Annotated in this window: 55 protein-coding genes and 1 pseudogene; 35 read left to right on the top strand and 21 right to left on the bottom strand. The window is 64.5% G+C overall.

What is annotated here, in order from left to right; translation table 11 throughout:
- The first annotated feature begins 143 nt into the window (after positions 1 to 143).
- The 4 genes from RAD15_RS17570 (at position 144) to RAD15_RS17555 (ending at position 4,023) form a co-directional block, all read left to right on the top strand.
- Positions 144 to 836, top strand: coding sequence for an amidohydrolase family protein (locus tag RAD15_RS17570; RefSeq protein WP_458179417.1), 693 nt, complete (start codon positions 144 to 146; stop codon positions 834 to 836).
- A gap of 24 nt (positions 837 to 860) precedes the next feature.
- Positions 861 to 1,640, top strand: a complete 780-nt coding sequence (locus RAD15_RS17565) for an enoyl-CoA hydratase/isomerase family protein (protein WP_458179395.1) — start codon at positions 861 to 863, stop codon at positions 1,638 to 1,640.
- Between the two features lie 66 nt (positions 1,641 to 1,706).
- Positions 1,707 to 3,176, top strand: a complete 1,470-nt coding sequence (locus tag RAD15_RS17560) for an MFS transporter (protein WP_458179394.1) — start codon at positions 1,707 to 1,709, stop codon at positions 3,174 to 3,176.
- A 145-nt stretch (positions 3,177 to 3,321) separates the two neighbouring features.
- Positions 3,322 to 4,023, top strand: a complete 702-nt coding sequence (locus RAD15_RS17555; RefSeq protein ID WP_458179393.1) for an alpha/beta fold hydrolase — start codon at positions 3,322 to 3,324, stop codon at positions 4,021 to 4,023.
- 120 nt (positions 4,024 to 4,143) lie between these two features.
- On the opposite strand, the gene RAD15_RS17550 is transcribed toward RAD15_RS17555, so the two are convergent.
- The gene (locus RAD15_RS17550; protein WP_458179392.1) at positions 4,144 to 5,136 is read right to left on the bottom strand and encodes a DODA-type extradiol aromatic ring-opening family dioxygenase; all 993 of its coding nucleotides are present in this window, start codon (positions 5,134 to 5,136) and stop codon (positions 4,144 to 4,146) included.
- Positions 5,137 to 5,313: 177 nt separating this feature from the next.
- Between RAD15_RS17550 and RAD15_RS17545 the strand changes: the two genes are divergently transcribed.
- The 5 genes from RAD15_RS17545 to RAD15_RS17525 all read left to right on the top strand — a co-directional run bounded on the left by RAD15_RS17545 (position 5,314) and on the right by RAD15_RS17525 (position 8,859).
- The gene (locus tag RAD15_RS17545) at positions 5,314 to 6,318 is read left to right on the top strand and encodes an amidohydrolase family protein (protein ID WP_458179391.1); all 1,005 of its coding nucleotides are present in this window, start codon (positions 5,314 to 5,316) and stop codon (positions 6,316 to 6,318) included.
- An 18-nt stretch (positions 6,319 to 6,336) separates the two neighbouring features.
- Positions 6,337 to 6,732, top strand: a complete 396-nt coding sequence (locus RAD15_RS17540; RefSeq protein WP_458179390.1) for a RidA family protein — start codon at positions 6,337 to 6,339, stop codon at positions 6,730 to 6,732.
- 10 nt (positions 6,733 to 6,742) lie between these two features.
- Complete coding sequence (locus tag RAD15_RS17535; protein WP_458179389.1) at positions 6,743 to 7,402, top strand: RraA family protein; 660 nt, start codon at positions 6,743 to 6,745, stop codon at positions 7,400 to 7,402.
- Positions 7,403 to 8,056 (top strand): RraA family protein, encoded by a 654-nt coding sequence (locus RAD15_RS17530; RefSeq protein WP_458179388.1) that lies wholly within the window; start codon positions 7,403 to 7,405, stop codon positions 8,054 to 8,056.
- A 77-nt stretch (positions 8,057 to 8,133) separates the two neighbouring features.
- Positions 8,134 to 8,859, top strand: a complete 726-nt coding sequence (locus RAD15_RS17525) for a TetR/AcrR family transcriptional regulator (RefSeq protein WP_458179387.1) — start codon at positions 8,134 to 8,136, stop codon at positions 8,857 to 8,859.
- Here the strand turns inward: RAD15_RS17525 and RAD15_RS17520 are convergent.
- From RAD15_RS17520 to RAD15_RS17490, 7 genes are all read right to left on the bottom strand, one after another.
- On the bottom strand, positions 8,834 to 9,991 hold the full coding sequence (locus tag RAD15_RS17520) for a cytochrome P450 (RefSeq protein ID WP_458179386.1): 1,158 nt from the start codon (positions 9,989 to 9,991) through the stop codon (positions 8,834 to 8,836). The two genes, RAD15_RS17525 and RAD15_RS17520, sit on opposite strands and share 26 nt — an antisense overlap.
- A gap of 6 nt (positions 9,992 to 9,997) precedes the next feature.
- Complete coding sequence (locus tag RAD15_RS17515) at positions 9,998 to 11,158, bottom strand: cytochrome P450 (protein WP_458179385.1); 1,161 nt, start codon at positions 11,156 to 11,158, stop codon at positions 9,998 to 10,000.
- 90 nt (positions 11,159 to 11,248) lie between these two features.
- A complete protein-coding gene (locus tag RAD15_RS17510; protein ID WP_458179384.1) occupies positions 11,249 to 11,971 on the bottom strand; it encodes an ABC transporter ATP-binding protein in 723 nt (240 codons plus the stop codon).
- On the bottom strand, positions 11,964 to 12,716 hold the full coding sequence (locus RAD15_RS17505; RefSeq protein WP_458179383.1) for an ABC transporter ATP-binding protein: 753 nt from the start codon (positions 12,714 to 12,716) through the stop codon (positions 11,964 to 11,966). Before RAD15_RS17505 ends, RAD15_RS17510 begins: the two co-directional genes overlap by 8 nt.
- Entirely contained in the window at positions 12,713 to 13,711 is a 999-nt protein-coding gene (locus tag RAD15_RS17500) for a branched-chain amino acid ABC transporter permease (protein WP_458179382.1), read from the bottom strand. Before RAD15_RS17500 ends, RAD15_RS17505 begins: the two co-directional genes overlap by 4 nt.
- Positions 13,708 to 14,571, bottom strand: a complete 864-nt coding sequence (locus RAD15_RS17495) for a branched-chain amino acid ABC transporter permease (protein WP_458179381.1) — start codon at positions 14,569 to 14,571, stop codon at positions 13,708 to 13,710. Before RAD15_RS17495 ends, RAD15_RS17500 begins: the two co-directional genes overlap by 4 nt.
- Positions 14,572 to 14,579: 8 nt before the next feature.
- Positions 14,580 to 15,743: an ABC transporter substrate-binding protein gene (locus RAD15_RS17490; protein ID WP_458179380.1), complete on the bottom strand. Its 1,164-nt coding sequence runs from the start codon at positions 15,741 to 15,743 to the stop codon at positions 14,580 to 14,582.
- An 83-nt stretch (positions 15,744 to 15,826) separates the two neighbouring features.
- On the opposite strand from RAD15_RS17490, the pseudogene RAD15_RS17485 reads away from it, so the two are divergent.
- Positions 15,827 to 15,907: pseudogene (locus tag RAD15_RS17485) on the top strand (3-oxoacyl-ACP reductase); the annotation flags it as partial.
- 348 nt (positions 15,908 to 16,255) lie between these two features.
- On the opposite strand, the gene RAD15_RS17480 reads toward RAD15_RS17485, so the two are convergent.
- Positions 16,256 to 18,043: a peptide ABC transporter substrate-binding protein gene (locus RAD15_RS17480; protein WP_458179379.1), complete on the bottom strand. Its 1,788-nt coding sequence runs from the start codon at positions 18,041 to 18,043 to the stop codon at positions 16,256 to 16,258.
- Positions 18,044 to 18,255: 212 nt separating this feature from the next.
- Between RAD15_RS17480 and RAD15_RS17475 the strand changes: the two genes are divergently transcribed.
- Both RAD15_RS17475 and RAD15_RS17470 read left to right on the top strand, forming a co-directional pair.
- A complete protein-coding gene (locus tag RAD15_RS17475) occupies positions 18,256 to 18,498 on the top strand; it encodes a hypothetical protein (protein WP_458179378.1) in 243 nt (80 codons plus the stop codon).
- A 444-nt stretch (positions 18,499 to 18,942) separates the two neighbouring features.
- Positions 18,943 to 22,059: a DEAD/DEAH box helicase gene (locus RAD15_RS17470; protein ID WP_458179377.1), complete on the top strand. Its 3,117-nt coding sequence runs from the start codon at positions 18,943 to 18,945 to the stop codon at positions 22,057 to 22,059.
- Between the two features lie 60 nt (positions 22,060 to 22,119).
- Here RAD15_RS17470 and RAD15_RS17465 read toward each other — a convergent pair whose 3' ends face one another.
- Positions 22,120 to 22,416: a hypothetical protein gene (locus RAD15_RS17465; protein WP_458179376.1), complete on the bottom strand. Its 297-nt coding sequence runs from the start codon at positions 22,414 to 22,416 to the stop codon at positions 22,120 to 22,122.
- Positions 22,417 to 22,558: 142 nt separating this feature from the next.
- Between RAD15_RS17465 and RAD15_RS17460 the strand changes: the two genes are divergently transcribed.
- Both RAD15_RS17460 and RAD15_RS17455 read left to right on the top strand, forming a co-directional pair.
- Positions 22,559 to 22,753: a hypothetical protein gene (locus tag RAD15_RS17460; RefSeq protein ID WP_458179375.1), complete on the top strand. Its 195-nt coding sequence runs from the start codon at positions 22,559 to 22,561 to the stop codon at positions 22,751 to 22,753.
- A 126-nt stretch (positions 22,754 to 22,879) separates the two neighbouring features.
- The gene (locus RAD15_RS17455; RefSeq protein ID WP_458179420.1) at positions 22,880 to 23,062 is read left to right on the top strand and encodes a hypothetical protein; all 183 of its coding nucleotides are present in this window, start codon (positions 22,880 to 22,882) and stop codon (positions 23,060 to 23,062) included.
- Positions 23,063 to 23,085: 23 nt separating this feature from the next.
- Here the strand turns inward: RAD15_RS17455 and RAD15_RS17450 are convergent, their stop codons facing one another.
- Positions 23,086 to 23,706 carry a helix-turn-helix transcriptional regulator gene (locus RAD15_RS17450; RefSeq protein WP_458179374.1) on the bottom strand — a complete coding sequence of 207 codons (621 nt, stop codon included), beginning with the start codon at positions 23,704 to 23,706 and terminating at the stop codon, positions 23,086 to 23,088.
- A gap of 756 nt (positions 23,707 to 24,462) precedes the next feature.
- Here RAD15_RS17450 and RAD15_RS17445 point away from each other — a divergent pair.
- Together RAD15_RS17445 and RAD15_RS17440 are read left to right on the top strand one after the other, a co-directional pair.
- Positions 24,463 to 24,825 (top strand): hypothetical protein, encoded by a 363-nt coding sequence (locus RAD15_RS17445; RefSeq protein WP_458179373.1) that lies wholly within the window; start codon positions 24,463 to 24,465, stop codon positions 24,823 to 24,825.
- A 69-nt stretch (positions 24,826 to 24,894) separates the two neighbouring features.
- Complete coding sequence (locus RAD15_RS17440) at positions 24,895 to 25,254, top strand: BA14K family protein (protein ID WP_458179372.1); 360 nt, start codon at positions 24,895 to 24,897, stop codon at positions 25,252 to 25,254.
- Positions 25,255 to 25,474: 220 nt separating this feature from the next.
- Here RAD15_RS17440 and RAD15_RS17435 read toward each other — a convergent pair whose 3' ends face one another.
- A complete protein-coding gene (locus RAD15_RS17435) occupies positions 25,475 to 26,053 on the bottom strand; it encodes a TetR family transcriptional regulator (protein ID WP_458179371.1) in 579 nt (192 codons plus the stop codon).
- 146 nt (positions 26,054 to 26,199) lie between these two features.
- Here RAD15_RS17435 and RAD15_RS17430 point away from each other — a divergent pair, with 146 nt between their 5' ends.
- Positions 26,200 to 27,657: an MATE family efflux transporter gene (locus RAD15_RS17430; protein WP_458179370.1), complete on the top strand. Its 1,458-nt coding sequence runs from the start codon at positions 26,200 to 26,202 to the stop codon at positions 27,655 to 27,657.
- Positions 27,658 to 27,664: 7 nt separating this feature from the next.
- Here RAD15_RS17430 and RAD15_RS17425 read toward each other — a convergent pair whose 3' ends face one another.
- A complete protein-coding gene (locus RAD15_RS17425; protein ID WP_458179369.1) occupies positions 27,665 to 28,051 on the bottom strand; it encodes a hypothetical protein in 387 nt (128 codons plus the stop codon).
- 224 nt (positions 28,052 to 28,275) lie between these two features.
- On the opposite strand from RAD15_RS17425, the gene RAD15_RS17420 reads away from it, so the two are divergent.
- The 8 genes from RAD15_RS17420 to RAD15_RS17385 all read left to right on the top strand — a co-directional run bounded on the left by RAD15_RS17420 (position 28,276) and on the right by RAD15_RS17385 (position 36,161).
- The gene (locus tag RAD15_RS17420) at positions 28,276 to 29,070 is read left to right on the top strand and encodes a MetQ/NlpA family ABC transporter substrate-binding protein (RefSeq protein WP_458179368.1); all 795 of its coding nucleotides are present in this window, start codon (positions 28,276 to 28,278) and stop codon (positions 29,068 to 29,070) included.
- A 144-nt stretch (positions 29,071 to 29,214) separates the two neighbouring features.
- On the top strand, positions 29,215 to 30,252 hold the full coding sequence (locus RAD15_RS17415) for a putative FMN-dependent luciferase-like monooxygenase (RefSeq protein WP_458179367.1): 1,038 nt from the start codon (positions 29,215 to 29,217) through the stop codon (positions 30,250 to 30,252).
- Between the two features lie 39 nt (positions 30,253 to 30,291).
- Complete coding sequence (locus RAD15_RS17410) at positions 30,292 to 30,891, top strand: CMD domain protein (protein WP_458179366.1); 600 nt, start codon at positions 30,292 to 30,294, stop codon at positions 30,889 to 30,891.
- A gap of 14 nt (positions 30,892 to 30,905) precedes the next feature.
- The gene (locus tag RAD15_RS17405) at positions 30,906 to 31,484 is read left to right on the top strand and encodes an alkylhydroperoxidase domain protein (RefSeq protein WP_458179365.1); all 579 of its coding nucleotides are present in this window, start codon (positions 30,906 to 30,908) and stop codon (positions 31,482 to 31,484) included.
- Positions 31,485 to 31,544: 60 nt separating this feature from the next.
- Positions 31,545 to 32,699, top strand: coding sequence for an ABC transporter substrate-binding protein (locus tag RAD15_RS17400; protein ID WP_458179364.1), 1,155 nt, complete (start codon positions 31,545 to 31,547; stop codon positions 32,697 to 32,699).
- A 56-nt stretch (positions 32,700 to 32,755) separates the two neighbouring features.
- Complete coding sequence (locus RAD15_RS17395) at positions 32,756 to 34,579, top strand: ABC transporter permease (protein ID WP_458179363.1); 1,824 nt, start codon at positions 32,756 to 32,758, stop codon at positions 34,577 to 34,579.
- Positions 34,579 to 35,427 (top strand): ABC transporter ATP-binding protein, encoded by an 849-nt coding sequence (locus RAD15_RS17390; protein ID WP_458179362.1) that lies wholly within the window; start codon positions 34,579 to 34,581, stop codon positions 35,425 to 35,427. Before RAD15_RS17395 ends, RAD15_RS17390 begins: the two co-directional genes overlap by 1 nt.
- Complete coding sequence (locus tag RAD15_RS17385) at positions 35,424 to 36,161, top strand: ABC transporter ATP-binding protein (RefSeq protein WP_458179361.1); 738 nt, start codon at positions 35,424 to 35,426, stop codon at positions 36,159 to 36,161. The genes RAD15_RS17390 and RAD15_RS17385 overlap by 4 nt, the downstream gene beginning before the upstream one ends.
- A gap of 3 nt (positions 36,162 to 36,164) precedes the next feature.
- Here RAD15_RS17385 and RAD15_RS17380 read toward each other — a convergent pair whose 3' ends face one another.
- Together RAD15_RS17380 and RAD15_RS17375 are read right to left on the bottom strand one after the other, a co-directional pair.
- On the bottom strand, positions 36,165 to 37,673 hold the full coding sequence (locus tag RAD15_RS17380) for a helicase HerA domain-containing protein (protein ID WP_458179360.1): 1,509 nt from the start codon (positions 37,671 to 37,673) through the stop codon (positions 36,165 to 36,167).
- Between the two features lie 104 nt (positions 37,674 to 37,777).
- On the bottom strand, positions 37,778 to 38,596 hold the full coding sequence (locus RAD15_RS17375) for a YkgJ family cysteine cluster protein (RefSeq protein WP_458179359.1): 819 nt from the start codon (positions 38,594 to 38,596) through the stop codon (positions 37,778 to 37,780).
- Positions 38,597 to 39,049: 453 nt separating this feature from the next.
- Between RAD15_RS17375 and RAD15_RS17370 the strand changes: the two genes are divergently transcribed.
- Complete coding sequence (locus RAD15_RS17370; protein WP_458179358.1) at positions 39,050 to 39,634, top strand: LysE family translocator; 585 nt, start codon at positions 39,050 to 39,052, stop codon at positions 39,632 to 39,634.
- A 30-nt stretch (positions 39,635 to 39,664) separates the two neighbouring features.
- Here RAD15_RS17370 and RAD15_RS17365 read toward each other — a convergent pair whose 3' ends face one another.
- On the bottom strand, positions 39,665 to 40,729 hold the full coding sequence (locus RAD15_RS17365; protein WP_458179357.1) for a ketopantoate reductase family protein: 1,065 nt from the start codon (positions 40,727 to 40,729) through the stop codon (positions 39,665 to 39,667).
- A gap of 314 nt (positions 40,730 to 41,043) precedes the next feature.
- Here RAD15_RS17365 and RAD15_RS17360 point away from each other — a divergent pair, with 314 nt between their 5' ends.
- On the top strand, positions 41,044 to 41,331 hold the full coding sequence (locus RAD15_RS17360) for a hypothetical protein (RefSeq protein WP_458179356.1): 288 nt from the start codon (positions 41,044 to 41,046) through the stop codon (positions 41,329 to 41,331).
- Positions 41,332 to 41,670: 339 nt separating this feature from the next.
- Positions 41,671 to 42,753, top strand: a complete 1,083-nt coding sequence (locus RAD15_RS17355) for an alpha/beta hydrolase (RefSeq protein WP_458179355.1) — start codon at positions 41,671 to 41,673, stop codon at positions 42,751 to 42,753.
- A gap of 156 nt (positions 42,754 to 42,909) precedes the next feature.
- On the opposite strand, the gene RAD15_RS17350 is transcribed toward RAD15_RS17355, so the two are convergent.
- Positions 42,910 to 43,389, bottom strand: a complete 480-nt coding sequence (locus tag RAD15_RS17350; RefSeq protein ID WP_458179354.1) for a MarR family winged helix-turn-helix transcriptional regulator — start codon at positions 43,387 to 43,389, stop codon at positions 42,910 to 42,912.
- Between the two features lie 515 nt (positions 43,390 to 43,904).
- Here RAD15_RS17350 and RAD15_RS17345 point away from each other — a divergent pair.
- Positions 43,905 to 45,488 (top strand): porin, encoded by a 1,584-nt coding sequence (locus RAD15_RS17345; protein ID WP_458179353.1) that lies wholly within the window; start codon positions 43,905 to 43,907, stop codon positions 45,486 to 45,488.
- Positions 45,489 to 46,810: 1,322 nt separating this feature from the next.
- On the opposite strand, the gene RAD15_RS17340 is transcribed toward RAD15_RS17345, so the two are convergent.
- From RAD15_RS17340 to RAD15_RS17325, 4 genes are all read right to left on the bottom strand, one after another.
- A complete protein-coding gene (locus tag RAD15_RS17340; protein ID WP_458179352.1) occupies positions 46,811 to 47,446 on the bottom strand; it encodes a MarR family winged helix-turn-helix transcriptional regulator in 636 nt (211 codons plus the stop codon).
- A 795-nt stretch (positions 47,447 to 48,241) separates the two neighbouring features.
- Complete coding sequence (fliI, locus tag RAD15_RS17335) at positions 48,242 to 49,567, bottom strand: flagellar protein export ATPase FliI (RefSeq protein ID WP_458179351.1); 1,326 nt, start codon at positions 49,565 to 49,567, stop codon at positions 48,242 to 48,244.
- Between the two features lie 42 nt (positions 49,568 to 49,609).
- Positions 49,610 to 50,338 carry a flagellar basal-body rod protein FlgF gene (gene flgF, locus RAD15_RS17330; RefSeq protein WP_458179350.1) on the bottom strand — a complete coding sequence of 243 codons (729 nt, stop codon included), beginning with the start codon at positions 50,336 to 50,338 and terminating at the stop codon, positions 49,610 to 49,612.
- Between the two features lie 3 nt (positions 50,339 to 50,341).
- Positions 50,342 to 51,130 (bottom strand): DUF1217 domain-containing protein, encoded by a 789-nt coding sequence (locus tag RAD15_RS17325; RefSeq protein WP_458179349.1) that lies wholly within the window; start codon positions 51,128 to 51,130, stop codon positions 50,342 to 50,344.
- 143 nt (positions 51,131 to 51,273) lie between these two features.
- On the opposite strand from RAD15_RS17325, the gene motA reads away from it, so the two are divergent.
- The 6 genes from motA to flhB all read left to right on the top strand — a co-directional run bounded on the left by motA (position 51,274) and on the right by flhB (position 55,987).
- Entirely contained in the window at positions 51,274 to 52,170 is an 897-nt protein-coding gene (gene motA / locus RAD15_RS17320) for a flagellar motor stator protein MotA (RefSeq protein WP_458179348.1), read from the top strand.
- Positions 52,167 to 53,108, top strand: coding sequence for a flagellar motor switch protein FliM (locus RAD15_RS17315; RefSeq protein WP_458179347.1), 942 nt, complete (start codon positions 52,167 to 52,169; stop codon positions 53,106 to 53,108). Before motA ends, RAD15_RS17315 begins: the two co-directional genes overlap by 4 nt.
- Positions 53,089 to 53,394, top strand: a complete 306-nt coding sequence (locus RAD15_RS17310; RefSeq protein ID WP_458179346.1) for a hypothetical protein — start codon at positions 53,089 to 53,091, stop codon at positions 53,392 to 53,394. Before RAD15_RS17315 ends, RAD15_RS17310 begins: the two co-directional genes overlap by 20 nt.
- 76 nt (positions 53,395 to 53,470) lie before the next feature.
- Positions 53,471 to 53,845, top strand: coding sequence for a flagellar motor switch protein FliN (gene fliN, locus RAD15_RS17305; protein WP_200498475.1), 375 nt, complete (start codon positions 53,471 to 53,473; stop codon positions 53,843 to 53,845).
- 2 nt (positions 53,846 to 53,847) lie between these two features.
- Positions 53,848 to 54,888: a flagellar motor switch protein FliG gene (locus tag RAD15_RS17300; RefSeq protein ID WP_458179345.1), complete on the top strand. Its 1,041-nt coding sequence runs from the start codon at positions 53,848 to 53,850 to the stop codon at positions 54,886 to 54,888.
- A 13-nt stretch (positions 54,889 to 54,901) separates the two neighbouring features.
- Complete coding sequence (flhB, locus tag RAD15_RS17295) at positions 54,902 to 55,987, top strand: flagellar biosynthesis protein FlhB (RefSeq protein WP_458179344.1); 1,086 nt, start codon at positions 54,902 to 54,904, stop codon at positions 55,985 to 55,987.
- Positions 55,988 to 56,022: the final 35 nt, after the last annotated feature.

Below are 56,022 nucleotides of genomic sequence, written 5' to 3'. Positions count from 1 at the left end.
CCACGGTCCAGACGATCCAAAAAGGCTTGAGCTGGTAAGCCCGTTCCACGCTCAAGGGCGCTCCGCGCTTGTGATTGGAGGTCGACTCCGCCGCCGGCCTGTCGCCGGCCTACGCATTCCATGTTCGGATCGGCGGGCATTAGATCCGCCGTAGCTTCGGGCTGCAGGCGGGATCAAGCGCCTCAACCGATCGCCAACGAAAATTGGGTACTGACGCACAGCAGCGGATGCTTGCGATTATTACGGCGGCGCCAGCGACGATCTCAGTTCGCGATCTCGATATCTGGCATGAGGCCGGAATTCGCGGTTTGCGATTCAACGACATGGTGGTTGCTGGCAGCGGCGCGCGTTTTCCTGGTTCGATTCCCGCCGAGCAGCTCGCCAGCCTGGCGCCACGTATGAAAAGTCGAGGCTGGCATGCCGAGGTCTGGGCGTCGATCGACAGGCACGTCGAGCTGTTGCCGCTCTACCGGACAAGCGGCATCGCGGTTGTCCTCGATCACATGGGTGGCTTGAAGTCTTCGCGAGGCGTTGGCGATCCCGCTTTTCGCGCCATCCTGAATGCGCTTCGCGAGGGATGGCTGTGGGTCAAGCTGGTCCTCTGTCGCTGCTCCGAGCAGTTTCCCGACTACGCGGACCTGAGGCCTTTTCACGATGCGCTTGTCGCGGCCGATCCGAACCGGCTCGTATGGGGATCGGACTGGCCTCATCTGCGCCTTGCCGAGCGAGCGCCGGATGTCGGTCGCCTGCTCGATCTGCCCGAAGCGTGGGTCCGCGACGGTGCCGTGCGGCGCCGCATCCTCGAAGGCAATCCGAACGAACTCTATGGATTTTGAACAGTCAGAAACGGAGATCTGTCAATGAGCGAAAAATTCGAGAGCCTGAAGGTCGAGGTCGCCGACTTCGTCGCGACGGTGACGCTCAACCGGCCGCCGGTCAATGCGCAAAACCGATTGTTTCGCGAGGAGATCGTCGCGCTCTTCGATGAGCTGAGCGATCGTGCCGACGTTCGCGCCATCGTTCTGACCGGGGCTGGCAAGGCATTCTCGGCCGGGGCCGATTTGAAAGAACGCCCAGGCCTTGCCGAGCAGCCCGGCGCCTATCCGAGGCACAACAGGCTGGTTCGCGCATCCTTCGACACTGTCATGGAGTGCGGCAAGCCGGTCATCGCCGCCATCAATGGTGCCGCAATCGGCGCTGGCTGCGTGCTGGCGCTCTGCTGCGACATCCTGATTGCGACGGACGAAGCCTTCCTGGCCATGACCGAGGTGGATGTCGGCCTTGCGGGCGGCGTCAGCCACGTCCGGCGCTTCTTCCGCGAGTCCGACGCGCGGATGCTGATCTATACGGCGCGGCGCATCTACGGTCCCGAGCTCAAATCCATGGGCGTCGTTTCCGCGTGCGTGCCGGCGGCGACGCTGCTGGAGACCGCTCAAGGTATCGCGCGTGAAATCGCTGCCAAGAGTCCCCTGGCCGTCCAGGCTGCGAAACGATCTTTCAACGTCACGGAGGATCTGCCGCTGCGCGATGCCTACCGGTTTGAACAATCACAGACGGTGGCACTTGCGTCGACGGAGGATACCAAGGAAGCGCAGCGCGCGTTCGCGGAGAAGCGAAAGCCGGTATTTGTGGGACGCTAGGCGCCTCCCAAATCCGGAACCCTTGAGGTCGCTCGGCCGAAGTGCCGCTTGCTCCGACGGGCGATCATGCATGAACCGGCCGCTGGGCGGTTCGTCCTGCGGCCGGACCAAACGATCAACGAAACAGCTGCTCTCAAAAAGAAGCGGATGACGAGTCCGCCAGAGCCAGCCCGATGGGGAGAACGCCAAATGTATTCGCCTTCCGAGCTCGCCACTCCAGCCGAGATCGACGCCACCTTTCGTCGGGTCTTCTGGCGGATCATTCCACTCCTGATCATTTGTTACATACTTGCGTTCGTTGATCGTGCGAATGTGGGCTTTGCCAAGCTGCAATTCATGGGCGATCTCCACTTCAGCGAAGCGGTGTTCGGCTTTGGGGGCGGATTGTTCTATCTCGGCTACAGCCTCTTCGAAGTGCCGAGCAATCTCGCCCTCGCACGGGTCGGCGCGCGGATAACGCTGCTGCGCATCATGATACTCTGGGGAGCTTGCTCTGCAGCGCTGGCCTTCATGTCCGATCCTCTCCACTACTACGGTCTTCGCTTCCTTCTCGGCGCGGCAGAAGCTGGCTTCTTTCCTGGTGTCCTGTTCTATTTGACGACGTGGATTCCGGTGTCGCGGCGCGCGAGATTTACGGCGATGTTCATGGCGGCGATCGGGATCTCCGGGATTATCGGAGGTCCAGTCTCCGGCGCCGTCATGCACGGGTTCGAAGGCGTCCTTGGGCTGCGCGGCTGGCAATGGATGTTCCTGCTCGAGGGATTGCCGGCCTGCCTGATGGGGCTCGTTGCCTACTATGTCCTGGCCGATAGCCCCGCCGGCGCAAGATGGCTCAGTTCGCGCCAGAGGGACGTTATCCAGGCAGAACTGGCAGCCGAGGCCAATGACCAGCAAGTGCAACGGCACCATTCCTTTGGTGCCGCGCTCGCCGACCCACGCTTCTATATCCTGGTCGGAATGTCCGCCGGCATGATCGCAGGCGGTGCCGGAATCTTCCTTTGGCTCCCGACGATGATCAAGCAAGCCGGTATCACGAACGTGTCGCATATCGGCTGGCTGTCGAGCCTGCCGTTCATCGTTGCGATCGTTGCGCAGCAAATCTGGGCGCGGCATTCGGACAAGACCGGGGAGCGCCGGTGGCACGCTGCCCTCCCGGCTTTTCTGGCGGGGCTGGGCTGGCTGCTGGTTCCGAGCGTACAGAGCAGCGTCGTGCTGTCGATGCTGGTGCTGACCCTGATGGCAACCGGCTATCTCTGCGCCATGGGTCCGTTCTGGACCATGCCGGCGCTTTATCTGTCCGGCTCGGCGGCCGCCGGCGGCATCGCGCTCATCACGACCGCGGGCAGTCTCGCTGCCTTCTTCGCACCGGGCATGGTCGGATGGCTGGCGACGAACACGGGATCGCTGGCCTACGGCCAGTATTTCTATGGCCTGCTGATGATGGGCGGAGCGCTGATACTCTTGGCAGGCACGCGGCCCGCAGCGATCCGTATCGCTGCGTCGGCGCCACAAGCGGAAGGCGGCGTAGCCACATGAGAAGGACCGCTCTGCGGAGTATTTCGGTCATCGCAGGAGTAGGCCTTCATCTGGTGCTGACGTCGACCGCGGAAAGTCAATCCAGGCGCATCGTCGACGTTGGCACCGCCAAGATCGAGGTTCTCGCGAAAGGCGAGGCAGTTCCGTGATCGTGCTCATTCCTTCCACCGGGCGCGGCTGCGCAGACCTTGACGGGCTCACAGCGGGTTTGGCGAAAGAGGGCTTGCGCGTCCTGTGCCCCGAGCCGCGTGGCATCGGCGGTAGCGTCGGTCCGATGACGAATGTCAGCTTCCACGACTTCGCAAGCGATATCGCGAGCGTGATCAAGCAGGAGGGCGGAGGGCCGGCTGTCATTGCCGGCCACGCCTACGGCAACTGGATCGCCCGCACGATGGCAGCGGATCACCCCGATCTCATCCGCGGCGTTGTGCTGATTGCGGCGGGAGCGAGGACGTGGCCGCCCGAACTCGGCGAGGCCATTACGACGATCAACGATTCCTCTCGGCCGGCAGCAACTCGGCTGAAGGCGCTGGAGCTTGCGTTTTTTGCGCCAGGTAACGACGCGTCATCGTGGCTCGAGGGATGGCACAAGGACGTGACCGAGAGCCAACGCGCCGCCCGCCGCCAGACCGCGCCGGAATCCTGGCGAACCGGAGGCGCCGCTCCGATCCTCGACCTGCAGGCCGAGGACGATCCATTTCGGCCACGAGGAACAGCCAACGAGTTGAAGGACGAGCTCGGAGACCGCGTGACCGTGGTGGTGGTCCCGAGAGCGAGCCATGCGCTTCCCGTCGAACAGCCTGCGGCGGTTGTTCGGGCGATCGCGACCTGGATGAAGGGGCTCTGACCAGATCCAGGCGAGCTGTTCCAGCAAAAGGACCCTGACTGCCGTCAGTCATTCGATCCTGTGCGCCGGATGCTGCGAACTCGCCGACGGTTGAATTCGCTGTCGACCTGTTCGGCATCGTCACGACCAGGTCGCGAATCCGATGCCGGTCCCGGTCCCTGCCGGCGTGCGATAAGCCGGGTAATACTCCGACCAATCGTTGGTCAGTCCCTCGGACATCGCCGCCGCCATCACCCAGTTGAGGATTTCGGAGGAGCCTGAATTCAACTCGTTGCGTGTCAGGCCGCGCAGCACCTGCGGATGCTTGCAGCGAATGGCGTTGAGCACCTTGCGGTCGAGCTGCTCGTCGACGACGAAATGGCTGAGGCCGCCGCTTGCGGCAACTGCGATGCGAAGGTTGCGCGGCGATTTATCGATGATGCGTGCCAGCTTGGTGCCGATGTCGTAGCAGCGCCGGGCCGTCGGCGCGTTCGGCGGATAATAGGTGTTGAGAAGCACCGGCACGACGGGGATGGCGCGTCCCCGGAACAGCCGCTCGATGATGAAGCCATAGGCATGGCCAAAGCCCGCCTTCAGCGGATCCTCGACCTTTGCAGCCGCTGCAACGTCGACATCCTCCTCGATGAGGCCGCGGATCAGTTCGAGCGCGAACTGCGGCTGGCCCGGGAAGCTATGCACTGCATCCATGGCATAGCCCTTCATCACGGTTCCGACCCAGCCCGGCGTCTGCGGCGTCAGGTGCTTCTCGTGCGTCAGGATCTCCTCGCCGTGGAAGATCGAGATCGCAGGCATGTTGGCGTGGCTGAATAGCTCGGCCTGATCGTCACCGATGATCACGACCACGTCGGGCGCAACGGCCGCGAGGCGGTCGGCGATCGAATCGAGGGCCTTCTGCGAGGCGGCCTCGATTTCGAGGAACTTGGCTTCGGTCGCCACATCGCCGTAAGGGGTGCCGTTTTCCTCTGCGAGATCGTCGTAGCTGATGAACCTGCCGTCGGCCAGGTTCAGTGCCTTGTTCTTCTTGTCGTCTTCCGCGCGCTCGCTCCAGCGCTTTCCTTCGAGAGCAAGCATCGGCGTATGCGACGCGGCAAAGCTGAACACGATTTCGGCCATCGGCAGTCCTCCCTGAATTAATTTTACCGTATGGACAGTATTGCACGACGCCATCGGGGCCGCAATCAGAACCGGGCGGGAGGGGGCCGCGAAAATCCGCTTGCAAGTTCGCCGCGCTTATATATACCAAGTGGACTAATTAATAATCAGGCCCATGGCCAGGGAGAGATCGCGCCCATGATCATCGACGCTCATGCCCATCTCGTCGCGCCCGCCTCGCTCTATGCGCATCGCAGCAACCTGGTCGTCGCGCGCGGTCAGTACGGCAAGTTTCCGGCGGCGATCTCCGATGCGGAGCTCGAGAAATCCGCCGCTCAGAACGTCGCGATCATGGATGGTGTCGGCACCGATCTGCAGGTGATCTCGCCGCGCCCCTTCATGATGGTCCACGGCGAAAACCGCTGGGAGGACGTCGTCACCTGGGCCGAGGACAACAACGACATCATCGCCGGCACCGTGAAGATGCACCCCAGGCGCTTTCGCGGGGTCGGCGGATTGCCGCAAGCCGTCGGTGCGCCCGTCGAGACGATGTTCGACGAGATCAAGCGCTGTATCGAGAAGCTCGGGTTCATCGGCGTCCTGCTCAATCCCGATCCGTCCGAAGGCATGGGGAAGAGCCCGACGCTGGCTGATCCGTACTGGTACCCGCTCTATGAATTCCTCAGCAAGCACGACATCCCCGCCCACATTCACAGCTGCGCCTGCTGCGGCCGGGAAACCTACGACGAGCATTTCATCACCGAGGAGAGCCTCGCCATCACCACGATCACCCGCTCGGACGTCTTCAAGCGCTATCCGACGCTGAAGCTCATGGTCAGCCACGGCGGGGGATCGGTTCCGTTCCAGGTCGGGCGCTGGCGGTCCAATCGGCAGATGGCGATTGCCGCCGGCCGCCTGCCAAAGGACACCGAGAGCTTCGATGCGAGCCTGAAGCGCTTCTGGTTCGACACCGTGGTCCACAACAAGAAGTCGCTGGAACTGCTGTTCGACGTGGTCGGGACCGATCGCTGCATGTTCGGCACCGAGCGGCCGGGCAGCGGCGGCGGCGTCGATCCGGAAACGGGTCGGCCCTACGACGACCTCAAGCCGGTGATCGAGTCCATTGCCGAGCTGACTTCCGCCGACAAGAAAGCGATCTTCGAGAGCAACGCACGCAAATTCTTCACCCGTCTCGACGTCTGAGCAGGAGAGGAGATCAGCATGAGTGCACGACGAAGCATCGAAGTCGAAGGGTTCAGCCATGGGGCCCAGCCGATTCCCGCCGGGGCGCGGGTCGGCAACATCATCATGACCGGCGGGGTTTATGGGCTCGATCCCGCAACCGGAAAGATCCCCGATGATGTCGGCCGGCAGGCCGAGCTGATGTTCGCGAACCTCAAGCGGATCATGGACGCAGGCGGCGCAAGCCTCGACCAGATCGTCAAGATGACGGTCTATGTGAAGGTGCCGGAGGCGCGCGGGGCCGTGAACACGCAATGGCTCGCCGCATTTCCGGATCCGGCGTCCCGCCCGGCGCGTCACACCTTCCAGAACGATCACCTGCCGGCCAACATGCTGGTGCAATGTGACGCCACGGCCGTCCTCGACGGTGCCTGAGGGTCGTGCCATGGACAGTCTGATCGCGCGGCTCGCCGCCCTCGACACCTGCGCGGTGTCGGACGCCCTCGACAAGCTCGGCCTTTCCGGCGCCGTGATCGGCATCTCCGCGCTCACCGGTCCGGCCAGGATTATCGGACGCGCGGTCACCACCAAGCTGGGTTCGCCGCTGCCGGGTTTGCCGAAACGGCATCTCGGTGCCGGCGCGGTCATGGCGTCGAATCCGGGTGATGTCATCGTCGTCGAGCATCGTGGCCGCACCGACGTCTCGGGTTGGGGCGGTCTGCTCAGCCGGGGTGCGGTGGGCCGCGGCGTCGCAGCCGTGCTGGTGGACGGCGCCTGCCGCGACATCGACGAGAGCCGCGCGCTGGGCCTGCCTGTCTTCGCGCGGGCCGCAGTGCCGGTGACGGCACGCGGACGCGTCGCCGAGCATTCCTGCCAGGAACCGATCACATTCGCGAACGTCGCGGTAAAGCCGGGAGATCTCGTGATCGCCGACGGCAGCGGAATCGTGTTCGTCGACGCGACGCGTGCCGAGGAGATCGTTTCGACCGCTGAAGACATCTACGCGCGCGAGCAGCGCATGGCAGAAGCCATCGACGCCGGCCGGTCGATCGGTGAGGTCCTGAGTGGCGATTACGAGGACATGCTGAAACGACAGGAGACCTGAATGTCCGAGATCGCTAGCGAATTGAAGGAGATCGGCACCACCACATTGTCCGATGCGCTCGATCGCCTTGGCATCGAGGGGCAATGTCTGGGCATCAAGCCGTTCGATCACCAGATGCGGCTCGCCGGACCTGCCTTCACCATCCGCATGCTGCCCGTTGGCGTCCATGGCGGCTCGGTCGGAGACTACATCGATGACGTCGCGCCTGGCCAGATCGTGGTGATCGACAATGACGCGCGGCTCGACGCCACCGTCTGGGGCGATATCCTCACCATGGTCGCCTCGCGCCGCGGCATCGGCGGCACCGTGATCGACGGCGTCTGCCGCGACATCGACCGCAGCCTCGAGCTCGGTTACCCGATCTTCGCGCGCGGCAACGCCATGCGCACCGGCAAGGACCGCGTCACCGCGGACGCCATGAACGTGCCGGTCCAGATTGCCGGCGTCCGGATCGCGCCTGGCGACTGGCTGGTCGGTGACGGCGACGGCGTCGTCGCCTTGCCGGCGACCCGGCTCGAGGAGATCCTTGCCACGGCCCGTCAGATCGCGGCCGCCGAGGCCAAGATCAGGGATGCCATCATGGCCGGCGAGCGCCTGGACAAGGTGCGCGAGCGCTTGCGTTATCACGCCCTGCAATCCAAGCTGGCACGCTGAGACCCTCGCGCGGTTGACAAATCCGGTGACCGGGCGGATAGCCTTTGATCGGATATGGCTTGCCTCGCGGGGATGCTTTGACAACGGATCTCACCAAGGAAACGCTCGACGAGGTCGTCAATCAGCGCCGCCGGCAGCAGAGATCGCTCGACACGCGGGAACGGATCCTCCAGGCGGCCTTTGAGGAATTCGCCGAACGCGGCTTCGAAGGCGCCTCGACACGCAACGTCGCGACGAAGGCCGGCGTCCAGCATCCGCTGGTGACCTATCACTTCAAGAACAAGGATGGGCTCTGGCAGGCGGTCGTGACGACGACGAGCTTCAATTTCGGTCAGCACTTCCAGGATCACCTCGCGGGAATGACCGGGAAGGACGAGCTTGCACAGCTCAGAGTGCTCCAGGAGCAGTTCATTCGCTTTGCGGCAGCCAACCCGAATTTCCACTGGTTGATGTCGCATGAAGGCAAGCGGGAGAGCGATCGGCTCACCTGGCTGGTCGAGGAGCGCGTGCGCAACTATTTCGACGTCGTGGCCAAGCTGATCCGGGTCGCACAGAAGCAGGGGCGCTACGTCGAGGGCGATCCCTATCATCTGCAATATCTGTTCATTGGGGCCGTCACGCGTATCTTCATGCTGTCCGCCGAAGTCCAGCAGGTGATGGGGCGCTCGCCTTTCTCCAAGAAGTTTGTCGACGAGCACGTCCGGACATGCTGTGCCCTGTTTTTCCGTGAGCCGGCTGAGGACATCAGGCCGGCCCGCGGCAAGCGCGGCAAGCGTTCTACCAGGCGATCGGCAGGCTCTTGAAGCCACGCACCATCAGGTGACGGACGCGCTCGGCCGTGGCGACGTCAATATCGAAGTCGCCCAGCGCCACGAGGAGGTCCGGCAGGATTGTGCGCAGCATGGAGCGGGTTGCGCTTGCGCCGAGGCAAACATGCGGTCCAAACCCGAAGCCGAAGTGCCGCACCTTGCCGCGTGTGATGTCGAAGCGGTCGGCATCGGCAATGGCCGTCTCGTCGCGATTGGCAGACGCATAGAGCAGAGCGATCCTCGCGCCCGGCGGAATGGCGATTCCCGCAATCTCGGTCGGTGCTGAAATCGTCCGGGCAAAGCATTGCGTCGAGGTGTCCCAGCGGACCGTTTCTTCGATGGCGGCATCGACCAATGACGGATCAGCCGTCACGCGCGATCGCTGATCGGGGTGACGCCAGAGCGCGTGCGTCAGGTTCGGCAGGAAATGTCCGATCGAGGCATTGCCTGCGAGCAGCACGGTCATCATGTTGGCGACGATCTCGGCGTCGCTGAGCGGCGCGCCTGCCGCCTGTGCCGCGATCAGGACCGAGAACAGGTCATCGTCGCGCTCCACGCGGCGCCGAGCCAGTTCTTCCGTCAACAGCGCAATGACCTCCGCTCGATCCTCCTCATCGAGCGCAGGACCCGCGGGACCAGTCTGTCCGCGAAACAACCGCTCCGAAAGCTCGCTGGCCTTCCGCGCTGAATCGGGTCCAAGACCGAGCATACGGCCGAGCGCTCCGAATAGCAGCGGACGGCTGATATCGGTGACGAAATCGCATCGGCGGCGTGGGCTCAGCACGTCCAGCCGCCGCGCGAGTTCGGCGCGGATCCAGGGGAGAGCCAGCTCGATGCGCGCCGGCGTGACGCCGCGGATGACGACGCGCCGCAGCTCGTCATGCCGGGGCGGATCGATCGATCCGAGCGTCTTGCCGACGCGAAGCCGTGAATCACTGAGCGCATTGCCGGCCGAGGACGAGAAAACATCCGGCCTCGCCAACGCATCCGCGACGTCGCGGTGCCTGCTCACGAACCAGAGATTCGTTTCCGGGCAGCGATAGGCCGGATGATCGGCCCGCATGCGCCGGTATGTCGGGTAAGGATCGTCGAAGAAACTGGCGCTGGCGAGATCGAGCTTGGTCATCGCAGCCTACCAGCGGATGGAGAGCTTGTAGAATCCGCGCGCCATCATGTGGGCGACCCGTTCGGCATTGGCGATCTCGAGCTCGTATTCGCCGAGCGCCGGCAACAGCGGCGTCATGATGGTCCGCATCATCGCACGAGCGGTGGGCGCGCCGAGACAAATGTGAGGACCGGAGCCGAAGCCGAAATGGCGGGTCTTGCCACGGTCGATGTCATAGGTGTCCGGATCGGGAATCACCCGTTCGTCGCGATTGGCCGCGCCGTAGCAGACCACCAGGCGGCTGTCGGCCGGGATCGTTACACCGTGCAGGGAAATCTCCTTTGTGGTCTGGCGTGCAAAGGACTGCGTCGAGGTGTCCCACCGAACGCCTTCGTTGACGGCCGCGTCGAGCTTTGTCGGATCAGCCAACAATTTCCGGCGTTCGCCCGGATTCCGCCACAGCGCATGAATGAGATTCGAGAAGTAGTGGCCGATGGAAGCGTTCCCCGCCAACAGGACCGTCGACATGTTGCCGAGAATCTCGGCGTCGGAAAGCGGCGCGCCGGCCTCCTGGGCCTCGAGCAGGAAGGAGAACAGGTCGTCGCTCCGGTCCTTGCGCCGGCGCTCGAGTTGCTCGCCTAGCACGGCGAACACGTCTTCCATCACCCCCGGCTTCGACACGGGACCCATCGCGTTCGGGGCGGCATGAAAGAGGTCTCGCGACAGTTCGGCCGCGCGGACCGCGGCGTGCCCGTCGAGACCGAGCATGCGGCCGAGCGCGGCGTACAGAATGGGTCGGCTGATATCGGCCATGAAATCGCATTCGCGGCGAACACCGAAATCGTGCAGGAGACGTTGCACGTCGCGCTCGATGGCGGGCTGCATCGACTGAATGCGGGCAGGCGTGAATCCCTTCATCACGACGCGTCGCAGCTCGTCGTGCCGCGGTGGATCTGTCGTGCCGAGCGTCTTGCCGATACGCAGCGGCGAATCGACCAGGGTGTTGCCGCGGGACGAGGAGAAGGTCTCGAAATCATTGAGGATGCGGGCGACGTCCTCGTTGCGCGTGATCACATAATAGCCGCTCGGCGCGTGCCGGTAGACCGGATGCTCGTCGCGCAGGATCTTGTAGGTGGGGTAGGGATCATTGACGAAGTCGCGGTCCTCGGGGTCGAAGCGAAAACCCATGCGGTCCTCCCGGTTTCTTGTCGTTGTCTCATTAAATATACCATATGGAAAAGATAATGAGCAAGCGGCGGTCGGTGCCGGCGGCCGTTTTCAGGCGGCGCGGACCGGCTTTCGGATTCCGACATATTGCTCGAGCGCATCGCGGTCTGCGGCGACTGCGCCGCTGGTCCCGGATCGCGCCACCAGGCCCCTTTCGATGATGATCGCTTGCTGCGCGAGAGCGAGCGCGAAGGCGGCATGCTGCTCGATCAGGACAACCGCCATGCTTTCGCTTTGCGTGATTCCCGTGATGCAGCGCGCGACATCCTGCGCGACGACCGGCGCGAGGCCCTCGAGCGGCTCGTCCAGCAGCAGAAGGCGGGGATTTGTCACCAGGGCGCGCCCGATCGCCAGCATCTGCTGCTCGCCCCCCGACAGTTGATTGCCGAAATTGGCGCGGCGCTCCCTTAGCTTCGGAAACAGTTCATAGACGCGGTCGAGCGTCCAGGCTCCCCGCGTCGCGGCGATCCGGAGGTTCTCTTCGACGGTGAGCGGCGCAAACACTTCGCGGCCCTGCGGTACCCAGCCGATACCCGTGCGACAGCGCAGGTAGGGCGGCATGGCCGTGATGTCGTTGCCGCCAAGACGAATCCGCCCCTTTCGCGGAGCGAGATGACCGGCGATCGCGAGCATCAAGGTCGATTTGCCGGCGCCGTTGCGCCCCAACAGCGCCAGCGATCCGCCACGCGCGATGGTCAGCGACAGGTCATGAATCACGACACCCTCGCCATAGCCGACGTCGAGGTTCTCGATCTCGAGCAGGGGCTCAGTCACTGCCGACCCCCAGATAGACACGGCGGACCTCGGGATCCCCGGCGATCTCGCCTGGCGTTCCCTCGCACAACACTGTCCCTGCGACGAGCACGGTGATGGTCTCGGCAAATCGAAAGACCAGGTCCATGTCGTGCTCGATGAAGAGAATGGCGACGTCACGAGGTAACGCCTCGATCGCCTGCATGAGTTCAAGACTCTCGCTGGCGGGAACGCCGGCGGCCGGCTCATCGAGCAGCAGGACCCGCGGCCGTCCGGCGAGCGCGAGCGCGATCTCCAGCAGGCGCTGGCGACCATAGGCGAGCTCCGCAGTGGGGCGCAGGCAGTCGCGGCCGAGGCCGACGGAGCATGCCAGTGCGAAGGCTTCGTCGGTGATCTCGGACTCCCGGTGCAGTGCCTGAAGCGGCCTGCCCAGGCGGCCATTGCGCCGCGCCACCGCCAGCATGACCGACTCCAGCGGCGACAGATGCGGAAACAGCGCGTTGACCTGGAACGTTCTGCCGAGTCCCAGCGCGACGCGCTGATCGGTGGTCAGCCGATTGATCGGCGTGCCCCCGAGCAGAATGCTGCCGCTGCTCGGCGCGAGCACGCCGGTGAGCAGGTTGATCAAGGTGCTCTTGCCCGCGCCGTTCGGCCCGATCAAGGCCTGGCGGCCGCCGGCCTTCAGCCTAAGGCTGACTTCGTTGGTCACCTTCAGGGCGCCGAACTGCTTGCAAAGGACCTTTGTTTCGAGCGCCGGCGCGGTCATCGCGGATGCCTCTCGCGCGCCAAATAATCCATGAGCTGCGTCAAGGCGCCGACCAGGCCGCCTCGCGCCGTCAGCACCAGCCCGATGAGGATGAGCCCGAGCCAGAACATCCAGTACACCGGGTTGAGCGCGGAGAGCACGTCGCGCGCCCAGATGAAAGCCGCAGCGCCAATGAAGCCGCCGATCAGCGTGCCGAGCCCGCCGACAATCAACATGATCAGGGCCGCGACCGATCGTTCGAAGCTCAATGTCTCGAGCGCGACGATCTGGGTGGTCTGCGCGAGCAATGCACCGGCCATGCCGGCAATGGTCGCCGAGATCGTGAAGGCGATCATCTTGCGGCGCGCGGTGGATACGCCAAGCATGGGAACGCGGTCGTGGTTCTCGCGTATCCCCTTCAGCGCGAGGCCTTCGGGTGAGTGGATGTATCGCCGGGCCGCAAGATAGAGCATGAAGGCGACGGCGTAGGCGTACCAGAATGCCGTCCGGCCGTAGAGGTCGAATTCAAACAGGCCGAGCAGCGGCCACATGTCGATGCCTTGCAGGCCGGTGTCGCCGCCGGTCAGCCACGGCATGCGGCTTGCGGCCTCGAACAGCAACAGCCCAATGCACAACGTCACCATCAACACCGCCGCGCCCCGCACCTTTGCGATCACGGAGCTGAACGCCAGTCCGAGTGCGCCGGCGGCCAGTCCGCCGACGAGAATACCGGAGAGCGGTTCGCCCCAGCCATGGGCGGCGAGCAGTCCCGCCGCATAGGCGCCGAGGCCGAAGAAGGCGGCATGGCCGAACGAGGCGATTCCGCCATAGCCCAGCAACAGGTCGAGCGACATGGCAAAGAGGCCGCCGATCAGTATCTGGGTCAACAGGACGAGCTTTGCCGGAAACAGAAAGTAGCCGGCCGCGGCCGCGATCCAGAACGCGACCTCGATGGTGGTCCACCGTGTGCGGCGGACAACCATCGCTCTTGCGAGGTCGAGCGTGATGTCGCTCATCGCGGGCGGCCAACGAGGCCCTGCGGCCGCACCGTCAACAGGGCAAGCGCAGTGGCGTAGATGATGAAGGCCCCGATCTCGGGCAGCAGGTATTTGCCGACGACGTCGATGATCCCGAACAGCATGGCCGCGAGAAACGTCCCGCGCAGCGAGCCGAGCCCGCCGACGCTGACGACGATCAATAGTTCGGTCAGGAACTTGATGGGAAAGTTGGGATCGAGCCCAAGCAGCTTGACGCTGAGCGCACCGCCGATCCCGGCCAGCGCCGATCCAAGGGCGAAGGCGAGGGCGTAGAGCTTGTCGACATCGATGCCGCACGATGCCGTCATCCGGCGGTTGAAGACGGCGGCCCTGATCTTGGCGCCGAACGTGGTGTGCTCGATGAGACGGACGAGCGAGACGAGCAGCACGAGGCCGGATACGATGAGGAACAGGCGGTAGCGGTTGAGGTCGACCGGTCCAAGGCGGAGATTGCCGTCGAGCCAGGCGGGGACTGCAATGGCCATCTGCTCGGGCCCGACGAGGTAGGTTGCTGCTGCGATGGCGACGTAGACGACGCCGATCGTGAGCAGGACCTGCTCGAGCTCGGATGCCTGATAGAGCCGCCGGAACAGGGTGCGTTCCAGGATCGCACCCGTCAGTGCCGCAGTTACACTCGCCATGACGACGGCTGCGAGGAACGGCCAGCCCGCCTTGCCGATCAGCAGCGCGGCGGTGTAGCCGCCGACCATTGCGAGCGCGGCATGGGCCATGTTGGCGAAGCCCATGAGGCCAAGCGTGATCGAGAGCCCGCCGGCCATCAGGAACAGCACGAACCCGTAGGCGATGCCGCCGAGCAGGATATTGACGAAGCCAAGCATCGTGCCACCTAGCGTGCCGAACCAGGATCCCTGACGTCGGGTGTCGATGCGAATTCGACGTTGACGATCTGCCCGTCGCGCTTCTCGACCTTTCGGAAATAGACCGTCTGGACGATCTCGCGGGTCGCCGGATCGATCGAGATCGGCCCGCGCGGACTCTCGAACTTCGTCTGTTTCAGAAGCTCCATGGTCCGGTCGGGAGTGAGCTCGCCCTTCTGGGCCTCGACCACTTGATAGATTGCCCTGAGAACGTCGTAGGCGACGACGGGCAAGAAATTCAGCGGACGGTCCGGCGCAACCGACTTGAATGCCTGGGCAAACTCTTTGTTGGCTTCGGACGGGTGGGTCTGCGTGTAGTGGAAGGCGGTGACCACGCCCAGCGCTGCGTCACCGGCTGCGGGGAGCGAGGCTTCGTCCGTGATATCGCCAATGCCGATGATCTTGGCAGGATCGAGCCCGGCTTCCTTGAACTGGCGAAGGAAAATGGGTGGCAGCTCGCCGGCGGCCATGAACACGAAAACGGCGTCGGGATTGGCGTCCTTGATCCGCTGGATGTAGGCGGAAAAGTCGGTTGCCTTGAGGGGCGCGCGCACCGAGCCGGCAATGGTGCCGCCAGCGGCCTTGAATTCGCGAATGAACATCGCTTCGGCGTCGAGGCCCGGTTCGTATTCGTGCACGAAAGTATAGACGGATTTGAACTGCTGCTTGCCTGCGTAGGCCGCGAGTTGCTGCGCCATCTCGGTTGTCGTGAAGCCGAAGCGGACGGCAAAGGGATGCTTGGCCAGGATCCCCGAGGTCGCTGAATTGACGATGAGGAGGGGGACTTTGGCCGATGTCGACAGCGGGGCGACCGCCATCGTGTTGGGCGTGTAGTCCATTCCCGCGAGGAAATCGACTTTTTCGCCCACGATCAGTTCCTGGGCCAGTCGCCGTGCGACGTCCGGTGCGGGGCCCGTGGTGTCGCGCTTGATGATCTCGATCTTGCGGCCGGCGACGGACTTGCCGAATGTCTTGAAGAACACCTCGATTGCCGCATCGGATGCGGCACCGGCGGCGGCGCCCGGACCGGTATAGCTCATGAGCCAGCCGATCTTCAGCGGCCGGTCCTCGGCGTGGGCCGAAACAGTGGCGGCGAGCAGCGCCGTCGCCACGATCACTACTCTGGCGATCATGCCGTCTATCCTCCCGGGACGTTATCGTGCTCGAAGTCTCTGGCGGACCTCTGATTATAAAATAGACCATATGGAAAAATTATTCAAGGCGAGAAAGCACCGTGATCACCGTGTCATCGCTCGCGGTCGTCAATCCGAATTTGCCTGGCGGCGCGGCCTATGGCCGGCATGTCTCCCCGTCGGCAAACCACCCCGCATCCCGTCAACCCCTCTCCGCAAAAATATTCTACTTTACCGAAATTCGGAAAGATCGTATGTCTCGCCTATCCCGGCTCATCCTTGAGGGGCGATCTTGTGGTCGTCATTTTCGTCATTGCTGCGAGCATCGCGCTCCGCTCTCGTGCCCCGGACGCAGCGCAACGTCTCTTTGACGGTGCGCTGCAGAGCCGGGGCCCATCCATCCGCATCGTGCCGTGTGCCACCTGGGTCCCGGCTCTGCGCAGCAACGCTTGCGCGTTGCAGCTTGTCCGGGACACAAGAGCGAAGGGCGGTAAATGTAGCTCCCCGCCCCCTCAGCTCCGATACCAGCTCGCCAGATTCCACGTCGTGACGTCCCAGCCGGAGATGTCGGCCATCAGGCTGTTGACGCCGGCGCCGACGATGTTGCGGGAGAGCAGCGGCAGGAACACGTTGGCCTCGCAGAACGTCTCGTCCACCTTGATCAGCAGCGCGGCGCGCTTGACCGGGTCGAGCTCGTTCTGCGCGGTCTTGTAGGCCTTGTCGGCCTCGGGATCGGACCAGCGCGAGATGTTGCGGCCGAGCCATTTGTTCTCCTTCGTCGCGATCTCCCAGGAGACGCACTGGTTCAGGAACCGCTCCGGATCGGGCTGCGGCTGCGTCGTGTTGTACATCTCCATGTCGGCATAGAATTTCGAATAGGTGTCGGGGTTGCCGACATCAGAGGAGAAGAACACCGAGGCGGTGACCGATTTGAGCTCGATGTCGATGCCGGCCTTCTGGCAGGCCTGCTTGATGATGGCCTGCGTCTTCTGGCGCGGCCCGTTGGTCGAGGTCTGGAAGACGTATTTGAGCTTCTTGCCGTCCTTCTCGCGGATGCCGTCCGCGCCCCTCTTCCAGCCGGCCTCGTCGAGGATCTTGTTGGCCTTGTCGATGTCGAACTCGTATTTCAGCTTGCCCGACTTGAACTGCGCGGGCTGGTTGACGAAGCTCGCCGTGGCGATGCCGCCGCGGCCGTAGATGAACTTCTGGATCGCCTCGCGGTCGATCAGGAGGTTGATCGCCCGGCGCACCGCGGGATCGGACAGTGTCGGGTGCTTCGTCTTGACGCTCGAACGCTCGCCGTCGACGTCGGTCCACGGGTCCGTCGTATTGAGGATGATGAACTCGACATTGCCGGACGCCGTGACGTCGACCTTGCCTTTGCCGCTCGCCTCCATGCGCTTGAGCACCTCCTCCTCCACCAGCAGGTTCCAGGCATAGTCGTATTCGCCGGTCTGCAGCACCGCGCGCGCCGCGGACACCGCGTCGCCACCGCCCTTGACCTCGAGCGTGTCGAAATGCGGCTGGTTCTTGATGTGGTAATCGGGGTTGCGTTCGGCGCGGATCATGTCGCCCGGCTTGAACTCGACGAATTTGTAAGGACCGGTGCCGACCGGCTTCAGATTGCCCGGTGCCTCGCGCGACTTGGCGCCGACATAGTCGCCGAAATGATGTTTCGGCAGGATCTGGCCGACCGAGCCGACGAAGGGATCGGCCCAGAACGGCGTCGGGCTCTTGAAGTTCACCTTGACGGTGTGGTCGTCGATCTTCTCGACCTTGATGTCCTTGTAGGACCCCGTGCTGTACGCGGCGGTCGCGAGGTCTGCAGCATAGACCCAGGTGAAGACAACGTCGTCGGCGGTGAAGGGTTTGCCGTCATGCCACCTCACGTCCTGCTTCAGCTTCCAGGTCACGCTCATGCCGTCCGCCGACAGGCCGCCGTTCGCCTTGGTCGGAACCTCGGCGGCGAGGCAGGGGATGAGGTTGCCGTCCCGGTCCCAGCCGGCGAGCGGCTCGAAGAAGATGCGCGAGGCGATCTGGTCCTTGGTGCCGATCGCGAAATGCGGATTGAGCAGGGTGGGCGCCTGCCAGAGCAGGATCTTCAGTGGGCCGCCGCCGCCGGCCTTGGTCGGCTTGTAGGCAAGCGTGGCGTCCGCCATCGCGACGTCGTTCCAGGCCAGGATCTGGCTCACGACCGGCGCCGCGACCCCGACCGCAGCCATTGTCTGCATGAACGAGCGTCGCGACAGCGTGCCTTGCTTCACGTCTGCGATCGCCTTGCGGATGTCGTGCTCGTTCATCGGATGATCCCCATTATTCCCAAGAAAAGTCGCCACCGGCCGTGGCGCACTCTAACTCAGGATTTGGGGCGCGGTGGAGTCAAAGATGTCGCGGGGGGAGTGCCATGGCGAGGTCGGGAAGGCGCGTCTGATGTTGGCGTGCGCCGGCGCGCCATGCTCTTGCATTCGCAGGCGCCGCCCATATCTCATTGGCCATGATGAAGTTGTCTCTCGTGGAAGATCAGGCAATCCAGGCGCGCATGGCGGCCATCGCGGGCGCGGAGACGTTCGATCGCCTGTTCGCCGGCATCCGGTTCGATGAAGTCGATGGCAGCCTGCTGTTCGCGATCGCGAGGGACGAAGACTGCGCCGCCGAGATCGAGGACGACTTCTCGCATCAACTCGCGATAGTGGCGACGCAAATTCTCAAGCAGAGCGTCGACGTGGTCGTGGTCCTGCCCAAGGTCAGGCAGTAGCGCACCGCGCGCGAATCAACGCCATCGGCTGCTTCAGCTTGACGATCGTGCAAACATGATGTCGAAGCCATCGCTTTCCATTGCGACCGTAAAACTGTAATGAGCTGTCTGGCGAGCCTGAGCGGACCGCGCGTCATTCGCGCGGGACGTTCCTTGAGCTTGTCACCAGTTTGACGAAATAAAGATGGATTCGACGTGGGGCCTGTCAGGAAAGCCCGCGCCTCCGCTGGCGCGACCAAGACAAAGAGCAAGGGCTTGAAAAGCCAGGGCTCAAAAAAACGGGCCTCGAAAAGCCGGGCCTCGAAAAGCCAGGGCTCAAGAAGCCAAGGCTCGAGAAGCCAAGGCTCGAGAAGCCAGGGTTCGAGAAGCCAGGGGCCAAAAAGCCAGGACTCCAAAAGCAAAGCCTCGACGCGTTCCGCGATCGCCTCCTCGTCGCCGCTCGGCATGCTGGCGCTGCATCTGCTCGAGCAGTGGGGCAAGTCCGGTAGCGACGGCCTCGTCTTCCTGTGCGACGACGAGAGCAGGGCGGAGCGGCTGGGCGGCGTGATCCACGCGCTCGATTCCTCGGTCGACGTGCTGGTGTTTCCGCGGCTGAACACGCTGCCGTTCGACGGCCTCGAACCGTCCCGCGAGATCGCGGGCCGGCGCAGCTCGGTGCTGCGGCGTCTCGCCAGGGCAAAGAAGCCGGTCTTCCTGGTGTCGACCGCGGAAGCCATCATGGAGCGGCTGCCGCTGCCGGCAAGCTGGTCGCGCACCAGCCTGAGCCTGAAGGTCGGCGCCGCCTATTCCGAGCCCGAGCTGGAGACGCGACTGGAAGCGCTCGGCTACGACCTCGACGAAGAGGCCGAGTATGCGGGCGGCGTCCTGTTCCATGGCAAGACGTTCGAAGTGTTCCCGGCCGGCGCGCTCGGTCCGTTCAGGATCGAGCATTCCGGCGAGACGATCCGCAAGATCGTCGCCGTCGATCCGATCGAGCACGAAGTCGTCTACGAGACCAGGGAACTGATCATCGACTCCATGTCCGAGCGGATCGCGCTCGGAGCGACGCGCGGACAGCGAGCGACGTTGCCGGATTATTGCGGTGGCGCGCGATGGGTCGTGGATGCCGGCGTGCTCGGACATGCCGATAGCTGGCTGGGCACGATCGAGGAAGCCGCGGGCCGCAGGGATGCGGAGCGCGAATATCTGGGGCGGGCGGACTGGAAGCGGCTGACGAAGCGCATCAGCGTGCTGCCGCGCAAGGCGGCCTTCATCTCCACGCCCGAGTTCTCGAAGCTGGCCTCGCCGCGCAAGGCGCTCCGCGCCTTCGTCGCCGACATGCAGCGCGCCGGATCGCGGTTGCTGTTCGTCGCGGCCGTCGAGGAAGACCTCCGCGCGATGGAGCGCATGAGCGGCGTCAAGGCGGAGCGCCTGTCCGATTGGAGCGAGGTGGCGAAGGCGCGGAGCCGCGACGGCGCGCTGCTGGCCGACTTCGACGCCGGCTTCATCGGATCCGGCCGAAAGCCTTTGGTCGTCGTGACCGCCTCCGACGTGCTCGGCAGCCGCGCGCATCATCCGCAGCCGATGGCGCGAGCCTGGAATGCGGCGTTCGACCATCCTGACGTGCCGGAGCGAGGGGCCGCCGTGGTCCATCTGCAGCGTGGGCTCGCCGTGCTCGACGGCCTGCAGACCCTCGATATGGGCAAGGGATCGCGCCGCGAGATGGTCAGGCTCAAATTCGCCGGCGACAATGCCGTGCTGGTTCCGCCCGCCGATCTCGCCTTGATCTGGCCATATGCGGGCGAGCCCGGCAAGCTGACGCGCGACAAGGCGGACGGCAGCACCTGGTGGGCGCGGCGCACCGAGGCGGAGGCGGAAATTCAGGTCGCCGCCAAGGCGCTCGCCAAGCATATCAGCCAGCGCCGCCGCCGCCATGCGCCCAAGCTGGTGCCGCCGGGGCCGAGCTACGAGAAGTTCGTCGCGCGCTTCCCCTATTTCACGACGCCCGACCAGGCCATGGCCATTCAGGACGTGCTCGACGATCTCGCCGCGGGCCATCCCATGGACAGGGTGATCTGCGGCGACGTCGGATTCGGCAAGACCGAGGTGGCATTGCGCGCGGCGGCAGCAGCGGCGCTGTCGGGCAAGCAGGTCGCGATCGCGGCGCCGACGACGGTGCTGGCCCGGCAGCATGTCGAAACCTTCCGCAAACGCTTCGGCCCTCTCGGGATCGAGGTGGGAAGCCTGTCGCGGGCCACCTCGGGCCCGGAGACGCGAGAGACCAAGGAAGGGCTGCGCAACGGCAGGCTGAAAGTCGTGGTCGGCACGCAGGCGCTGTCCGCCAAGGATGTGAAGTTCGCCGACCTCGGCCTCGTCATCATCGACGAAGAGCAGCATTTCGGCGCGGCGGAGAAGGCGAAGCTATCTGGCCTCGCCAAAGGCGCCCATTCGCTCTGGATGAGTGCGACGCCGATACCGCGCACGCTCGCTGCGGGCCTTGCCGGTTTCAGGGATCTCAGCGTGATTGCCTCTCCGCCGGTTCATCGGCTTCCGATCGTGACCAGGATCGCGCCGCTCTCGGACGCGGCCATTGCCGCGGCGCTGCTGCGCGAGCGGCGGCGGCATGGCCAGAGCTTCCTGATCTGTCCGCGCATCCAGGATCTGGAGCCGATGCTGGCGCGCGTGCAGTCGGTGGCGCCCGATCTGCGCATCGTCTGTCTTCACGGCAGGTTGCCCGTCGACGAGATCGACGACCGGATGATGAGCTTCGTCGATGGCGAAGCGGATGTCCTGCTCGCGACCAATATCGTCGAAAGCGGCCTCGACATTCCGCGCGCGAATACCATCGTGGTGTGCTGGCCGGAAAAGTTCGGTCTTGCGCAGCTGCATCAGCTCAGAGGTCGCGTGGGACGCGGCGGAACGCGCGCTTTCGCCCATCTGCTGACGGAATCCAACTCCGAGCAATCCGAGAAGCGTCTGGCGGTGCTGGAGGAGTTCAGCAAGCCCGGCGCCGGCTTTGCCATCAGCGAGCGCGACCTCGACCTCAGGGGCGCCGGCGATTTGTTCTCCGAACAGCAGTCCGGCCACGTGCAGGTGTTCGGGCCGGTGCTCTACAGTCATCTTCTCAAGCTGGCTTCAGAGCGAACCAGCGACACCGGCTCCGTCCTGTGGGTGCCAGATCTCAATCTGCCGGGCGCCGACATGCTGCCCGAGGGCTATGTGCAATCGGATGCGGTCCGGCTCGAGATCTATGGCCGCGCCGCCAGATGCCGGAGCGACGACGATCTGGAGGATTTGGAGGAGGAGATATCGCGCCGCTTCGGCAGGCTGCCGCCGGAGGCCCGCGACTTCTTCGCCGCCGCGCGACTCCGGATAGATTGCAAGCGACGCGGCATCGTCAGGCTCGACGTCGGGCCCGAGGCCGTTGCCGCGACATTCCTTCCGGGGCGATTGCGGAAATCCAAGGGGAAGTCCGAGGCGCGCGCGCTTCAGCGCGACGGCGATCGCGTCGTCTGTGTCGGCCGCCGCGAGGAAGACCTGTTCAGCCGGGTCGAGGAGTTCATGGATCTCCTCGACGCGTGAGGATCGGACGCGTGAGGATCATTCGGTCTGCTCGACCGCCGGCCGGATGACACGCGTCGTTCAGCGCTGTTCGGGACGCTTGGCGGGCGGCCCGCTCTTGCCGCCGGGCGCTCCCTGAATATTTGCCGGGTCCTGCGATTGCACGGCCGGGTTGCCGGTCGGGCTCGTCGCGCTCGATCCGACGGTTTCGCCAGGCTTGGCCGCCGGCGGTCCGCTCTTGTTGCCGGGCTGCCCGGCAATGCCGGCGCCCGAATTCTGTGCGCTCGGCGCGGACGAAACGTCGGGCTTGCTGGACTGCGCCCAGGACGCGGCTGGCAGGGCGAGTGCGACGATCATGAGTGCACCTGTGAACTTCATCTGCGTGTTCTCCGACCTGATGCCCCTTTGGCTCGAACGCTGATAGCTTGCGTGCGTTCCTGTCGTCGTCCGCTGGATGACGGCACTGGAACACCGCACCGCTGCAGCTGTTCCATTCCCACGCGCGGATCAGGAGAGCCGAATGAGCCATACAGTAGATCACCTTGCGGGCCTGCTCGGACGGGCGGCGATGGACGTGTGGGGAGATATGCCACGCGACATCCAGGAAGCGCTGTTCGAGACCGCCATGAAGGGGCGTGCGGCCGAGCGGGAAGACCTCGCGCGGCTGCTGCATGAGCGGCATCCCCGTACGCTTCATCCGGCGCGGCCGGGCTGAGGCGTCCGGCAGGAACGATCGCGCGAGCTCCTGATTGGTAAAGTGGGCGATGCGCCGCCGAACGGATCTCGGATCGAGGGCGGCGTCGCATCAGTCCAGCTTGAGACAACCTGTGAGTCGATCCGCGTGACTGAGATGAACATCGGAAAATGGTACGACCCGATCTCGCAGCGGTGGATCGTGCCGCGCGAGGCCCGCCCCGTCGCGGCCTGTTCGCGATCAAATGCGGAGAAGGTGCTGGAAACCGACGAGATGGACGAGACTCAGCGGATCTGGGACCTCTTGGTCGATTGCTGCGCCGGTGGATGACGAACGGCCGGATCGATGACGATTCATCCGGACTTCATCGCGCTCTGGTCGCAGCTCCCTCGCGCGCGCCGGACCGTATCGGACGGATACACGCCAAATGCGCAGCGGTACAAAGCCGCAAAACGGCCCATGTGGGTAAAGCCCCATTTCAACGCGACCTCGCTGACCGGAAGCAGATTCTCCGGTCGCGACAGCTCGTCGTGGATCGCTTCAAGTCGAATCTGCCGCAAATAGGCGACAGGCGTCGTGCCATGGATCTTTCGAAATCCCGATTGCAGCAACCGGCTGCTGACGCCGACCGTCCCGGCGATATCGGCGATCGTGAGCGGCAGATGAAGGTTGGCCCGCATATACTCGACAGCCCGCCGGACGTGACGGGGAGGCGCGGTGAGCTGGGAGCGGCTCAGCCGGTCGGTCAACCGGTGCGGGACATTTTCAAGGATGAGCTGGATCGCAGCTTCCGACAGCAGGGCGCTGGCCTTCGGAGAACGCGCCAGGATTCCGTCATACAATCCGGCCGTGCTGGTACGAACGAGCTCAAAAAGCATCTGCCCGGCGCTGGTCGACAGATCGACTGTCGGCGTCAAATTGAGATCTTCCAGTGCCGTGTTCCCGAACGTTGCAGACAACACCTTCGTGACCATGCTGGTGTGCAGCGTCAGCGTGACACTCGAATATCGTCCGTCCACGGCTGCGACGCGCTGCTCCTGGAGAGTGGGCAGCGATACGATGGCGATTTCCGAGGGCGTTCGCTGCACGCACTTGCCTGAAATGAGCATTTCCGCGTTGCCGGCATTCAGCAGGCTGAGCGCAAGCTCTCCCGACGTCTTCTCGTATGAATAGCGCCAGTCCCAGCCGGCGGATAGCTCCGCTCTCACGACGTCAATTCCTGCTCCGACTGCGACATCCGCATGCCAGCGAAACGCCTCGCCAGGCTTCGGCGCGGAGCGGGCATTGATCCCGTGAGGCCGGAGCAGTTCAAGCAATTCCTGAAACGAAGATCCTGATCGCGCGGGAGGGGCTGCGAGTATGTCTTCGACCATGCAAATCCCGATCGTTGGATTGTTGTCGTACGCGAACCGGTTGTGCTTCTTCTCAATATCCCATTGTCGAACGAAACGTCCAGATCGCGAAACGCGCCGTGAAAGACGGGATTTGATCTAATTCGTCGGCTTGCCTCGCGCGAAAGTTCCATGGGCATGGCTTGAGGCAAACGGATCATCCCCGGAGCCCGCCAGACGGATTGCGCTAGCCAGAATCCGAACGCTCCCATCCAGAATGCGACGGCGTCCATGGACTTGCGGCGCGTTTGGCCCAAATGCTTTCGAGCACCTCAAACAGGTTATGAAAGCATGCTTACAAGAACAATTTGCGCGGTCTCGCTGATGGCTTTTTCGTCGATGCCTGCGCTGGCCGACAGTTGCGCAGACCACTTCCAGCTCAGCGGCGTTCCCCTGGTGACGGGCACGACCAACAAGACCTGGATGATCTTTCCGTCGGTCAATCCGGCGGCTGCGCTCGACAATGTGTCCCGCGCGGTCATGGCCGAAGGCTTTGTCGGGGTGAACGTCGACAGGAATCTCGGGACGCTGACGACCCAGCAGGAAACGACCGGATCCGGCCGGCCACAAACGTTGCGCATCGTCGTCCGCAAGGAGGGCAAAGGCAGCCGGGTCGATGCGGTTTTCATCCTGCCGCCGGGACAAGTGGCTCCAGGCGTCAGCGACAACCTCTGTCGTGTCGTGAACGCCGCCGGTCGTTGAACTCCGTCTGTGTTGAACAAATCGGGCCAGGCGAGGACCTGCGCCCACAGCGATGAAGCAGGAAGTCCGATGCGAATCGATCATGTCTTGAACGTCGTCTTGATGGCCGCCGCCGGTGCTGCGGTGTTTCCAGCTGCCGCGAATGCCGCGCCGTTGTATGCCGGCGCGGGTAGCGCGGCGGCCCCGGTCGTGACCGAGAAAGTCTGGTGCCGCTACGGACCGTGCTATGACAACGGTGCCGGTGTCGGCGGACTTGTCGGCGGCCTCATCGGCGGCGCCATCGCGGCCGGTGCGGCCAACGCAGCCGCGCAGCAGGAAGCCGCCGCCGCCCAGCAGCACGCGACCGCATGCGCTCAACGCTACCGCTCCTATGATCCCGCCTCGAATACGTTCGCGGCAAAGGACGGCCGGCGCTATCCCTGCCAGTAACCAAGGCGCCGAGCGCCGCCGCGTGGGTGCTGGACCGCCGCCCGAGATGTTCAGGCGACGGTCCAGTGCGATCTAGGTGAACTTGGGGAAGTTCTAAGGCCGCGAGCAACGCTAACCCGGCCGGCGCAACTCCATCAAGTTTCGGAGTGTTGCTCCGGCAAGAGATTGATTGCCGCGGCCAGGAAACGGCCACACATGGATTGTTGGAAATGCCGGCGCATCACCGCCCGTTCGCAAGGGCAATAGCGGCCTCAACCGCATTCTCCAGAATCTCCTCCGACAATTGCCTGTCGCCCACGGCGCGCGACAATTGCAGCGCGCCCACCATCGTCGCGTAGATCGCGAGCGTCTTGCGGCGCCGCTCGTCCGCCGAACCCTCCGGGAGCTGCGCCGCCATCAGCGCGAGAAAGTCGGAGATCTTGGCGGTGAAGGCGTCGCGCGTCACCTTCGGATGCCGTGCGATCTCGGCGACGAGTGAAGCGGTCGGGCAGCCGGTGGCAGCGCGGTCGCGATGGCGCGGGGAGAGGTAGTCGCGGATCGTGGCCTCGAGCGCGACGCCGTTTGCGAGATTGTCCCTGTGCCGCTGCTCGCGCCGTTCCAGCGCATCGAGCAGCACGGCGCGCACCAGATCCTCCTTGGAGGAGAAGTGCGTGTAGAACGCGCCGTTGGTCAGGCCCGCCTCCGACATGATGCCGGCGAGACCGACCGCGGCGATGCCGCTCTCGCGGAATTGCGCCGAGGCCACATCGAGAATGTGCCGCCGCGTCGTGTCCCGGTGTCCCTTGTCGTAACGTGCCAATCCCGCCTCCTGCGACCTCGGCGTTCCCCGGCCACAAAATCGTGAGGCCCGACTCTATTGCATTACGATCATAATAATACATTATGACCATAATTCAATGGGGCGGTCGATGGGCCGTGCCTTCAGGGAACCAGAGGACCGAACCCATGTCAGTCGAGGATGCCGCCGCGCCGGCCCTGTCCGCCACGCAAATCGTGGCTCGCGCCGCCGCTCCACTTCGTCAGACAGCCGCTCCAGGCGCCGCTGCGACCTCGACCCCGGCTGAGCAGACGCGCGCCGCGCTGCTGACCGCTCCGATCCTCCCGACCCTGCTCAAGCTGGCGCTGCCGACCGTCACCGTCCTGGTGGCGCAGACCGCGGTGAACATCGCGGAGGCCTATTATGTCGGCTTCCTCGGCACCGATGCGCTGGCGGGCGCCGCGCTGGTATTCCCGATCTTCATGCTGATGACCATGATGTCGAACGGCGGCTTCGGCAGCGGCGTCGCATCCTCCGTTGCTCGCGCGGTCGGTGCGGGCCGTCGCGCGGACGCCGAGGCGGCGCTGTTTCATGCCGTGGTGCTTGCGATCATTGCCGGCGGCGTATTCACGCTCGGCGTGATCCTCGGTGGCCCGCACCTCTATCGCGCCCTCGGCGGCACCGACGGTGCGCTCGCGGCCGCGACCACCTATTCGAACTATCTGTTCGCCGGCGCCATTCCGGTGTGGATCGTCAATCTCCAGGCGGCGGCGCTGCGCGGCTCCGGTAATGTCAGGGTGCCCGCGCTGGTGACGCTGGTCGGCGCGATCGTGACCATTCCGGTCTCGCCGGCGCTGATCTTCGGTCTGGGACCGATCCCGCGCCTTGGCATCGGCGGCGCCGGTGTCGCCTTCGGCCTTTATTACGGCGCGGCGATGCTGTTCCTGCTGCGCTACATGGCTTCGGGCGCGACCGGCCTGAAGCTGCGCATCGTCCCGATGCGCGCAAAAATCTTCGCCGACATGCTGAATGTCGGCATCCCCACCGCGTTCAATGCGCTGCTGACTAATCTCACGGTCATTCTCGTCACCGGCGCGGTCGGCCTGTTCGGCACGTCTGCCCTGGCCGGTTACGGCATCGCCTCGCGGCTCGACTACATCATGATCCCGCTGCTGTTCGGGATCAGCACCGCGACGCTGACTATGGTCGGCGTCAACATGGGCGCGGGCCAGACCGCGCGGGCGCGCAGGATTGGCTGGATCAGCGGCGTCGTCGGCATGATCATGACCGGCACGATCGGCCTTCTGGTCGCGATCTTCCCGACGGTCTGGCTCCATCTCTTCAGTCACGATGCCGGAGTGGTGAGCGAAGGCACGACCTATTTGCGCATCGTCGCACCGGCCTACGCTGCGCTCGGCTTTGGCTTCGTCGCGTCCTTCGCCGTCCAAGGCACCGGCCGCGCCATGGGCCCGCTTGCGTCCTCGGTCGTACGCATCCTGATCGCGGCCGGCGGCGGCTGGATCGCGGTCGCAGGCTTTGGCGCGGGAATGGCGGGGCTCGCCACCATGGTCACGGCGTCGCTTGCCGCCTACGCCGCGATCTGCGTCCTGATCATGATGTCGCCGTCGACCTGGCATTCCCGGTGAATTCGGCTCACCCGGTGCTGGCGACACCGATCGCCAGCACCGACATCAGGAACACGTTCGTCAGCAGCTCCACCGCCGTCTTCGGCTGAGCCAGCCAGCGCGCGACCTTTTCGGTAAAGGTCAGGGTGGCATCGCCGAACATCGGCGCGCTATTGTGCCGGAAGAAGCGCGGAAACTTCGGTGCCAGCCAGGATGTCACCAGCCCGTGGAAGGTTGCGGCGAGTACGATGAAGATGGCGGCACCGTAGCGTTCGCCGATGATTTCCGAGGCGGCCACGAGCTTCATCATCAGCACGACGCTGGAATAGAGCGGCACACCCTGGACCAGGGCGTAAAGCACGACGCATTCGAGCCGGTTCTGGACGGCGAGTTTCGGAGCGGCGAGGGCGGTCATGGCTGAACTCCTGGCTGATCGTGACGCCAATCTCGCTCCATGGGCGCCGTCTTGCCGTGATGCATCTCACGCTTGCGCAAGCCACCGTCGGCGCCGCGAATTCGTTTCCCGTTTCGTGCCGAATGGAGAAAGGCTCGCCCGCCCAGCCAGCCAATATGGATTTCCATTTCATTGATTTCGCTCCGCGGAGAAGCGAATACGGTTCCAATCATTACCGCAGATCCGTGGAGACCAAGATGTCGTTTCGTTCCGCCCTGATCCTCTCGACCGTGCTCGCCGCATGGTCCGCCGCGGCTGCGGCCGAGACCATCAAGATCGGCGTGACGCCGGGGCCACATGCCCAGATCCTCGAGGCCGTGAAGCCGATCGCCGCCAAGCAGGGTCTCGACATCCAGCTCATCGAGTTCTCCGACTATGTCGTGCCGAACGCCGCGCTCGATGCCGGCGAGATCCAGGCCAATTCGTTCCAGAACCAGCCTTATCTCGACAACCAGAAGGCCGATCGCGGCTACAAGATCGAGGCCGTCGGCCTGACGGTGAATTTCCCGATCGGCGTCTATTCGAAGAAGCACAAGGCCTTCGCCGACATCCCCGAGGGCGGCAAGGTCTCGATCCCCAACGATCCGACCAATGGCGGCCGCGTGCTGCTGCTGCTGCGCGACAAAGGGGTGATCAAGCTGAAGGATGGCACCGGCTTCAAGCCGACGGTGCTCGACATCACCGAGAACCCCAGGAAGCTGAAATTCATCGAGGTCGACGCGGCACAGGCGCCGCGCGCGCTCGACGACGTCGACGCCGCCGCGATCAACACCAATTATGCAACCCAGGCGGGCCTCGACCCGGTCAAGGATCCGATCCTGCGCGAGGACCCCAAGGGTCCCTATGTCAACCTGATCGCCGTTCGCGCCGCCGACAAGGACAAGCCCTGGGTCAAGATCCTCGTGGACAGCTACCACACGACGGAGGTCAAGGAGTTCGTCCTGACCAAGTTCAAGGGCGCGGTGCTGCCGAGCTGGTAGGCAGTCTGCCCAGTCAGGCTCCAGCGCGCCGGGGCGATCCCGGCGGGCAGCCTTGCGTATGAGCCTTGCGCAATGCCCGCTTGTCTGGAGCCGCGGCAACCGACATCATCGGGGTCGTGGCCATCCTCGCCCGACAGGGGTCGTATGAAACGCTTTGCAAATCTGAAACGACTGGGATTTTTCACGCGGCTTCTGGATGAAGCCCCGCCCGCCGAGCGATACCGCTTCGCGGCCGAACAGATCGTGCGTGCCGAGAAGGCGGGTCTGGATTCCGCGTGGATCGCGCAGCATCATTTCCACGAGCGCGAGGGCGGCCTGCCGTCGCCCTTCGCCTTCCTTGGTTACGTCGCCGCGCACACCTCGCGCATCCGCCTCGGTACCGGCATCGTCACGCTGCCGCTGGAGAGTGCGGTGAGGGTGGCGGAGGACGCCGCGGTGCTCGATCTGCTCTGCAACGGCCGCTTCGAGCTCGGCGTCGGCACCGGCGGTAACCCTTCGGCCTTCGCTGCCTTCGGCCTCGACGGCTCCCAGCGCAACGAGATATTTGCCCGCAACCTGGAGGTCGTCCGCGCGGCGCTGACCGGCAAGCCGCTCGACGGGGGCGACACGCTCTATCCGCAGCGGCCGGAATTGGACAAACGCATCTGGCAGGCGACATTCTCGGTCGCGGGCGGCGCACGTGCCGGCAAGGCCGGCGACGGCCTGTTGCTGTCGCGCACCCAGCCCCGGGCCAAGGACGCGCCAAAGGCTACCCTCGCCGAGATCCAGAATCCCATCATCGACGCCTATCTCGAAGCGCTGCCCAAGGGGGCCGAGCCGCGCATCATGGCCTCGCGCAGCGTCTTCGTCGCCGACGATCATCGCGAGGCGATGCGCTTCGCAGACATCGGATTGCGGCGCGCGCTGCCGCAGTTCCTCAAGGGCGGCCACGCCAAGCCAGGGGAGACGCTGGAGGAGATGATCACGGCGTTCGACACCCATGTTGGCGCTGCCGACGAGGTCATCGCCTCGCTCCGCACCGATGCGACGCTGGAGCGGATCACCGACCTCGTCTTCCAGGTCCATTCGGTCGATGCGCCGCATCCCCATGTCCTGCGCTCGATCGATCTGGTCGCCGAGAAGGTCGCGCCGGCGCTGGGCTGGACCCGGACGGCGGCGCCCGAGGTGGCGCTGGCGGTCTAGTCGAAATGAATGTGATCGTGTTGCACGAGGCTGAATGAGATGAGTACGAAAGATATCATCGACACGCTCGCCGGGATCGAGCCGGGCTCGGCCCTGGACGCCATTCGCGCGCGTCGTCTGCAAGCGCGCGAGAATGCGCAGAAGAGCTATCTCTCCCTGTTCGAGCCGATCGACACCGGCGATGTCTCGCTGCTCGAACGCGCCGCGGTCGCGGCCTTCGTGACCGGGCTGCATGGCGAGTCCCCGGTTGCCACCTTCTATCGCGAAAAGCTCGCGGCGAGCGCGGGCGGTGCGGCTCTGCTTGAATCGATCGACGCCGAGATCGCGCGCGGCAAGACCTCAGGTCCGTATGGCTCGTTTCCGTCAGGCCCGCTGTCGGTCGAGAATACGGCCGGCTTGATTTATCGCGTGAGTGCGGCGGGCAAGTCCGCGCTCGGCGCCCGGCTCGTCGCGGCGCTCGAGCACGCGCACCTGCTGGTGTTCCGGCCGCGCGACGCCGCGTCCGCCGATATGAAGGCGCTGCTCGCCGCCGGCTGGTCGAACACCGGCATCGTCACGTTCTCCCAACTCGTCGCGTTCCTGGCGTTTCAGGTGCGGGTCGTCAGCGGCTTGCGCACGCTCGCCGCAGCGAACGCATAAGAGGAGGCTGCATCATGAGCGCCACCGTCAATCCCCCCGTCGTGTTCACCCAGGACGAGCTCGGCTGGGTCTCGTGGATCGATCCGCTGCCCGAGGCCGAGCTGACCGAGCGGCATTTCGCCGGTCTCGTCGATCGCGCCCGCGCCAAGTCGGAATATTTCCGCCTGCTGGTGCGCGATCCCGAGGTGCTGGAAGCCCGTACCAAGACCGACAAGGACATCTTCTACAACGTCGCCGACGGCCTGCCGCGCGCCGAACGCGAGCTCGCGGCCGCGGCGACCTCGCGTTACAACGGCTGCATCTATTGCGCCTCGGTCCATGCGCGTTTTGCCAGCACCTATTCCAAGCGCCGCGACGACGTGCAGCGCCTGCTCGACGAAGGCGTCAAGGCCGATCTCGGCGAGCGCTGGAATGCCGTCGTCAAAGCCTCGGTCGCATTGGCCGCGACGCCGATCGCCTTCGGCCCCGACAATGTCGAGGAGCTGCGCCGTGCGGGTCTCGACGATGCCGAGATCGTCGACGTCATCAATGGCGCCTCGTTCTTCAACTGGGCCAACCGGCTGATGCTGTCGCTCGGTGAGCCCTCGAAATAGGCAATCTCGGCGGCATAGAAATTGCTGCTTGTTTCAACACTTGAGTGGATGGAGCCGTGCATGAGCAACATCGATCGTCGTACCCTGGTCAAGGCCTCGCTTGCTGCCATGATGGCAGGAGCGGCGTCACGCGCCGCCTTCGCGCAATCCTCCGAGCCGATCCTGCTCGGCGTCAGCGGGCCTCTCACGGGACCAAACGCGCAATATGGCACGCAGTGGAAGCAGGGCTTTGATCTCGCGCTCGACGAGATCCAGGCGGCCGGCGGCATCAATGGCCGCAAGCTCGCCTACAATTTCGAGGACAGCCAGAGCGATCCGCGCCAGTCGGTGGCGATCGCGCAGAAATTCGTCTCCGATCCCCGCATCGTGCTGGAATTGGGCGATTTCTCCAGTCCCGCCTCGATGGCCGCCTCGCCGATCTACCAGCGCGCGGGTCTCGTGCAATTCGGCTTCACCAATTCGCACCCCGACTTCACCAAGGGCGGGGACTTCATGTGGAGCACGTCGGTCAGCCAGGCCGACGAGCAGCCGCTGCTGGCGTCCTATGCCGTGAAGCGCCTTGGCCTGAAGAAGCTCGCGGTGCTTCACCTCAACACCGATTGGGGCCGCACCAGCCGCGACCATTTCGTCAATGCCGCGAAAGAATATGGCGCGGAGATCGCGGTCACCGAGGGCTATATTGCCGAGGAGCGCGACTTCCGCTCCACCCTGGTGCGCGTGCGCGATGCCAATCCGGACGGGCTGATCCTGATCTCCTACTATTCCGACGGTGCGCTGATTGCGCGACAGGCGCGGCAGGTCGGGCTGAAGCAGGTGATCTGCGCCGCAAGCTCGGTCTACTCGCCGAAATTCCTGGAGCTCGGCGGCGAGGCGGTCGAGGACGTCCATGTCGGCACGCGCTACTTCCCCGAGGACACGCGGCCCGAGGTGCAGAAGTTCATCGCGGGCTTCAAGAAGAAGTATAACGGTCTCGAGCCCGACGCCTTCAATGCCTACGCCTATGACGCAATGAACATGGCGGCCGCCGTGGTGAAGATCGGCGGCACCGATCGACGCGCCATCCGCGATGCCTTCACGAAGGTGAAGGATGTTTCGAGCGTCATCTTCGGCACCGCGACGTTCGACGTCGCGACCCGCCGCGTCAAGGGCGCCATGAACGCCGAGCTCGTCGTGCGCAAGGGCCAGTTCGCGCTCTGGGACGGCAAGCCGACCTGACATGATGGCCGGAGCTCTCGCTCCGGCCGCTTTTCTCTCGATGCGGGGACCATCGCTTGTCTTCCTGGCTCGACTACACGATCAACGGGCTGATCGTCGGTAACGTCTACGCCCTCGTTGCGGTCGGGCTCGCGCTGATCTTCGGCGTCAGCCGGCTGATCAACTTTGCGCAAGGGTCGATCTACCTCGTCGGCGCCTATATCGGCTGGGTGGCGGTGGTGCAGCTGCACACGCCGCTGCCGCTCACCATCATCGTGGTTGCAGTGGCGGCCGCGCTGGTCGGGTTGATCATCGAGCGGTTCGGCCTGCGTCCGCTGCAGAATTCGGTACGCATCGCGCCGCTGCTCGCGACGATCGGCATCAGCTTCGTGCTCGATCAGTTGGTGATGCTGACCTTCTCGCCCAATCCGCGGGCGCTGCCGAGCCAGTTGCCTGATGTGCGCTTCCAGGTCGGTGGCGGCACGATCGGACCTCTTGATCTCCTGATCGCGGGCGTCGGCCTCACCAGCGCGCTGCTGCTGTTCGTGTTCCTGCGCTACAGCAAGCTCGGCTGGGCCGTGCGCGCCGCCTCGCAGGATCGCGACGCCGCCATGCAGATGGGCGTCGATGTCAATCGCGTCAATCAGGCGGTGTTCGGCATCGCGGCTGCGCTTGGCGGCGTCTCCGGCATGCTGGTCGGCATGTACTACAACCAGATCGACACCGCGATGAGCCTTCAGGCGACGCTCAAGGGCGTCGTCGCAGAGGTGGTCGGCGGCGCCGGCAACGTGCCCGGCGCGGTGATCGGCAGCCTGCTGCTGGGACTGGTCGAGAGCTACGGCGTCGCCGTGTTCGGCACCAGCTATCGCAATCTGTTCGCATTCCTGCTGCTGGTCGTCGTGCTCGTGCTGCGGCCGAACGGCTTGTTCGCAAGTGCCCGGCAGGCGCCGCCCGAGCCGCTCACCGGTACCTTCATTGCGCCGAGCCGTCCCGTGCGCATTCCCCGCTGGGCTCTGCTGGTCGCTGCCGCGATCTTCGCGATCCTGCCGCTGTTCCCGGTGTCCTTCTACGTGCTCCAGACCCTGATCAATGCCTGGCTGCTCGGCATGCTCGCGCTCAGCCTGACACTCGTTGCGGGCACGGTGGGGCAGGTCTCGCTGGGACACGCTGCGCTGCTCGCGATCGGGGCCTACACATCGGCGCTGCTGTCGCTGACCTTCTCCGTCCCCGTCGGCCTCGCGATCATCGGCGGCGGCCTGATGAGTGCCGCGCTCGGGACCGCGTTGATCTCGCCGTCGTTCCGCCTGCGTGGGCATTACGTGTCGATCGCCACCCTCGCGATTGGCGAGATCGTCTCGCTGGTGATCCTGAACTGGGAGAGCGTCACGCGCGGTCCGATCGGCATCTCCGGCATTCCGCCGCTGTCGCTGTTCGGCTACGATCTGGTCAGCCCGTCCTCGATCTACTGGTTCAGCTTCGTTGTGATGGTCGTCTTGGCGCTGCTCCAGGGGCGGTTGCTCGGCTCGCATCTCGGCCGCAGCTTTCGCGCCATCCGCGACGACGACATCGCCGCGCGCGCCTACGGCCTCAGCCTCAACCGTTACAAGTCGCTGGCCTTCATCTTTGGCGGATTCGCCGCCGGCGTCAGCGGTGGCATCGCCGCGCATCTCTATTCCTACATCAACCACGAGACCTTCAACACGCAGCAATCCATCCTTGCGTTGACCGTCGTGATCCTCGGTGGCCTCGGCAATGTCGTCGGGGCCATCGTTGGAGCGGTGGCGCTGGTCGGCCTGCCGGAGGTCTTCCGGATCGCCGCGGAGTATCGCATCCTGATCTACGGCATCGTGCTGCTGCTGCTCGTGCGGTTCAGGCCGCAGGGCTTGTTGGGGACGATGTGATGGCGGAGCAGCACACGACCATGCTGTCCCTGCGCGGGCTGACGCGCCGCTTCGGTGGCCTCACCGCGGTCGACGCCATTGATCTCGATCTCGCCAGGGGCGAGCTCATCAGCATCATCGGCCCGAACGGCGCCGGCAAGACGACGCTGTTCAATCTCGTGACCGGGCTCGACCGGCCCGATGCCGGCGTGGTCCATTTCGAAGGTCGGGACGTCACCGGCCTGTCGCCCGAACGGCTCGCGGCCGAAGGTATCGCGCGCACGTTCCAGCTCGGCCGCGTCTTCGGCAATCTCAGCGTCATGGACAATGTCCTGATCGGCGCGCACACGCGGCTGCGCGCGGTCAAGCCGGCGGTGCCGGTGATCGGCCCGCTGCTGGAATTGGGACTGGCGCTGCTGCGCCCCGCCAGCGTCAGGGCCGAGGAAGAGCGGCTGCGCGAAGAGGTAAAGGCCATCCTCGCCCGCTTCGGCGAACGGCTGCTGCCGCGCATCGATCAGCCCGCCTACAGCCTCTCCTACGCCAACCGCCGCCGCGTCGAGATCGCGCGCGCGCTCGCGCTCAAGCCGCGTCTGTTGCTGCTGGACGAGCCGACCGCCGGCATGAACCCGACCGAGACCGCGGAGATGCAGGCGCTCGTCGCCGAGCTGAAGGCGGAGGGGCTGACCATCCTCCTGATCGAGCACAAGCTCGAGATGGTGATGCGCCTGTCCGATCGGGTCATCGTCATGGACGAGGGCAAGAAGATCGCGGAAGGCGTGGGCGAAATGGTGCGCAACGATCCGAAGGTGATCGAGGCCTATCTCGGCCACGGGCTATCGGGAGCGTCGGAGCAGGAGAGCGCGGCATGACAAACGCCCCCGAGCCGTTGCTCGCGTTATCCAACGTCAACACCTTCTACGGCCAGGCGCAGGTGCATTTCGACCTGTCGATCACGGTCGCGCGCGGCCATATCGTCTGCCTGCTCGGCGGCAATGCCAGCGGCAAGTCGACGACGATGAAGATCATTTTGGGCCTGGTGAAGCCGCGCTCCGGTGAGGTGACTTTTGATGGCGCCTCGCTGATCGGACTGACCACGCCGCAGATCGTCCGCCGCGGCATCGCCTCGGTGCCGGAGGCGCGGCGGTTGTTCGCCGACATGAGCGTGCGCGAGAACATCCTGATGGGCGCCTTCGTGCGCAATGATCGCGATGCCGTGGCGCAGGATCTCGACAAGATGCTCACGTTGTTCCCGAAGCTCGGCCAGCGATTGTTGCAGCGTGCCGGCTCCTTGTCCGGCGGCGAGCAGCAGATGGTGGCGATGGCGCGCGCGCTGATGAGCCGTCCCAGGATGATCGTGATGGACGAGCCGACGATGGGCCTGTCGCCGCTCTATGTCGACCGCGTGCTGGAGCTGATCCGCACCATCAACCAGGAAGGCGTGTCGGTGTTCATGGTCGAGCAGAACGCCAGCCTCGCGCTGGAGATCGCGCACGAGGCCTATGTGCTGCAGACCGGCAAGATCGTGCTGTCAGGCTCTGCGCGTACGCTGAAAGACGACCCGCGCATCCGCGATGCCTATCTCGGCGGCTCCGAGGCGGCATAGCGCTCAGGCCGAAGCCGCGCTCTGCGCCACAGGCAGATCGTCGCCATGGGGATCGCCCGGCGCCGTCGCCCAGGCGAGCTCCACCAGCGTCACGATCCTGCGGCCGCCGCCGTCGAGCTGGACGACGATCAGGCCCTGCTCCTCCATGTAGCCGAGCAGGCGCTGCGCCCGGCGCAGCGAATGCGAGCCATAGGCGCGGGCGATCGCGGCATCGCCGGGACACGGCCAGCCTTCCTTCGCCGCGCGGGCGATCATCATGAAAACGCCCTGCATGTCGTCGGGCAGGATGGACGCGCGCAGCGACACGTCCTGCCAGGCGTCGTCCTCGGCGATGTCGGTGCCGAGCCCGGCGCGGGCATGCGTCAGCATGCGGCGGAATTCGTTGAGATCAGGCACGGCCGAGCCGAGCCCCTCGATGCGACAGCGGACCACGAACTCCTGATAGAGCACGCCGATGGCGCGGAAGCCGGCGTCGGGCTCGGCGAGCACGGCGCGCAAGGTGCGGTCCACGCGCTCGCGCCGCTCCGCCAGCTCCTCGGCACTGACCTGTACCTCGACCATCTCGGGCCGGATCTCCGGCGTGGCAGCCGCCTTCGCGGCGCGGAGCTGTTCGAGCAGGTCAGGCGCAGGCCGCCGCTGCGGCCGGCTCGCATCGGGCGGCGGCGCGGCCAGGATGACCGCGCGCATATCTTCAATCGTGGATTCCGGCAGCGGCATCAGGCGCGGCGTCGAATTGCGCGGGCTGGTGTCGGTCGCGCCGATGTTCAGACGCAAGGGGCGGCGCGACAGCGCTGGGCCCAGCGCCATGAACTGCCCACGCTCGAGATCACGAAAGGCTTCCGCCTGCCGCCGCTCCATGCCGAGCAGGTCGGCGGCGCGCGCCATGTCGATGTCGAGGAAGGTCCGGCCCATCAGGAAGTTCGAGGCTTCCGCCGCGACGTTCTTGGCAAGCTTGGCCAACCGCTGGGTCGCGATGATGCCGGCGAGGCCGCGCTTGCGGCCGCGGCACATCAGATTGGTCATCGCGCCGAGCGACAGTTTTCGCGCCTCGTCCGAGACTTCACCCGCCACCGCCGGCGCGAACAGCTGCGCTTCGTCCACCACCACCAGCATCGGGTACCAATGGTCGCGGTCGACGTCGAACATCCCGCCGAGAAACGCCGCCGCGCGCCGCATCTGGTTCTCGGCGTCGAGCCCTTCGAGATTGAGCACGGTGGAGACGCGATGCAGCCGCGCGCGCTCGCCGGCGACCTGAAGGCCGCGCTCGGTGTGGTCCTCGGCCTCGATCACCAGGTGGCCGAAGCGTTCGGCCAGCGTGACGAAGTCACCCTCGGGGTCGATGATGGCCTGCTGCACCCAGGGCGCGCTCTGCTCCAGCAGCCGCCTGAGCAGATGCGATTTGCCGGAGCCCGAATTGCCCTGCACCAGGAGGCGGGTCGCCAGCAGTTCCTCGAGGTCCATGGCCGCCACGGCGCCTGCCGTGGTCTGCCCCATCTCGATCGCAACCGTCATGTCCCCGACTCAAGCCCTTCCATTCGCGGACAGGGGCTTACCAACCCGGTCGGGGCGCGTCGAGCGTTCCAGCGCGAATCATGCCGTGTTGCCCACGGCGGAGTTCAGGCGTGGTTCGACAACCGTAGAAGTGCGGGCCGATAGGGGGCCTGCGGATCGTCGTCCTCGTTCTCGGGGATGGCGCAGGAGCCGAATTCCTGCCTGATGCGCTCGATCTCGGCGATGCGTTCGTACAGCCGCTGCAGGTGCTCCTGCGAATTCGCGCGCCAGAACCGGAAGGTGTCGGTGGTGAGCGGCAGGAATGCGGTGCCTGATAGCGTCGGATCGGGAACAATGGTGCGCCCGAGCAGCAGGAACCGGTTGTCGCCGGAGACCACGAGGGTCGCGTAGCCGCGATTACCGATCCGTCTGATCCCGTTCAGCGACCATTCGACGAGCTTGCTGAAATACGGCTCCTCGCGCCAGCGATCGGGACAATCGTCGTCGACCGTCACGTTCACCGCGTCCTGGCTGAAATGCACGATGATGCCCGACTTCGCCGGAAACCAGTCGTCGTCGAGATGCCCTTGCAGCCAGGCGCAGACGAATGACCGGCACATCTGCGGGCGGCGGTCGTAGATCGTGCAGCAGGTCCCCGCCTGCCAGTGTTTGCAGAGCTGGTTCACCGGCTTGTCGACACCGGCCACCTCCAGGATATCGCAGCAGGCGTTGCACGATCCGCATTGCCGGGCGGGCCGCGCCGCTTTCGGCAGGCCGGTCGCACGAAAACCCTGGTCGTCGCGAACCAGCAGCTTCTGCTTCTCCAGCGCGTTCAATGCACGTTCGATCTTGAGACGGGACAGTCCGGTGGCGTCGATCACGCCCTTCATCGTCGTCGCGCCGGCCTCTACCGCGCGGACGACGCTCAGCATCGCCTGATCCATTGCTTTGTCTTCTCTTGTTCTTGTCTGGATCCCGAACGGGAAAGGTCGTGCAAGACAATTGACTTGCTAAGCTATTTTGCTCGCGTCCATGCGCGAGACAAGAAGGCGAGCCCGCCGCGCACGCATGCAGCGCTTGCACAAATGAAGGATCACTCCTGGAGGGTGAAACCTGTTTTGCGTACGTGATGGCGAGGGGTTACGCGCGCTTTGGTTCAATTCGCGCGGAAACAACGCGATTTGACGTCGAGACATGACGGGCAACATGCCGTTGTCTCACGCAGACGTGATATTTTTGCTTGCGTACGCGAGCGACGTCGGAGCGACACGATCGCGTGATCGACGAGCCGCCATCATGCCCGTTGAATTCGCATCATACCGGGAACTGTTCTGCGCCACGCCGCGTCGAATGACGCAGATCAAGGTCTGCGACGCCGGGACCTGATAGCTGGAGCCATGACCTTTCTGACCTTCCTCACGGCGACCTGCTTCCTCCTCGCCATGCCGGGACCGACCAACACCTTGCTCGCGACATCGGGGGCGGGGATCGGCATCTCGCGGTCGCTGCATCTGCTTGCGGCAGAGCTGTGCGGCTATCTGCTGGCGATCGCGCTATTGCGGCTGGCGCTCGGTCCCGTCGTGAGCGGCATCCCGGTTGCCGCCGTCGTGCTGCGCGTGGCGGTCAGTGTCTACATCCTGGGTCTTGCCGTCATGCTCTGGCGCGTCAATACGCGCGAGCTGCGCGACGGCGCCGCGGTGACGTTCCGCCATGTGCTGATCACCACGCTGTTGAACCCGAAGGCGATGGTGTTCGCCTTCCTGCTGCTGCCGCTCCAGGCCGGATTGCTCGAGTTGCTGCCGTGGCTTGCCGTGATCGCGCTTCAGATCGTCACGGCTGGTGCTGCGTGGGTGACATTGGGCGCAACGCTCGGCCGCGGAGCCCGCCGCCTGGGGCGCCCCCACCTCGTCACGCGCACCGGCGCGGTCACGCTCGTCGCGGTGACCGGCCTGATCTGGCTTCAATCATTTTTGAGCGCGTGAGGGCCGACGCACCGCCACGCAAGCGGCGCGCTACTGCGCGCCCGATCCGCCCTGCACGATCTTCTCGTTGAGCTTCAGGTCCACGGTCTCCACCGTGCGGTCGATCTCGCCGTTGGGCACGCCGAGCTGATGCGAGATCAGCTTCACCAGGAGGTCGACGCGCTCGATGAAGGGTGCGCCGCTCGCCACCGCGCGCGCGGCCGACGACGGCTTGAGCAGGCTTTCGGCGGCCTTGGCGTATTTTGCGAACGGCACCTGGTCCTGCGGATCGGCGCCGAGACGACGGGCGATTGCGTCGACATGGTCGTAGATCGTCTGCGAGCGCTTGAGATCGCCATGAACGGCGTCGCGGATCGACTGCGGCTCGTGCGGCGTGATGCAGCGGTAGTTGCCCGTGAGCAGCATCGACCATTTCGCCAGCGGCACGAACAGGGAATCGAACACTTTCAGCTTCACCGGCACGTCGTGGCCGTCGAGCGTCACCGCGTCGATGTCGGCTTCGAGCTCGCGCAGCAGCTTGTTGTGCTTCTCGTCGGCGAAGACCGACGCCTTGAAGTTCGTGGGCAGGCCGACATGAAGCACGTTCGCGGCCTCTTCCGGCGGGCGAAACGCCTGCGGGTCGGGCGAGCACAGCGTCACCAGCCCCGGCTCGAACCGCTCCCACACCTGCGCGTTGGTGTAGGCCTCTTCCAGATCCATGTCGGCCAGCGCCGGAATGCGCTTCAGATAGGGCAGCGGCGGCATGTTCATGATCGACAGGCACGGCAGCTTCGCCGCGGCGATCTTGACCATGAGAACGCGGACGGTGTGGTTGGTGTATTGCGGCTCCTGCATCGCAAGGCCGACCAGATCGTAGCGGGAGAGGTCGACATCGGCCGGCGTCACGGCGTCGAGCTTGCCGGGCAGGTCGCGCGAAAAGATCGCCCGGTGCGCCGCCTCGTCGCGTAATTTGATGCGCACCTCGGTACCGTTCCGGTTGATCAGCTCCGCGGTCTTGGCGCGGCACACGAGGGTGACGTTGTGCCCCGCCATCAGCAGCTTCGTGCCCAGCAGGGAGCCGTAGGAAGCTCCGAGAATCAATATGTTACGCGCCATGTTCCGTCCCTTGGAGATGTGATGATTTTTGCGCCCCGGCGGTGGCCTCAGGGCGGGTTGTCGGCATGTAAAGCGAAGTGGCCGGCAATGGCAACTGGGATAATGCATACAAGGCGCGGAAGACTTGGCCGGCAGCCCCGCGCAGGGCTCGCCGACAAGAATGCGACGAACTCTTGCGGCGAAGGACTTGCAGATCCCTATGGTTGCTCAAAGCAAGGATATTTTTGGGAAGCTCGGAATGTCGCGCGTCTCACCTATCCCGGCTCACCACGAAAGGCGGTCATGCGTCGTCATATCTTGCGCGCGGTGCAGGGATGAGCGAGCAGTCGTCTTCTCGATTGTATCGTCGCGTCGACGGTCGCATCGATCGAGCGGCAATCCGCCGCATCTTTCTTCGTTCTCGTGATTGGCGGCACGCTGGATACAGCCATAAGAAAATCACGGTGAAGATCGATATGGCCGTGCCTGTTCTGTCATCAAATGGCAGCCAATATTTAGTCGTCGATCGCAACAAAAAACTACAAACCTGGCACCGCAAAAATGGCAGAGTGGCGCGGGGCCGCAACTGTGTATCAGCAACGGAGCTGAGACGTGACGATTGAGTTGGAGCCGGCGTGCAACGTGTGTTGAGAGCCGCTCGTCGGGACTATACGCCGTTTGGTCCAGTGCCTTCGCCGGCGCAAAGCGGAGACGAAACGATCATCGGACGGAGTTCTGCTGCGCCAAAGGCCGGACCCTGCGCGGGGCGTGATACCCTTGCCCTGCGCAGCGTCGAAATGCCGGCGACAGCGATCGACGAGGCGGGCAGCATCGGCAGACGCAAGCTCGATGGACGCGATCAGGTACGTCTGCAATCGCATCGGGCAGGCATGCAGGGCGCTGCGCCGGAAGCAAAGCCGGCAAGTCCAGGCAATCGCTGACGGCGCCGCTCGGGGAAAGTCATGGAAGGTGATTATTGGCCTCACGGCGCCTGCGATGGCGCCGGTGGAAGCCTGGTACGCTTGCGGAAACGCGCGTCCGAATTTTTCGAAAGTCTGTCCGTCGCAGAGCTTGCGCGCAAGGCGCACAGGCATCTGTGGGCTGCGGACTGGTTGCGGGTCGCAGAAGATTATCGGACCTCCGCCGAATCCGCGCTCGCAGACGGCTCCGGTCGGATTGCGTGCGAAGCGTGGATTTGCTCGCTGACGGCCTTCGAGGTCGCGCGCAGCCTGTCTTGTCCGGACGATCTGGTGAGTACCGACCTTGCAGACCGGGGCGGTGTCAGCCTGAGCAGCTTCGAGGATGACGCGGTTCTTGCGATCGAGCGCGTTGAGATCGATGGCCTCGACCTGGGGGCGTTGACTGGCTTCTTCCTGCCGGCGTCCCGCCGCGGGCCTTCCGCGCCCGCGGTCATCTGTATTGCAGACGAGGAGATCAGCCTCGCCTCGATGATGAGCAGGCTGCTGCCGGCCGCGCTTTGCCGGAACATGTCACTCTTGCTCATCGATGCCGGCAATTCACCTGTTCGGCGCGCATTGAAGCCGGAGCACGCCCTCCAATGCTGGCTGGACTATCTGGACGCTCGGCCGGACGTCGACTCGCAGCGGATCGCGATCTACGGCGAAGGAACGGGCGCCAGTCATGCCTCCCGCCTTGTTCTCTCGGATCGCAGGATAGCCGCCGCCGTGTGCGACGGCGGTCTTTTGCGATCGGTCATGCGCCGGGCGTCGGTTCACTGGATGACAGGCGTTGAGCAGGCCGCCTGGGATGGAGCCTCCGCGCGTCCGTTGCTATCGCCGCGCCGAATAGCCTGCCCGCTTCTCATGATCGTCGGGAGCCGCTCGATGGTGCGGGAAAAGGAGGCTCTCGAACTGCAAGCCGGCTACCGCCAGGCCGGCGCCGACTGCTCTGTCGTCGTGCCGAACCGCATCCCGTATCCTGAGGGCGAGACCGAGAACTTCATCACCGTGGACGATTTCATTTTCGAATGGCTCGACAGCAAGCTCGGGGCTGCCCGTCGGCTCGATCCCGTCACCTATCTCTAGAGCCTGATGAAATCAGGTTCGGCGGGGTCCGTGGTTCACCGCTCCCTCAGGGAAAGGTGAACCGAGTCCTGAGGCGCGCATCGACAACAGCCCGAGAGCACGCCGACGATACGCCCCATCCCGTCGCGCTTTGGCTGCGTCGGGAAGAGCTGCGGATCACGAAACGTCGATGGCGAGCAATCGTGCAGCGAGGCGGGCGTTCTTGGCGATCGTCGCGAGCGCGGCGTTCAGATCGGCGAGGGTCTTTTCGTCGAGCTCGTTGAACATGGTCGAATTCAGGGCGAGCTTTCTCTTGGACAGTTTCTCGATTTCCGTCGTCGCCTTTTCCGTCAGCGACATCAGAACGAAACGGGCGTCGTCGGCTGCCGGTCGTCGCGATAGAAACCCGCCCTTCTCGAGGCTCTTGGTCTGGTTGGTCACAAAGGCGGGGTGGACCCGCAACTTGTTCGCAATGTCGATTCCCGCGACGCCGCGCCCCTCATCCAGTTCGGTGATGGCCATCATGATCAGCCATTGCGGCTCGGTAATGCCCAGCAGTACGGCCCAGCTGCTGTGGATGTCCTCCAGCTGCGAATGAATTTCAACGATATTCCAGATGAAGTCCGTAATCGCCCGGTCGAGCTTCTTCTCGATCATATGGCTCCCCCCGTTTGCCTGATCATTTTTCTTTTTGTCTTGATCGGTCTTTTACCGGGATATTGGCAAGCCGTCTCGCATATCGTGCGCGGAACAGTTCATTGGGGAAATCGTGCCGCCACTTAATAGTTGCAGAAAACAATTGATTAAGTTATGTCGTTGGCACTCAGAATTTGCTGCTCTTGGCCATTGTCAATGGACGGCGATGTGAGACCTCCAAGAAAGCCCTCGGGATGCCCCCTGAGGGCTTTTTCTTTTAGTTCAGCGACTTGTGTCGCGTCGCGCAACTCCTGTTGCTCGCAGGCAACAGCGCCTTCCGAACTTGTACTTCATCAAATCAATGAATTGAGACGATTGTTTTTATAAACTATATGTGAAGCACGACGGAGGGGGGGCACCTCGCTGTCGTTTCAGTCCGGACCTTCAGTGCGGACCTGAATTGAACGGAAATTGAGAGGGTCAAGCGGCCTCCACCGAGGAGCCGAGCCCCCTGAACCGACCTGGAGGTTTATCTAATGAAGTTTACGAAGACGCTTCTTCTCGGCTCGGCAGCCGGCCTGATGGCCGTCTCCGGTGCGTTCGCAGCCGATCTCCCCGTGAAGGCCAAGGCGGTCGAATACGTGAAGATCTGCTCGCTCTACGGCGCCGGCTTCTACTACATCCCGGGCACCGACACCTGCATCAAGCTCGGTGGTTACCTGCGTGCTGACGCAAACCTTGGCACCAATTCGGACTTCAATCCGAACCAGAGCGGCACTGCCGGTGCTCGCAACCGCCTGATGAACTACTACACCTTCCGCGCTCGTGAAGACCTCAACATCGACACCCGCACCGCGACCGAGTACGGCGTGGTCCGCACCTTCTTCGACGGCGTCTTCACCTGGACGACCGGCAACTATTCGAGCACCGGTTCGGCAACGGGCGGAACCCAGTACAGCGGTACGCTCGGTCTCAACGCTGCGGGCACCGGCCTCGTCGGTTCGAACGGCTCCGGCGCGGTGAACGGCACCGACGGCAACACCTCGGCCGGTGCGCTCGGCGTGTACTACGCCTTCATCCAGTTCGCCGGCTTCACGATGGGTAAGGCCGTGTCGCAGTTCGACGCGCCCTGGACCAACTATCCCGGCAACATCACCGACAACCTCGTCGGCGGCAGCGGCACCGTGACCGGCGTCACCCAGTTCACCTACACGGCCGATTTCGGTCAGGGCGTGACGGCGGCGTTCTCGGCTGAAGATGCGACCCAGTACTATCAGGCCGGTAACCTCAACATGACCGGCGCGACCGCGGGCGGCATGATCGGCGGCTCATACGGCACCAACACTGTCGGCGGCTCGCGTTCGCCGAACCTCGTCGGTATGGTGCGTGTCGACCAGGCTTGGGGCCTGTTCCAGGCGTCGGTGGCTGCGCATGACAACCACGTCGGCTACTACGGTGCGAACGAGACCACCGGCCACCCCGACGACAAGTGGGGCTGGGCGGTTCAGCTCGCTCTCTCGATCAAGAACATCCCGACCGGCGCGGGTGACACGATCAACATCCAGGCCGTCTACACCGACGGGGCAACCCGCTACAACTTCCAGAACCTGTCGGGCAGCTCCTACGCGCTGTACGGTAATTCGGGCGTTGCTGGCGCCTACGGCAGCATCGGCTTCGCCAACGCTCCCGACACGGTGTTCGTGACCGGCAGCTCGCAGGAAACCGTCAAGACCTGGGGCTTCCGCGGCGCGTACACCCACAACTGGGATGCGGCCTGGAACACGGCGATCTACGGCGCCTACGCTCAGGCTCAGTTCGGCACGCTGGCCAAGACCACCCTCTGCGGCGCCGGCGGTGCTGGCGGCGTGTTCGGTGGCCTGGCGGGTGTGACCAGCTGTAACCCGGACTTCGCGATCGCCCAGCTCGGTCTCGTCACCCGCTGGACCCCGGTCAAGAACCTGACGTTCTCGGCCGACCTGTCCTGGACCCATCTCGACCAGAAGTACTCCGGTACGGTTGGCGTCTCCCCGAACGTCGTGACCGCGAAGCCGGCCGCGACCTACGAGCTGAAGGATCAGGACTCGATCGCCATGATCCTCCGCGCTCAGCGCAACTGGTAAGATCTGTCGAGCCATTCAAACGAACACCCGGCGGGAAACCGCCGGGTGTTTTTTGTTGCGTGGTCGAGCGGGACGATCCGCAGATGATCCGTAGCCCGGGTGAGCGCAGCGATACCCGGGAAACCCCGCGCAAAGGTCCCGGATGTCGCGGAGCCTGTCATCGGGTGGCGCTCTGCGCCGACCCGTTGGCTCATCCGGGCTACGGGGCCGGCCTGTGTCGCCCCTGAGTCAATCCCATCGGGCAAAAATATTCCACTTTACCGAAATTCGGATTTGACGTAGATATTGCACATCCCGGCTCATCCTTGAGGGGCGATCTTGTGGTCGTCACGTTCGCGAGCCGGGGCTTGCGGTGGACGCGGCAGCGTCGGGCGCGAAAGTTAAGGGCAGGGCGGATTGCTCTCCGTGAGCCCGAGGCTTCGCGCCGGATGAGCGGCGCTGCTAGGCTTCGTCTCGTCTGTAAGTTTCCGGCTCTGTCGACAGGGTCGGGAAAACTGCGGCGAAATGGCGGGCCGTGCGTACGGCAAAACCGTGTGGTCCTGGCCGTCGTTGCTACGGTCAAGCCCTGGCGAATGCGGCCCTCGCGTCAACCGGCGCGGTGCCGGCGACTTTCGCTGGGGCGAGGGAGGCCAAAGGGAACTCGGCTCCCGGGAGAGCACGGCATAAGCCGTCCGACCATCGCGCAGGGAAGGCCGAGTGATTGGCTACACCTGTATGCTGCTGTGCGGTCTCCTTTGCGCATTATTCGCGCAGCGGACCGCGGGTGCCAGCCGGCACCCGGCCTTCCCTGCGCCCTCCTGGATTGGAGGGTGAAAGATGAAGCAAAGCTCGGGCGAATAGCGCCGCGAGGATGCGAAGGCGTGTTTGCGCCACACACTCGCCGTCATCGCCCGGCCTTGACCGGGCGATCCAGTCCGCCGCGGCGGTTGTGATGGAATCGAGACGGCGGTGATTACTGGATTCCCCGCCTGCGCGGGGAATGACACCGTCATTTGGAAAACCGGCCCATGCCTCATTCGCCGTCATTGCGAGCGCAGCGAAGCAATCCAGAATCTCTCCGCGGAGGAACTCTGGATTGCTTCGCTGCGCTCGCGATGACGAGGATGAGAGTGCGCGCGTCACACCTTCTCGTGCCCCGGACGCGGCGCAGCGTTATCCCGGCGATGCGAAGCATCGTCCGGTTCGACGGTGCGCTGCAGAGCCGGGGCTTATGCCTCCGCGCAATCCGTGTGGCTTTCCGGGTCCCGGCTCTGCGCAGCAACGCTCGCGCGTTGCAGCGCGTCCGGGACACGAGAATGATGGCGAAGAATCGTGTGCGCGCCTCAACCCTGGCTCGCCATGCGAGCGCGGTCGAGATGCTCCTCGATCTTCGGGCGGTCGCGAGTGCGCTCGAAACTGGTGCAGAGCAGTTCGGTCTCTTCGAGCGAGACCGGGGCGCGATACAGCCGGCACATGAACTCGGCGCTCGTGCGTCCCTTGCCGGTGCTCGGGCTGCGTTCGGCGAGAAACATGCAGTCACGGCAGATACTGGCATCGAGCCGCTGATGGGCCGCGTCGAGGTGATTGAGGATCTCCCGCAGCGAGTCGCGCAAGCGGACGCACTCCTCGGTGCCGAGCGCCGTGACTGCATTCATCACGTGATTGATCGGATCGTGCTGGCTCAGGCACTTCTCGCCCTGCGCGGTGACGTGCAGCACGACAGAACGCTTGTCCTCGTGCGACGGCTTTCGCACCAGGAAGGACTTGCCCTCCAGCGTCTTCACGATCTGCGATGCAGTCGCCCTGGTGGCGCCGATGAAGCCGGCGAGCGCGGACGGCGTGCGCGAAAACCTGTTGGCGCGCCCGAGAAAGCGCAGCGCCATCCATTCCCGATCCCGCAACCCGTGCTGATTGCCTTCGAAATACCAAGCCCTCGCCGCCTGAACCAGCAGCTCGACGGCCTCTCGTGCCAATGGCATGAATTTTACCTCGTCCCCGGAACTTCGTGTGCGGCGTCCCGAAGCCGCCTTGCGCCCTGGCTCGCGAATCGCTCGATGGCACGGACTGCAACGCGCCCGACCTGGACCAATGGGCGTCGTGCAGTCCGGAGCGAGAGGCCGCGTCGCTGATGGCTTGCCAGCAGCGTCGTCGTCGCACGGGAGCCCGAGTTGCCGTCGCCTGCGGACGATGGATCGGAGAAGTTCAACCGAAGCCCCTAAAGTTCAAGTCACACGCAGACGTTTCTTATCATCCACCGAAACGATGAATGAGCTTCTCAACAAAATCAAGTAGAGACACTCTTGGAGACCGGATGTCGTTGCAGGCGAATGTAACGTTCAAGACAATCTCTCTCGTCGGGACACATGATGGTGAACGTAATTCGCTGTCAGACGAGCAACATGCACTCAACTATACGACGGTTTGATTGCACCGAATATTGTTGTCTGTCGTTGATGCAAGTTGATCGAAGCTTGTGCATGACGACGATCTGCGTCGTGATGTCGTCCACAACTTGTGCGATCCATCCGGGAATCGCCGGGGGAACTCGCAGGGATTGCGCGCGTTGGTTGTGGTTGTGGAATCGTCCGGTTGGGCGCTACTCGCCGCGTCGCCCGATTCTCTCATCCAAATGATTGACGCGCTCGCGACGAAAACCTGCGGTGGCCGCGCCAGCGCATGCGCTGGAAGCGTGGCGTCATGCGCAATCGTCTGTCGAAAACCATCGGCAGGGTGTTGGGCGGCGCGCATGGCGCGCCGTCTCCCCTTGCGAATTGCTACTCGCCCCTGAGCATGTCCCGGAGCTCGCGGAACGGATCGGCACTCGGCGGAGCCGAAGCGTCCTGCCGCATCGCGCCGTAGATTTTCGGAACCATGTCGACCGCCTGGTCGAGGCCCGAATCACGTCCCTGCTGGTAGCCGCCCATCAGGCGAAGGTCGCGCGTGTCCTCGTATTTGGCGATCATGGCGCGGAGCTTGCTCACCAATTCGCGCTCTTCGGGGTCCCAGACGTTATGGGCGAGGCGGGAGACCGAGGCGAGGACGTCCACGGCCGGATAGCGGGCCTGGTCGGCAATGTGGCGGCTGAGCACGATGTGCCCATCGAGCGTGCTGCGGATGGTGTCGGCGATCGGCTCGTTGTGATCGTCGCCGTCGACCAGCACGGAGAAGATGCCGGTGATGCTCCCGGATCCCTCCTCGCCGGGGCCGGCGCGCTCGAGAAGGCGCGGCAGATCGGTGAAGACCGTCGGCGCATAGCCGCGTGCGACCGCGGGCTCGCCGGCGGCGAGCGCGACTTCGCGGGCGGCGTGGGCAAAACGGGTGATCGAATCGACCATCAGCAGCACCGATTCGCCCCGGTCGCGGAAATATTCGGCGACCGCCATGGCCGTCTTCGGCGCCAGCCGCCGCATCATCGGGCTCTCGTCGCCGGTCGAGACGATTGTGACGGCGCGATGACGGTCGTTGCCCAGCACGTCCTCGATGAACTCGCGCACCTCGCGGCCGCGCTCGCCGACCAGGGCCAGCACGACGGTGTCAAAGCCCTGGCTGCGGGCGAGCATCGCCAGCAGCGTCGATTTGCCGACGCCGGAGCCTGCGAAGATGCCGACACGCTGGCCGGCGCAGATCGGCGCGAACAGGTCGATGACCCGGACGCCGGTGCGCAGCGGCTTGTGGACGCGCGCGCGCTTCATCGCCGACGGTGCCTCCGCCTCGGCAGAGACGGCACGCGATCCCGGGGTGAGAGGGCCCTGTCCGTCCAGCGGCGCCCCGAGCGCGTTGATGACGCGGCCCTTCCAGCTCGGATCGGGCGCGAACGACAGGGGCGGCATGCGGTATGCGACCGAGCCGAGGCCGCCGGCGAACTGCCGGTCGAACGGCTTGGCGATGATGCCCTCGCTGTCGATCCGCACCACCTCGCCGATCTGGGGCTTGCCGCCGGAATTGACGCCGATGAGTTCGCCGAGCCTGACGAAGCGCGACAGGCCGGAGACGCGGAAATGCGTCGGCGCGATCTCGGAGATCGCGCCGCTGACGCTTGCCAGGGGAGTGCTCTGCTGAAGCTCCAGCAGCGCCCACTCGAGTTGCCGAAGAGCGTTCAAGGAAACCGTCCAACCTCAATCTCAATGCGCGCGAGGCGCGGTCTACTTGCCGGGTTCGCCGAGCGTCCGGATTGCGTTCTGGAGCGAGCTCTCGGTGCCCTCGATCATCGAATTGGTGCCGTCGAAGGCGCGCGAAGCGGCGATCAGCTTGGTCAATTCCATCATCGGATTGGCGCCGGAGCCCTCGACATAGCCTTGCTTGAAGCCGTCGCGGGAGAAATCGGCGATGGCGGTCGCAGGCCGGTCGGGCGTGACGCCGGAATTGCCGTAGCGCTCGAGACCGGCGTCGGCGGGAATGTTGAACAGGCCGATGGTGCCGATCTCGTTGTTGTCCTGGGTGATCGCGCCGCTGCGCGCGATCGAGATCGGTCCGCCATTGGGGTCGAGCGTGATCTGCGCGCCGCCGGAATCGATGACGGGGAAGCCGGACACCGTCTGAAGGTCGCCATTGGCGGCGATCTGGAGGCGGCCGTCACGCGTATAGACCGTGCCGTTCGGACCGGCGAAGGCGATCCAGCCCTGGCCGACCACGGCGACATCGAGCGGGTTGCCGCTCTCGGTGATGTTGCCTTGCTCGCGCGAGATGATGTTGTCGCCGGGCGAGGAGAAAGCGACCGGGTTCGCGCCCGCCTTGGACAGCACGGTCTCGAACTTCACCACGTCGGTGCGGAATGCCGCCGTGTTGACGTTGGCGACGTTGTTGGCGATCGTCTGGAGGCGCTTTTCGAGAGCGACCTGCGCCGACAATCCCACATAGAGAGCGGATTGCATGACTTACCTGTTGAACTTGATGTTCTGAAGCGTCGTGAGCACGTTGGTATCCAGGCTGATCGACGTCGCGGCGCCGGCGATGAGGACCAGTGCGGGGTTGGTCGAAGTGTCGCTCTGGGCCTGGGTCGCGTCCCACATCGCCGCGAATCGCTGCACGAATTTGGTGACCTTGGTCGGGTCCTGGAAATCGGTGAGATCGATCTTGTCCGTGATCATCTTGGCCTGGACATCGATGTCGGACGAGCTGATCGTCGCCGGCCAGCCCATTGCGGTCTGCACCACCTGCGTCAGCGCCTTGTCGGCGAGGATCTGGTAGGCGTTGGTGACGGTGGAGGCCTTGCGGGTGAAATAGAGCGCCAGCCGCAGACCCTCGTTCTGGTCGCCGGCCTTCTCCTCCATCGTCTGGGTGACGTATTGGGTCGCCGTCCCGGTCGTGGCTGCGGTGGTCTGGGTCGCCTGGTCGCCGAGCGCGGCGAAATTGAAGGCGGTGGCGAACTGCCGGTAGCGGGTATCGGAGAGCTTGTTGGCGAAGGCGTCCTTGTCCGTCACCCCCTCCGTCAGCACCTTGCGCATGAACGCCTTGGCATAGGTCATGTCGCTGAGGCCATAGGCCTTCATCGCATAGGTGTAGAGACGGTAATCCTTCAGGAAATCGTCGACCGTCTTCACGTTGCCGATATGGCTGAGGAAATAGTCGGTCTCGCGGCTGACATCGGGCTCGGTCGCGACCTGGGTCATCGACTTGCCCATGTCCTTGGTCAACCTGGTGTAGTCCGCGATGGTGGATAGCATGGCACGCGTTCCTCTGGCCGCCCTTGCGACGTCGTCTCAAGCTGCCGCGAATTGCTTGCGCGAGGCTGGCCATGGGCGAAGCCAGCTTCGCGCAAGGCTCGCCGACTAGATATTTCCGGTGGGATCGGCGATGGAGCGGCGCGTTGGGCAGTTTCGTGGGGATTTTCATCACGGTAGCGGCACTGCTCGGCGGATTTGCTGCCATGGGCGGGCATCTGGCCGTGCTCATGCAGCCGTGGGAGTTCGTGATCATCATGGGCACCGCGGTCGGCACCTTCATCGTGGCCAATCCGTGGAAAACCGTCGTGGATACCGGGGTTGCCTGCATGCAGGCGATCACCGGTTCGGTGCCCGGTCAGCGCTATTATCTCGATCTGCTCGGCGCGCTCCACGCGCTGATGCGCGAGCTCAGGGGCAAGGGCCGCAACGAGGTCGAGGCGCATATCGACGATCCATCGTCCTCCGAGATCTTCAAGGCGTTTCCGAGCGTGCTCGGGGACCCTTCGCTGCTTCAGTTCATCTGCGACTATGTCCGCCTCATCATCATGGGTAACGCGCGCACGCACGAGATCGAAGCGCTGATGGACGAGGAGATCCACACCATCGTGAAGAGCAAGCTGGCGCCCTACCATTCCATCGTGGTCGTGTCCGAGGCGCTGCCGGCGCTGGGCATCGTCGCCGCGGTGCTCGGCGTCATCAAGGCCATGGGCGCGCTTGACCAGTCGCCGAAGCTCCTTGGCGGCTTCATCGGTGCGGCGCTCGTCGGCACTTTCGCCGGCATCTTCCTGTCCTACGGTGTCCTTTCGCCCTTCGCGATGAAGATCAAGATGACGCGAGAGAAGAAGTGCCGGCCCTACATCATCGTCAAGCAGACGCTGCTGGCCTTCATGAACGGTGCCATGCCGCAGATCGCCGTCGAGCATGGCCGCAAGATGATTGCGAGCAGCGAACGGCCGTCGATCGATGTGGTCGAGAACGAGACGATTGCAGGTCCCAAGGCCGTCGTGACCGAGGCTGAACCGAAGGCTGCCCGCGCATGACGATGGAAGACGTCGACATCGATCAGAAGAAGCAGCTGCCGAACTACCTGCTGGACGCCGCCGGCATATCGATCGAACGCATGCCGATGCTCAATGTGATCTTCGATCGCATGGCGGCATCGTGCACCGACAGCCTGCAGCCGATGGCCGGAACGCCGTGCTACTTCTCGGTCAACGGCATCACCAACGATCCTCTCGGCGACATCATCAAGGACTACGAGGGCAACGCGGTCGCCGCGGTGCTCTATGCCGAGCAGTGGGACTCCCGCGTCATCATCATGCTCGATCGCGACTTCGTCTTCACGATGGTCGAGGCGATGTTCGGCTCCGACGGCGCCGAGCCGCCGCTCGATGTCGAGCGCACCTTCTCGAACATCGAGATCCGGTTGGTCCAGGCGTTGTTCGAGCGGTTCGCCAAGGCGCTGCAGTCCTCGTTCGCCGGCACCTCCAACGTCACTTTCCGCGTCGAGCGGGTCGAGACGGCGATGGCGTCGCTGGCGATCGGGCGCAGCAGCAACATGTCGATCTGCGCGAACATCATGGTGCAGGCGCTCTATCGCGGCGGCCAGATGTTCCTGATCATTCCGCACTCCGCTCTGAACCCGCTGCGCCAGAAGTTGGCGCATGTCGTCGTCAGCGACGGTCGCGCGAGCGATCCGCGCTGGCGCGAGCAGATGGAGAGCGAGGTCCACCGGACCGAGGTCACGCTGAGCGCTGTGCTCGACGAGAAGATGATTTCCCTCGAGGACGTCGTGAAGTTCCACGTCGGGCAGGTGCTCGAGCTCGAGGCCACGCCGCGCACGCTCGCCCGGCTCGAGAGCAACAACCAGGTGCTGTTCTGGTGTCAGATCGGCCAGCTTGATGGCTACTACGCCATGCAGGTGGCAGATCCCGTCGATCAGAAGCGGGAGTTCGTCGATGATATCCTATCTCGTTGATGCCGTGCTGCTGATCGCGCTCGCCTTCACCAGCATGCGGGTGACCCGGATGCACCGCGAGCTGGCGCGGCTGCGCAGCTACCAGGGCGAATTCTCGACCATCGTCCACGAGACGGCGGGCGCCTTCGACACGGTCATCACCGCGGCGCATGATTCCACCGCAAATCTGGGCCGGCTCGCCAACGTGCTGAATTCGAAGATCGATCAGGCCCACGAGGCGATCGCGGCGCTCGATGCGAGGAGCGGGCTCGCGCCCGCCGCCGGCGCCGAAGTGAACAAGCATTGAAGCCGAAGCCGGCGGAACACATACGATCGGAACGTCGCGGCGCTCCGGGAGCGGAAATACCAAGAGGCGATACCAAATGGCGCAATCCTTCGACTACGAGTCTGCATCTGCATCGGAAGAGACCGAGACGTCTCCGCTGGAGCGGCTGGCGGAGATCGCCGCACGCACGGCGGAGGAGACCGGCAAGTTCGCCAATGTCGACGCCATCCTGCGCATTCCGGTCACCATGCAGGTGGTGCTGGGCTCGGCCACCATTCCGGTGGCAAACCTGATGAAGCTCGGGCGAGGCGCGGTGGTTCCGCTCGATCACCGCGTGGGCGAGCCCGTCGACGTCGTCGTCAACGGCCGCATCGTCGCCCGCGGCGAGGTGGTCGTGGTTGAAGAGGACAATTCCCGCTTCGGCGTCTCGCTCACGGAGATCGTCGGGCCGCTGGGGCAGGGTGATACCTGACCATGGCGGCACAGGTCGGCATCGCTCCCATCAAGCAGCGAGGCGTTGCCACGCTGGGTGGAACGGAAAAGGTCGCCGCGCTCCTGCTGGCCATGGGCCGGCAGGCGGCTGCGAGCGTGCTCGCGCAGTTCGAGCCGCAGGACATCCGTATCATCACCAAGGCCGCGGCCGAGCTGCGCCCGATCACTGCGCAGGAACTCGAGGCGATTGTCGAGGAGTTCGCACAGCAGTTCTCGATGGGCGCCAACATCCTCGGCACTCTGGGCGGCCTCGAAGCCGTGCTCGGCGACGTGCTTCCCGCCGATCAGGTCTCGGCGATCATGTCGGACCTGCTCGGCAATTCGAGCCGGTCGGTGTGGGACCGCGTCTCGTCAGTGTCGGAAAATTCGCTGGCGACCTACCTCTCCAAGGAGCATCCGCAGACCGCGGCGTTGATCCTGTCCAAGGTCAAGCCGTCCTGCGCCGCCAAGGTGATGAGCCAGTTGCCGTCGAGCCTGCGCAACGAATTGATGCGGCGCGTGCTCAGCCTCAAGCCGATCGTCGACGACGCACTGAAGGTCCTCGAGAAGACGCTGCACGAAGACCTGACGCTCAATTTCGCCCGCAATCTGGGTGCGGATACCTATGCCCGTGTCGCCGACATCATCAACAAGATGGAGCGCGGCCACATCGAGGACATGCTGAAGAGCCTGTCGGAGAAGCGGCCGAAGTCGGCCGAAGTGCTGAAGGAGCTGCTGTTCACCTTCGACGACGTGATCAACCTGGCGCCGAAGGCGCGCACGATGATCTTCGATCAGGTGCCGACCGATCGTATCGTGGTCGCGCTGAAGGGCACCGACAAGCATTTCCGCGAAACGATCCTGTCCGCGGTCGCCTCGCGCGTTCGTCGCGTCGTCGAGCACGAACTCGCCATCGGCGAGCCGTCGAACCAGCGCGACGTGCTGGAGGCGCGCCGCGTCATCACCGATCTCGCGCTCGACCTCGCCGAGAAGGGTGAAATCGAGCTCAACCCCGACCAGGAGGATGAGCTGGTCTTCCGCTGACCGCTGAACGGGCATGGCAGAATCATCCGATCAGGAGAGCAAGACAGAAGAGCCGACCGAGAAGAAAGTCCGTGATGCGCTCGAACAGGGCAAGATCCCGGTCTCTCGGGAGGCTTCTATTTTCGCCTCGATGGCCGCGCTGATGGTGATCCAGGCGTTCCTGATCAGCCAGAGCGTGCAGCAATTGACGCCGACGCTGAAGAGCTTTCTCGACGATCCCGACGGCTTCCCGCTCAACACCGGCGCCGACGCTCAGAACCTGCTCGCCGTGGTAGGCCTCCAGGCGTTGCGCTTCCTCGTGCCGCTGGTCGTCATTCTCGCGGTGTTCGGGCTCGCGGCCTCGCTGCTGCAGAATGCGCCGCGCCTCGTGCTGCAGCGCATCGCGCCGGACCTGTCGCGAATCTCCCCGATCAGCGGCTGGAGCCGGTTGTTCGGAACGCAGGGCCTCGTCGAGTTCGCCAAGTCGCTGTTCAAGCTCGCCTCGGTGACCGCCGTCGTCGTCTTCGTGCTGCGCTCCTCCGAGGCGAAGGCGTTCGAGGCGATGTACACCGATCCGGTCGCGCTGCCAGAGATGATCCTCAGCATCGCGATGCGAATCGTCTCGGCGATCTGCATCGCGACCATCGTCCTGGTCGCGATCGATCTCGCCTGGGCGCGCTTCCACTGGCGGCGCGAGCTGCGTATGACGCGGCAGGAAATCAAGGACGAGCACAAGCAGGCCGAAGGCGATCCGCTGATCAAGGCGCGCCTGCGTTCGCTGGCGCGCGACCGCTCGCGCCAGCGCATGATCGCCGCCGTGCCGCGTGCAACGCTGGTGATCGCGAACCCGACGCACTTCGCGATCGCGCTGCGCTACAAGCGCGAGGAAAATCCCGCGCCGCTCGTCGTCGCCAAGGGCATGGACGTGATCGCGCTGAAGATCCGCGAAACCGCCGAACAGAACCGCATTCCCGTGATCGAAAACAAGGCGCTTGCGCGCGCGCTGTATGAGGCGGTTCAGGTCGACCAGGTGATCCCGGCGGAATTCTTCCGCCCGGTCGCCGAGATCATCTACTTCCTGCAGTCCAAGCAGGCGCCGCGGACCGAGAAGGTTCAGTAGAATTCCGAGGATGGCGTCCCGTCCAAAAGCTTGAC

This window comes from Bradyrhizobium sp. 14AA (genome assembly GCF_054185205.1).
This window is presented reverse-complemented; position numbering and strand designations above follow the sequence as displayed.

Bases quoted from the DNA above. Each gene is read 5' to 3' on its own strand.
- RAD15_RS17415 (WP_458179367.1), top strand. From the start codon at position 29,215: ATGAAACGCTTTGCAAATCTGAAACGACTGGGATTTTTCACGCGGCTT.
- RAD15_RS17385 (WP_458179361.1), top strand. From the start codon at position 35,424: ATGACAAACGCCCCCGAGCCGTTGCTCGCGTTATCCAACGTCAACACC.
- RAD15_RS17390 (WP_458179362.1), top strand. From the start codon at position 34,579: ATGGCGGAGCAGCACACGACCATGCTGTCCCTGCGCGGGCTGACGCGC.
- RAD15_RS17550 (WP_458179392.1), bottom strand. From the start codon at position 5,136: ATGGCCGAAATCGTGTTCAGCTTTGCCGCGTCGCATACGCCGATGCTT.
- RAD15_RS17300 (WP_458179345.1), top strand. From the start codon at position 53,848: ATGGCGGCACAGGTCGGCATCGCTCCCATCAAGCAGCGAGGCGTTGCC.
- RAD15_RS17445 (WP_458179373.1), top strand. From the start codon at position 24,463: ATGCCTGCGCTGGCCGACAGTTGCGCAGACCACTTCCAGCTCAGCGGC.
- RAD15_RS17530 (WP_458179388.1), top strand. From the start codon at position 7,403: ATGTCCGAGATCGCTAGCGAATTGAAGGAGATCGGCACCACCACATTG.
- RAD15_RS17355 (WP_458179355.1), top strand. From the start codon at position 41,671: ATGGAAGGTGATTATTGGCCTCACGGCGCCTGCGATGGCGCCGGTGGA.
- RAD15_RS17565 (WP_458179395.1), top strand. From the start codon at position 861: ATGAGCGAAAAATTCGAGAGCCTGAAGGTCGAGGTCGCCGACTTCGTC.
- RAD15_RS17425 (WP_458179369.1), bottom strand. From the start codon at position 28,051: ATGACCGCCCTCGCCGCTCCGAAACTCGCCGTCCAGAACCGGCTCGAA.
- RAD15_RS17380 (WP_458179360.1), bottom strand. From the start codon at position 37,673: ATGACGGTTGCGATCGAGATGGGGCAGACCACGGCAGGCGCCGTGGCG.
- RAD15_RS17365 (WP_458179357.1), bottom strand. From the start codon at position 40,729: ATGGCGCGTAACATATTGATTCTCGGAGCTTCCTACGGCTCCCTGCTG.
- RAD15_RS17540 (WP_458179390.1), top strand. From the start codon at position 6,337: ATGAGTGCACGACGAAGCATCGAAGTCGAAGGGTTCAGCCATGGGGCC.
- RAD15_RS17405 (WP_458179365.1), top strand. From the start codon at position 30,906: ATGAGCGCCACCGTCAATCCCCCCGTCGTGTTCACCCAGGACGAGCTC.
- RAD15_RS17440 (WP_458179372.1), top strand. From the start codon at position 24,895: ATGCGAATCGATCATGTCTTGAACGTCGTCTTGATGGCCGCCGCCGGT.
- RAD15_RS17340 (WP_458179352.1), bottom strand. From the start codon at position 47,446: ATGCCATTGGCACGAGAGGCCGTCGAGCTGCTGGTTCAGGCGGCGAGG.
- RAD15_RS17400 (WP_458179364.1), top strand. From the start codon at position 31,545: ATGAGCAACATCGATCGTCGTACCCTGGTCAAGGCCTCGCTTGCTGCC.
- RAD15_RS17410 (WP_458179366.1), top strand. From the start codon at position 30,292: ATGAGTACGAAAGATATCATCGACACGCTCGCCGGGATCGAGCCGGGC.
- RAD15_RS17515 (WP_458179385.1), bottom strand. From the start codon at position 11,158: ATGGGTTTTCGCTTCGACCCCGAGGACCGCGACTTCGTCAATGATCCC.
- RAD15_RS17560 (WP_458179394.1), top strand. From the start codon at position 1,707: ATGCATGAACCGGCCGCTGGGCGGTTCGTCCTGCGGCCGGACCAAACG.
- RAD15_RS17310 (WP_458179346.1), top strand. From the start codon at position 53,089: ATGATATCCTATCTCGTTGATGCCGTGCTGCTGATCGCGCTCGCCTTC.
- RAD15_RS17490 (WP_458179380.1), bottom strand. From the start codon at position 15,743: ATGATCGCCAGAGTAGTGATCGTGGCGACGGCGCTGCTCGCCGCCACT.
- RAD15_RS17465 (WP_458179376.1), bottom strand. From the start codon at position 22,416: ATGAAGTTCACAGGTGCACTCATGATCGTCGCACTCGCCCTGCCAGCC.
- RAD15_RS17460 (WP_458179375.1), top strand. From the start codon at position 22,559: ATGAGCCATACAGTAGATCACCTTGCGGGCCTGCTCGGACGGGCGGCG.
- flhB (WP_458179344.1), top strand. From the start codon at position 54,902: ATGGCAGAATCATCCGATCAGGAGAGCAAGACAGAAGAGCCGACCGAG.
- fliN (WP_200498475.1), top strand. From the start codon at position 53,471: ATGGCGCAATCCTTCGACTACGAGTCTGCATCTGCATCGGAAGAGACC.
- RAD15_RS17370 (WP_458179358.1), top strand. From the start codon at position 39,050: ATGACCTTTCTGACCTTCCTCACGGCGACCTGCTTCCTCCTCGCCATG.
- RAD15_RS17430 (WP_458179370.1), top strand. From the start codon at position 26,200: ATGTCAGTCGAGGATGCCGCCGCGCCGGCCCTGTCCGCCACGCAAATC.
- RAD15_RS17495 (WP_458179381.1), bottom strand. From the start codon at position 14,571: ATGCTTGGCTTCGTCAATATCCTGCTCGGCGGCATCGCCTACGGGTTC.
- RAD15_RS17450 (WP_458179374.1), bottom strand. From the start codon at position 23,706: ATGGTCACGAAGGTGTTGTCTGCAACGTTCGGGAACACGGCACTGGAA.
- RAD15_RS17345 (WP_458179353.1), top strand. From the start codon at position 43,905: ATGAAGTTTACGAAGACGCTTCTTCTCGGCTCGGCAGCCGGCCTGATG.
- RAD15_RS17480 (WP_458179379.1), bottom strand. From the start codon at position 18,043: ATGAACGAGCACGACATCCGCAAGGCGATCGCAGACGTGAAGCAAGGC.
- RAD15_RS17470 (WP_458179377.1), top strand. From the start codon at position 18,943: ATGCTGGCGCTGCATCTGCTCGAGCAGTGGGGCAAGTCCGGTAGCGAC.
- RAD15_RS17325 (WP_458179349.1), bottom strand. From the start codon at position 51,130: ATGCTATCCACCATCGCGGACTACACCAGGTTGACCAAGGACATGGGC.
- RAD15_RS17535 (WP_458179389.1), top strand. From the start codon at position 6,743: ATGGACAGTCTGATCGCGCGGCTCGCCGCCCTCGACACCTGCGCGGTG.
- RAD15_RS17520 (WP_458179386.1), bottom strand. From the start codon at position 9,991: ATGACCAAGCTCGATCTCGCCAGCGCCAGTTTCTTCGACGATCCTTAC.
- RAD15_RS17500 (WP_458179382.1), bottom strand. From the start codon at position 13,711: ATGAGCGACATCACGCTCGACCTCGCAAGAGCGATGGTTGTCCGCCGC.
- RAD15_RS17545 (WP_458179391.1), top strand. From the start codon at position 5,314: ATGATCATCGACGCTCATGCCCATCTCGTCGCGCCCGCCTCGCTCTAT.
- RAD15_RS17505 (WP_458179383.1), bottom strand. From the start codon at position 12,716: ATGACCGCGCCGGCGCTCGAAACAAAGGTCCTTTGCAAGCAGTTCGGC.
- RAD15_RS17350 (WP_458179354.1), bottom strand. From the start codon at position 43,389: ATGATCGAGAAGAAGCTCGACCGGGCGATTACGGACTTCATCTGGAAT.
- RAD15_RS17375 (WP_458179359.1), bottom strand. From the start codon at position 38,596: ATGGATCAGGCGATGCTGAGCGTCGTCCGCGCGGTAGAGGCCGGCGCG.
- RAD15_RS17315 (WP_458179347.1), top strand. From the start codon at position 52,167: ATGACGATGGAAGACGTCGACATCGATCAGAAGAAGCAGCTGCCGAAC.
- RAD15_RS17360 (WP_458179356.1), top strand. From the start codon at position 41,044: ATGAGCGAGCAGTCGTCTTCTCGATTGTATCGTCGCGTCGACGGTCGC.
- flgF (WP_458179350.1), bottom strand. From the start codon at position 50,338: ATGCAATCCGCTCTCTATGTGGGATTGTCGGCGCAGGTCGCTCTCGAA.